The sequence below is a fragment of the Atribacterota bacterium genome, from assembly GCA_028717805.1.
GTDB lineage: Bacteria > Atribacterota > Phoenicimicrobiia > Phoenicimicrobiales > Stramentimicrobiaceae > Stramentimicrobium.
In genome coordinates this window covers 1-57,671 of the sequence record JAQUNC010000003.1, presented here as the reverse complement: position 1 = coordinate 57,671, position 57,671 = coordinate 1, and the positions used below count along the sequence as shown (strand labels likewise).

The 57,671-nt window shown below is 31.3% G+C and carries 68 protein-coding genes and 4 tRNA genes (1 of these 72 running past the window's edge); all 72 read left to right on the top strand.

The window, feature by feature from the left end; genetic code table 11:
- On the top strand, window positions 1–797 hold the 3' portion of the coding sequence (locus tag PHD84_01395; protein ID MDD5636462.1) for a tetratricopeptide repeat protein. Its footprint begins 157 nt before the window's first position; only the last 797 of its 954 coding nucleotides appear in the window; the start codon falls outside the window, past its left edge; its stop codon occupies window positions 795–797.
- Window positions 798–854: 57 nt separating this feature from the next.
- On the top strand, window positions 855–1,487 hold the full coding sequence (gene nadD, locus PHD84_01390; protein MDD5636461.1) for a nicotinate-nucleotide adenylyltransferase: 633 nt from the start codon (window positions 855–857) through the stop codon (window positions 1,485–1,487).
- A gap of 97 nt (window positions 1,488–1,584) precedes the next feature.
- Window positions 1,585–2,118, top strand: a complete 534-nt coding sequence (gene yqeK, locus PHD84_01385; protein ID MDD5636460.1) for a bis(5'-nucleosyl)-tetraphosphatase (symmetrical) YqeK — start codon at window positions 1,585–1,587, stop codon at window positions 2,116–2,118.
- Window positions 2,119–2,120: 2 nt separating this feature from the next.
- Window positions 2,121–3,281 carry an LCP family protein gene (locus tag PHD84_01380; GenBank protein MDD5636459.1) on the top strand — a complete coding sequence of 387 codons (1,161 nt, stop codon included), beginning with the start codon at window positions 2,121–2,123 and terminating at the stop codon, window positions 3,279–3,281.
- A 73-nt stretch (window positions 3,282–3,354) separates the two neighbouring features.
- Window positions 3,355–3,708: a ribosome silencing factor gene (gene rsfS / locus PHD84_01375; protein MDD5636458.1), complete on the top strand. Its 354-nt coding sequence runs from the start codon at window positions 3,355–3,357 to the stop codon at window positions 3,706–3,708.
- A 67-nt stretch (window positions 3,709–3,775) separates the two neighbouring features.
- Window positions 3,776–4,177 carry a DUF5668 domain-containing protein gene (locus PHD84_01370; protein ID MDD5636457.1) on the top strand — a complete coding sequence of 134 codons (402 nt, stop codon included), beginning with the start codon at window positions 3,776–3,778 and terminating at the stop codon, window positions 4,175–4,177.
- Window positions 4,178–4,200: 23 nt separating this feature from the next.
- Window positions 4,201–4,899: a DUF554 domain-containing protein gene (locus tag PHD84_01365; protein ID MDD5636456.1), complete on the top strand. Its 699-nt coding sequence runs from the start codon at window positions 4,201–4,203 to the stop codon at window positions 4,897–4,899.
- A gap of 67 nt (window positions 4,900–4,966) precedes the next feature.
- Window positions 4,967–6,190, top strand: a complete 1,224-nt coding sequence (locus PHD84_01360; protein ID MDD5636455.1) for a phosphoglycerate kinase — start codon at window positions 4,967–4,969, stop codon at window positions 6,188–6,190.
- A 404-nt stretch (window positions 6,191–6,594) separates the two neighbouring features.
- Window positions 6,595–6,879 (top strand): metal-sensitive transcriptional regulator, encoded by a 285-nt coding sequence (locus PHD84_01355; GenBank protein MDD5636454.1) that lies wholly within the window; start codon window positions 6,595–6,597, stop codon window positions 6,877–6,879.
- Window positions 6,880–6,947: 68 nt separating this feature from the next.
- Window positions 6,948–7,487: a UvrB/UvrC motif-containing protein gene (locus tag PHD84_01350; GenBank protein MDD5636453.1), complete on the top strand. Its 540-nt coding sequence runs from the start codon at window positions 6,948–6,950 to the stop codon at window positions 7,485–7,487.
- The gene (locus PHD84_01345; GenBank protein MDD5636452.1) at window positions 7,471–8,550 is read left to right on the top strand and encodes a protein arginine kinase; all 1,080 of its coding nucleotides are present in this window, start codon (window positions 7,471–7,473) and stop codon (window positions 8,548–8,550) included. Before PHD84_01350 ends, PHD84_01345 begins: the two co-directional genes overlap by 17 nt.
- Window positions 8,551–8,615: 65 nt before the next feature.
- Window positions 8,616–11,096 (top strand): ATP-dependent Clp protease ATP-binding subunit, encoded by a 2,481-nt coding sequence (locus PHD84_01340; protein ID MDD5636451.1) that lies wholly within the window; start codon window positions 8,616–8,618, stop codon window positions 11,094–11,096.
- A gap of 51 nt (window positions 11,097–11,147) precedes the next feature.
- Window positions 11,148–12,512: a DNA repair protein RadA gene (gene radA, locus PHD84_01335; protein ID MDD5636450.1), complete on the top strand. Its 1,365-nt coding sequence runs from the start codon at window positions 11,148–11,150 to the stop codon at window positions 12,510–12,512.
- Between the two features lie 183 nt (window positions 12,513–12,695).
- On the top strand, window positions 12,696–13,832 hold the full coding sequence (locus PHD84_01330) for a TRAM domain-containing protein (protein ID MDD5636449.1): 1,137 nt from the start codon (window positions 12,696–12,698) through the stop codon (window positions 13,830–13,832).
- Window positions 13,833–13,872: 40 nt separating this feature from the next.
- Window positions 13,873–15,300: a cysteine--tRNA ligase gene (cysS, locus tag PHD84_01325; protein MDD5636448.1), complete on the top strand. Its 1,428-nt coding sequence runs from the start codon at window positions 13,873–13,875 to the stop codon at window positions 15,298–15,300.
- Window positions 15,301–15,532: 232 nt separating this feature from the next.
- Window positions 15,533–16,162, top strand: a complete 630-nt coding sequence (gene sigH, locus PHD84_01320; GenBank protein MDD5636447.1) for an RNA polymerase sporulation sigma factor SigH — start codon at window positions 15,533–15,535, stop codon at window positions 16,160–16,162.
- Window positions 16,163–16,203: 41 nt separating this feature from the next.
- Window positions 16,204–16,279: transfer RNA gene (locus tag PHD84_01315), tRNA-Thr, on the top strand.
- Between the two features lie 29 nt (window positions 16,280–16,308).
- Window positions 16,309–16,395 (top strand) — tRNA-Tyr (locus PHD84_01310).
- 5 nt (window positions 16,396–16,400) lie between these two features.
- Window positions 16,401–16,477: transfer RNA gene (locus tag PHD84_01305), tRNA-Thr, on the top strand.
- A gap of 120 nt (window positions 16,478–16,597) precedes the next feature.
- Window positions 16,598–17,800 carry an elongation factor Tu gene (gene tuf, locus PHD84_01300; protein ID MDD5636446.1) on the top strand — a complete coding sequence of 401 codons (1,203 nt, stop codon included), beginning with the start codon at window positions 16,598–16,600 and terminating at the stop codon, window positions 17,798–17,800.
- Window positions 17,801–18,024: 224 nt separating this feature from the next.
- Window positions 18,025–18,174 carry a 50S ribosomal protein L33 gene (rpmG, locus tag PHD84_01295; GenBank protein ID MDD5636445.1) on the top strand — a complete coding sequence of 50 codons (150 nt, stop codon included), beginning with the start codon at window positions 18,025–18,027 and terminating at the stop codon, window positions 18,172–18,174.
- Window positions 18,175–18,222: 48 nt separating this feature from the next.
- A tRNA-Trp gene (locus PHD84_01290) sits at window positions 18,223–18,298 on the top strand.
- 39 nt (window positions 18,299–18,337) lie between these two features.
- On the top strand, window positions 18,338–18,538 hold the full coding sequence (gene secE / locus PHD84_01285; protein MDD5636444.1) for a preprotein translocase subunit SecE: 201 nt from the start codon (window positions 18,338–18,340) through the stop codon (window positions 18,536–18,538).
- 60 nt (window positions 18,539–18,598) lie between these two features.
- The gene (gene nusG, locus PHD84_01280; GenBank protein MDD5636443.1) at window positions 18,599–19,135 is read left to right on the top strand and encodes a transcription termination/antitermination protein NusG; all 537 of its coding nucleotides are present in this window, start codon (window positions 18,599–18,601) and stop codon (window positions 19,133–19,135) included.
- 85 nt (window positions 19,136–19,220) lie between these two features.
- Entirely contained in the window at window positions 19,221–19,643 is a 423-nt protein-coding gene (gene rplK, locus PHD84_01275; protein ID MDD5636442.1) for a 50S ribosomal protein L11, read from the top strand.
- A 91-nt stretch (window positions 19,644–19,734) separates the two neighbouring features.
- Window positions 19,735–20,445, top strand: a complete 711-nt coding sequence (gene rplA / locus PHD84_01270; protein ID MDD5636441.1) for a 50S ribosomal protein L1 — start codon at window positions 19,735–19,737, stop codon at window positions 20,443–20,445.
- 212 nt (window positions 20,446–20,657) lie between these two features.
- Window positions 20,658–21,194, top strand: a complete 537-nt coding sequence (rplJ, locus tag PHD84_01265; protein MDD5636440.1) for a 50S ribosomal protein L10 — start codon at window positions 20,658–20,660, stop codon at window positions 21,192–21,194.
- 163 nt (window positions 21,195–21,357) lie between these two features.
- A complete protein-coding gene (rplL, locus tag PHD84_01260) occupies window positions 21,358–21,762 on the top strand; it encodes a 50S ribosomal protein L7/L12 (protein MDD5636439.1) in 405 nt (134 codons plus the stop codon).
- 213 nt (window positions 21,763–21,975) lie between these two features.
- On the top strand, window positions 21,976–25,566 hold the full coding sequence (rpoB, locus tag PHD84_01255) for a DNA-directed RNA polymerase subunit beta (protein ID MDD5636438.1): 3,591 nt from the start codon (window positions 21,976–21,978) through the stop codon (window positions 25,564–25,566).
- 164 nt (window positions 25,567–25,730) lie between these two features.
- Window positions 25,731–30,869 (top strand): DNA-directed RNA polymerase subunit beta', encoded by a 5,139-nt coding sequence (gene rpoC, locus PHD84_01250; GenBank protein ID MDD5636437.1) that lies wholly within the window; start codon window positions 25,731–25,733, stop codon window positions 30,867–30,869.
- Between the two features lie 123 nt (window positions 30,870–30,992).
- A complete protein-coding gene (gene rpsL / locus PHD84_01245; protein ID MDD5636436.1) occupies window positions 30,993–31,367 on the top strand; it encodes a 30S ribosomal protein S12 in 375 nt (124 codons plus the stop codon).
- Window positions 31,368–31,407: 40 nt separating this feature from the next.
- Window positions 31,408–31,878 carry a 30S ribosomal protein S7 gene (gene rpsG, locus PHD84_01240; protein ID MDD5636435.1) on the top strand — a complete coding sequence of 157 codons (471 nt, stop codon included), beginning with the start codon at window positions 31,408–31,410 and terminating at the stop codon, window positions 31,876–31,878.
- Window positions 31,879–31,968: 90 nt separating this feature from the next.
- Window positions 31,969–34,044 carry an elongation factor G gene (gene fusA, locus PHD84_01235; protein ID MDD5636434.1) on the top strand — a complete coding sequence of 692 codons (2,076 nt, stop codon included), beginning with the start codon at window positions 31,969–31,971 and terminating at the stop codon, window positions 34,042–34,044.
- Window positions 34,045–34,089: 45 nt separating this feature from the next.
- Window positions 34,090–35,292 (top strand): elongation factor Tu, encoded by a 1,203-nt coding sequence (gene tuf, locus PHD84_01230; GenBank protein ID MDD5636433.1) that lies wholly within the window; start codon window positions 34,090–34,092, stop codon window positions 35,290–35,292.
- 38 nt (window positions 35,293–35,330) lie between these two features.
- Complete coding sequence (gene rpsJ, locus PHD84_01225; GenBank protein ID MDD5636432.1) at window positions 35,331–35,639, top strand: 30S ribosomal protein S10; 309 nt, start codon at window positions 35,331–35,333, stop codon at window positions 35,637–35,639.
- A gap of 166 nt (window positions 35,640–35,805) precedes the next feature.
- Entirely contained in the window at window positions 35,806–36,432 is a 627-nt protein-coding gene (rplC, locus tag PHD84_01220) for a 50S ribosomal protein L3 (GenBank protein MDD5636431.1), read from the top strand.
- 40 nt (window positions 36,433–36,472) lie between these two features.
- On the top strand, window positions 36,473–37,099 hold the full coding sequence (rplD, locus tag PHD84_01215) for a 50S ribosomal protein L4 (GenBank protein MDD5636430.1): 627 nt from the start codon (window positions 36,473–36,475) through the stop codon (window positions 37,097–37,099).
- A complete protein-coding gene (rplW, locus tag PHD84_01210; GenBank protein MDD5636429.1) occupies window positions 37,099–37,386 on the top strand; it encodes a 50S ribosomal protein L23 in 288 nt (95 codons plus the stop codon). Before rplD ends, rplW begins: the two co-directional genes overlap by 1 nt.
- 36 nt (window positions 37,387–37,422) lie before the next feature.
- Window positions 37,423–38,253: a 50S ribosomal protein L2 gene (gene rplB / locus PHD84_01205; GenBank protein ID MDD5636428.1), complete on the top strand. Its 831-nt coding sequence runs from the start codon at window positions 37,423–37,425 to the stop codon at window positions 38,251–38,253.
- A gap of 21 nt (window positions 38,254–38,274) precedes the next feature.
- Window positions 38,275–38,559: a 30S ribosomal protein S19 gene (gene rpsS, locus PHD84_01200; GenBank protein MDD5636427.1), complete on the top strand. Its 285-nt coding sequence runs from the start codon at window positions 38,275–38,277 to the stop codon at window positions 38,557–38,559.
- Window positions 38,560–38,600: 41 nt separating this feature from the next.
- A complete protein-coding gene (gene rplV, locus PHD84_01195; GenBank protein ID MDD5636426.1) occupies window positions 38,601–38,945 on the top strand; it encodes a 50S ribosomal protein L22 in 345 nt (114 codons plus the stop codon).
- Window positions 38,946–39,701, top strand: a complete 756-nt coding sequence (gene rpsC, locus PHD84_01190; GenBank protein MDD5636425.1) for a 30S ribosomal protein S3 — start codon at window positions 38,946–38,948, stop codon at window positions 39,699–39,701.
- Window positions 39,685–40,107 (top strand): 50S ribosomal protein L16, encoded by a 423-nt coding sequence (gene rplP / locus PHD84_01185; protein MDD5636424.1) that lies wholly within the window; start codon window positions 39,685–39,687, stop codon window positions 40,105–40,107. The genes rpsC and rplP overlap by 17 nt, the downstream gene beginning before the upstream one ends.
- 1 nt (window position 40,108) lies before the next feature.
- Complete coding sequence (rpmC, locus tag PHD84_01180; protein MDD5636423.1) at window positions 40,109–40,333, top strand: 50S ribosomal protein L29; 225 nt, start codon at window positions 40,109–40,111, stop codon at window positions 40,331–40,333.
- 36 nt (window positions 40,334–40,369) lie between these two features.
- The gene (rpsQ, locus tag PHD84_01175) at window positions 40,370–40,627 is read left to right on the top strand and encodes a 30S ribosomal protein S17 (GenBank protein ID MDD5636422.1); all 258 of its coding nucleotides are present in this window, start codon (window positions 40,370–40,372) and stop codon (window positions 40,625–40,627) included.
- A gap of 37 nt (window positions 40,628–40,664) precedes the next feature.
- On the top strand, window positions 40,665–41,033 hold the full coding sequence (gene rplN / locus PHD84_01170) for a 50S ribosomal protein L14 (protein ID MDD5636421.1): 369 nt from the start codon (window positions 40,665–40,667) through the stop codon (window positions 41,031–41,033).
- 22 nt (window positions 41,034–41,055) lie between these two features.
- Window positions 41,056–41,388 carry a 50S ribosomal protein L24 gene (gene rplX / locus PHD84_01165; GenBank protein MDD5636420.1) on the top strand — a complete coding sequence of 111 codons (333 nt, stop codon included), beginning with the start codon at window positions 41,056–41,058 and terminating at the stop codon, window positions 41,386–41,388.
- Between the two features lie 16 nt (window positions 41,389–41,404).
- Window positions 41,405–41,950, top strand: a complete 546-nt coding sequence (gene rplE / locus PHD84_01160) for a 50S ribosomal protein L5 (protein ID MDD5636419.1) — start codon at window positions 41,405–41,407, stop codon at window positions 41,948–41,950.
- 22 nt (window positions 41,951–41,972) lie between these two features.
- The gene (locus PHD84_01155; GenBank protein ID MDD5636418.1) at window positions 41,973–42,158 is read left to right on the top strand and encodes a type Z 30S ribosomal protein S14; all 186 of its coding nucleotides are present in this window, start codon (window positions 41,973–41,975) and stop codon (window positions 42,156–42,158) included.
- Window positions 42,159–42,236: 78 nt separating this feature from the next.
- Window positions 42,237–42,635, top strand: coding sequence for a 30S ribosomal protein S8 (gene rpsH / locus PHD84_01150; protein MDD5636417.1), 399 nt, complete (start codon window positions 42,237–42,239; stop codon window positions 42,633–42,635).
- Between the two features lie 100 nt (window positions 42,636–42,735).
- Window positions 42,736–43,287, top strand: coding sequence for a 50S ribosomal protein L6 (rplF, locus tag PHD84_01145; GenBank protein MDD5636416.1), 552 nt, complete (start codon window positions 42,736–42,738; stop codon window positions 43,285–43,287).
- Between the two features lie 52 nt (window positions 43,288–43,339).
- Window positions 43,340–43,687 (top strand): 50S ribosomal protein L18, encoded by a 348-nt coding sequence (gene rplR, locus PHD84_01140; GenBank protein MDD5636415.1) that lies wholly within the window; start codon window positions 43,340–43,342, stop codon window positions 43,685–43,687.
- A gap of 93 nt (window positions 43,688–43,780) precedes the next feature.
- Window positions 43,781–44,272 (top strand): 30S ribosomal protein S5, encoded by a 492-nt coding sequence (gene rpsE / locus PHD84_01135; GenBank protein MDD5636414.1) that lies wholly within the window; start codon window positions 43,781–43,783, stop codon window positions 44,270–44,272.
- A gap of 23 nt (window positions 44,273–44,295) precedes the next feature.
- The gene (gene rplO, locus PHD84_01130) at window positions 44,296–44,736 is read left to right on the top strand and encodes a 50S ribosomal protein L15 (protein ID MDD5636413.1); all 441 of its coding nucleotides are present in this window, start codon (window positions 44,296–44,298) and stop codon (window positions 44,734–44,736) included.
- Complete coding sequence (secY, locus tag PHD84_01125; protein ID MDD5636412.1) at window positions 44,737–46,005, top strand: preprotein translocase subunit SecY; 1,269 nt, start codon at window positions 44,737–44,739, stop codon at window positions 46,003–46,005.
- Between the two features lie 36 nt (window positions 46,006–46,041).
- Window positions 46,042–46,713 carry an adenylate kinase gene (locus PHD84_01120; protein ID MDD5636411.1) on the top strand — a complete coding sequence of 224 codons (672 nt, stop codon included), beginning with the start codon at window positions 46,042–46,044 and terminating at the stop codon, window positions 46,711–46,713.
- On the top strand, window positions 46,713–47,474 hold the full coding sequence (gene map, locus PHD84_01115; protein MDD5636410.1) for a type I methionyl aminopeptidase: 762 nt from the start codon (window positions 46,713–46,715) through the stop codon (window positions 47,472–47,474). The genes PHD84_01120 and map overlap by 1 nt, the downstream gene beginning before the upstream one ends.
- 54 nt (window positions 47,475–47,528) lie before the next feature.
- A complete protein-coding gene (gene infA / locus PHD84_01110) occupies window positions 47,529–47,744 on the top strand; it encodes a translation initiation factor IF-1 (GenBank protein ID MDD5636409.1) in 216 nt (71 codons plus the stop codon).
- Window positions 47,745–47,872: 128 nt separating this feature from the next.
- The gene (gene rpmJ, locus PHD84_01105; GenBank protein MDD5636408.1) at window positions 47,873–47,989 is read left to right on the top strand and encodes a 50S ribosomal protein L36; all 117 of its coding nucleotides are present in this window, start codon (window positions 47,873–47,875) and stop codon (window positions 47,987–47,989) included.
- Window positions 47,990–48,010: 21 nt separating this feature from the next.
- The gene (rpsM, locus tag PHD84_01100; protein MDD5636407.1) at window positions 48,011–48,385 is read left to right on the top strand and encodes a 30S ribosomal protein S13; all 375 of its coding nucleotides are present in this window, start codon (window positions 48,011–48,013) and stop codon (window positions 48,383–48,385) included.
- 52 nt (window positions 48,386–48,437) lie between these two features.
- Window positions 48,438–48,836: a 30S ribosomal protein S11 gene (rpsK, locus tag PHD84_01095; GenBank protein ID MDD5636406.1), complete on the top strand. Its 399-nt coding sequence runs from the start codon at window positions 48,438–48,440 to the stop codon at window positions 48,834–48,836.
- A gap of 114 nt (window positions 48,837–48,950) precedes the next feature.
- Window positions 48,951–49,583 (top strand): 30S ribosomal protein S4, encoded by a 633-nt coding sequence (gene rpsD, locus PHD84_01090; GenBank protein ID MDD5636405.1) that lies wholly within the window; start codon window positions 48,951–48,953, stop codon window positions 49,581–49,583.
- Between the two features lie 47 nt (window positions 49,584–49,630).
- A complete protein-coding gene (locus PHD84_01085) occupies window positions 49,631–50,581 on the top strand; it encodes a DNA-directed RNA polymerase subunit alpha (protein ID MDD5636404.1) in 951 nt (316 codons plus the stop codon).
- 14 nt (window positions 50,582–50,595) lie between these two features.
- A complete protein-coding gene (rplQ, locus tag PHD84_01080) occupies window positions 50,596–50,949 on the top strand; it encodes a 50S ribosomal protein L17 (protein MDD5636403.1) in 354 nt (117 codons plus the stop codon).
- 114 nt (window positions 50,950–51,063) lie between these two features.
- On the top strand, window positions 51,064–51,894 hold the full coding sequence (locus PHD84_01075) for an energy-coupling factor transporter ATPase (protein MDD5636402.1): 831 nt from the start codon (window positions 51,064–51,066) through the stop codon (window positions 51,892–51,894).
- Window positions 51,879–52,736: an energy-coupling factor transporter ATPase gene (locus PHD84_01070; GenBank protein ID MDD5636401.1), complete on the top strand. Its 858-nt coding sequence runs from the start codon at window positions 51,879–51,881 to the stop codon at window positions 52,734–52,736. Before PHD84_01075 ends, PHD84_01070 begins: the two co-directional genes overlap by 16 nt.
- 4 nt (window positions 52,737–52,740) lie before the next feature.
- Window positions 52,741–53,541 (top strand): energy-coupling factor transporter transmembrane component T, encoded by an 801-nt coding sequence (locus PHD84_01065; GenBank protein MDD5636400.1) that lies wholly within the window; start codon window positions 52,741–52,743, stop codon window positions 53,539–53,541.
- A gap of 11 nt (window positions 53,542–53,552) precedes the next feature.
- Window positions 53,553–54,332, top strand: a complete 780-nt coding sequence (gene truA / locus PHD84_01060; GenBank protein ID MDD5636399.1) for a tRNA pseudouridine(38-40) synthase TruA — start codon at window positions 53,553–53,555, stop codon at window positions 54,330–54,332.
- Between the two features lie 115 nt (window positions 54,333–54,447).
- On the top strand, window positions 54,448–54,873 hold the full coding sequence (gene rplM / locus PHD84_01055; GenBank protein ID MDD5636398.1) for a 50S ribosomal protein L13: 426 nt from the start codon (window positions 54,448–54,450) through the stop codon (window positions 54,871–54,873).
- Between the two features lie 20 nt (window positions 54,874–54,893).
- A complete protein-coding gene (gene rpsI, locus PHD84_01050) occupies window positions 54,894–55,286 on the top strand; it encodes a 30S ribosomal protein S9 (GenBank protein MDD5636397.1) in 393 nt (130 codons plus the stop codon).
- Between the two features lie 141 nt (window positions 55,287–55,427).
- Window positions 55,428–56,240: a diadenylate cyclase CdaA gene (gene cdaA / locus PHD84_01045; protein MDD5636396.1), complete on the top strand. Its 813-nt coding sequence runs from the start codon at window positions 55,428–55,430 to the stop codon at window positions 56,238–56,240.
- Window positions 56,237–57,442 carry a CdaR family protein gene (locus tag PHD84_01040; GenBank protein MDD5636395.1) on the top strand — a complete coding sequence of 402 codons (1,206 nt, stop codon included), beginning with the start codon at window positions 56,237–56,239 and terminating at the stop codon, window positions 57,440–57,442. The genes cdaA and PHD84_01040 overlap by 4 nt, the downstream gene beginning before the upstream one ends.
- Window positions 57,443–57,671 lie beyond the last annotated feature (229 nt).

Genomic DNA, 57,671 nt, shown 5'->3' with positions numbered 1-57,671 from the left:
AGGGTGACTATAAAAGAGCGGAAGAAAATTATAAAAAAGCTATTGAATTAGATCCCAAATTTGAAAACGCACATTATTGGTTAGGTAAGGTCTACAGACAGACTGGAAAATATAATAACGCTATTACACAGTGGATTGAGGTATTAAAGATAAATCCGAGAAATCCTTATGCTTTTCGATATCTAAATGAGAGTTTTCGTGATACTTCAAGGGTAAGAAGCGGAGTTGCTGGCGATTATTTTTTAGAAGGATTAAAAGTATTAGAGATTGAGGATGATGCATTTTTAAATCAGGATAATATAAGTAGCTATACATTGTTATCTGCAATTCCCTATTTTAAAAAGGCTGTTGAATTAGAAAATAGTATAATAGGAGCTCATTATTGGATGGCTGAAGTTTATCTGACATTATCAAAAAAAATTAGCTGGCAATATACTTCCTTGGCTATAAGTAGTTTTGAAAAGGTTATTGGTATTGAAGAGCAAAATAATCCTTTTCTATTTCAAAGACCTTCAGAATATTGTTATGCTTATCAAGAATTAATTCAAATATTTCAATCTTTGGGTTTAAATGAAAGAAAAGATAATTTATTAAATCAATTAAAAAAGGCAAAATCAATTCCCTTTGAACAGGCTTTGAATAATAAAGGACATAGTGGTTTTAGTTACCCGGATTCCATTGAACTTATTAAAACTGATTCCAAAGAGTTGATAGAGATATGGAGGTATGAAAAGGAAGATAAGGCTTTTAGGATTGTTAATAAAGAAGTTGTTGGCGAAGAAAAATACTATAAATGATGTTATGAAAAAAGTGTGACTTTGTTTTTAAAAATTAAGAAATCAAGGAAAATAAAAATGGAGAATAAGCAAAAAGAAAGAAATGAAACATCCACTGGAGAGAAGGATTTAAGATTAGGAATTATGGGTGGAGTGTTTGATCCTATTCATATAGGACATTTATTCACTGCGGAAGAGGCAAGAATAAAATTAAATTTAGAAAAAGTTATATTTGTTCCCTGTCTTCAACCAACACATAAAAGAAATGAGCAAGTTTCTGATATTAAACATCGATTAAAAATGACTTATCTGGCTATTGAAGGTAATCCCTATTTTGAGGTGTCTGAAATTGAAGTAAATCGCCCAGGTCCATCTTATACCATTGATACCATTAAAGAATTTCGCAAAATCTATGGATGGGAAGCTAACATTTTTTTTATTACCGGCGCAGATGCGTTTTTAGAAATCGATAGTTGGTTCCAAAAAGATGAATTATTAAAACTATGTCAGTTTGTGGCAGCTACTAGACCTGGATATGCTCTGAATAAGCTACATGATAATTTTAAAAAAGTTTTAAAAATTATGGAAATACCAGCTTTGGCTATTTCTTCCACAGATGTTAGATATCGTGTAAGAAATGGTTTAAGTATTAAATATATTGTTTTAGATGAAGTAAGGGAATATATTTATAACCATAAATTATACATATAATATTAATACTGTGAAAGTATACATTGTAAAGAAGTAAGGGAAAGGCAATATTATTATAATGAATCTTGAAAAGATTGAAAGAAAGTTAAAAAAAATAATGAAAAAGACTAGATATCAACATGCTTATAGAGTAAGTTTAGTAGCAGAAAAAATTGCTGAATATTATGATTTACCAGCTGAAAGTGTCAAAATTTCGGGATTAATTCATGATTGTGCCAAAGATTATTCTTATGATGATTTAAATAACTTAATAAAAAAATACGAGATTAAACTTAACGAGGTGGAAAAAAATATTCCTAAAATTTGGCATGCTTATGTTGGTGCAGAGATGGCAAAAGACATTTTTCAAATTGATAATTTTGAAATATTGAATGCAATAAAATATCATAGTACAGCTTCCAGCAAATTAAGTTTAATTGGAAAAGTTGTCTATATAGCTGATAAAATTGAACCAAATAGAAAATCAGTAAAAAAGAAAAAAATTTGGGAGATGGTCTGGAAAGATGTAGATCTAACTATGCTGGAATTACTAAATCAAGAACTCAAACATTTAATTAAGGAAAAATTGGCAATTCATCCTGATACTGTGGATGCAAGGAATAAAATAATAATAGATAGAAGGATTTGTTGATAATGGGAAGAACAGAGAGAAATAACGCATTAAGGAAAAAAGGAAGAAAAAAGATAATTCAAGCTTTATTTTTTGTTCTATTACTAATTATATGTTTTATTTTTTTATATTTTTTAAATATATTTCCATTTCGTTCTGACATCTTAGCTCAAGATAGGTTAAATATATTAGCTGTTGGCACTGATAGTGTTGAAACTAAAGGGAGAGCCGATACCATTTTAATTTTAAGTGTTGCTCCAAAAAATAAAGATACTTTATTATTTTCTATTCCCCGAGATATAAGAGTCATGATTCCAGACCGAGGAATGGATAAAATTAACCATGCTTTTGCTTATGGAGGAATAGATTTATTAGAAAAAACTATTGAAGAGTTTATGGGTATTTCAATTCATTATTATGGCATCGTTGATTTTGAAGGATTTAGCTATATCATAGATGCTTTAAATGGGGTGGATATTTTTGTAGAAAAAGATATGTATTATATTGACAGAGCAGGTTCTTTAAGGATAAATTTAAGAAGTGGACAACAAATTTTAAATGGTGAAAAAGCCTTGGAATATGTCAGGTTTCGATCCGATGCAATGGGTGATTTAGGAAGAATCCAGAGACAGCAAAAATTAATAAATGCAGTAATTGAAAAAATATTAAATTTTGAAAGTATGGCCAAGATTCCAACTATTATTAATAATTTAACTGATTATATTAAAACAAATATGAATCCAAACGAATTAATTGCTCTGGCAAGATTAATGAAAGATGTAGATAGGACAAAAATATGGGTTGAAACAATTCAAGGTGATCCCCAATATATTGATGGTGTAAGTTATTTGGTAGCTGATGATAATGATGTAAAAAAGCGTGTCCAAAATTTAATTGAAAATAAATATAGAGGATTTAACATTGAAGTACTAAATGGAAACAGAATGCCTGGCAGTGCTCATAGAGTTGCTAACAAAATAAAAGAGCTTGGCTTTAATATAGTTAATATAGATAATGCTGACCACTTTGACTATCAAAAAACCGTTCTTATTATTTACTCAAAAGATCTAAAACTGGAAAATTATGTAACACAATTTTTTAATGATATAGAAATTATTCGCAAAGAACAGCCATATAATGGCTTAGATATGACTATAATAGTTGGTAAAAATATGGTATACTAAAATAGTTTATATTTGTTAATTATAGTTTGTATTGCTTATTTTTAAAAAGATGCTGGTAATAGGAGAGGAGTATTTGATTAAAAATAGCAGAAATATTGTCATATTTTTTGCTAAAGTATTAGAAGAAAAAAAAGCTAAAGATACTATTATTCTGGACATAAGAAAAATATCAGTTATCGCTGATTATTTTATTATTTCTACCGCCCAATCTAATACTCACTTTAAAATACTTATTAATACTATTATAAAGAATGCTAAGGAGAACAACATTCAAAGAAACTTAAGTTACGAAGGAAGTGAAAATACCGGCTGGGTTTTACTTGATTGCGGTGATATAGTAATTCACTTGTTCTCCGAGGAAAAACGTGATTATTATCATTTGGAACAGCTCTGGCAAGAAGCAAAAAAAATTAAATCCTGGAAATAGTAAAGTGATTATTTTAAAATATCGTTTATAAAATTTTCATAATAAAGAATATGGAGGTGAATTAGTTATGAATATTATGGGAAGAAGTTCAGGTCAGTGGTTAATAGGTTTAATAATTCTAGCAATCGGAATACTATTTTTAGTAGAAAATATATTTGGAATAGAAATGTGGGAAAGAGTTTGGCTTTTTTGGCCTATCATATTCATGCTATGGGGCTTGATGGAAATATTTCAAAAAAAATCTCTCTTTTTTGGACTTATTCTCATGGCAATTGGAATTATCTTTTTATTACGAAATATGGAATTATATCAATGGTCAGATTCAATTTGTAAGTTTTGGCCTATAATTATAATAGCACTTGGTTTTGATCAATTATTAAAAAAACCTGAATCATATACAGTAAAATCATTTCAGAATGAAGGAAAAGGGAAGAAAAGGATAATAACCCAGGATGATGAAATAATATGATAATTGTAAACTTGTGAGGCAGTATGATAGGCACCATTATTAATAGTTTGGCTATTATTTTTGGTTGTATTATTGGATTAATTTTAAAAGGACATTTTCCAAAAAGATTTAGTAATATTCTTTTTCAGGGGATAGGGTTGGTTACCCTATTATTAGGGATTCAAATGGCCATTCAAGCAAAAGATATATTATTGGTTATTCTTTCTCTGGTCATAGGAGGCTTTTTGGGAGAGATTATAGATATAGAGAAGAGATTGGATAATGTAGGTGAGAAAATTAAATCACTTTTTAAACATCAGGTGGGAAAAGAGGAATTCACTAAGGGTTTTATAACTGCTAGTTTGTTATACTGTGTAGGTTCAATGGCAGTAATGGGAGCAATTGAAGAGGGTATCAACGGTAATCCCAATATTTTAATAGCAAAATCTGCTTTAGATGGTATATCTTCTATTATTTTTACTGCTTCTTTGGGAATTGGCGTTTTATTCTCAACGATTCCTGTTTTTTTATACCAGGGAACAATTACTCAAATAGCCTTTTTAGTAAAACATTGGATAACAGCTGATATTATTAATGAAATGACCGCTGTAGGAGGAATACTTATTATTGGATTATCACTTGGAATATTGGAAATTAAAAAAGTCAAAATAGCAAACATTCTGCCTTCTTTGTTAGTCATCATTTTACTAATAACTATAAAAAAAATAATTATTCATAGTTAATGGTAATATTAATAAATAATCTTTATAGCTATAAAATATTTTTTGTCCAAAATAAGAGGAAATAAATATGATAAAGAACAATCAATCTTTATCTTTGTTGGAAGATTTAAAGAGAGAAGATTTAGAAAAGAAAAGAATAATCGTCCGAGTAGATTTTAATGTACCACTAAGTGATGATTCAAAGGTTGAGGATGATACTAGGATTAGAGCTGCTGTAAATACTATAGAATATTTATTAATAAATAATTGTATAGTTATATTAATGAGTCACCTTGGTAGACCAAATGGTACTATTGTAGAAAAAATGAGATTGAATGCGGTTGCTCAGAGTTTAGAAAATATTCTTCAGAGAAAAATAATTAAATTAAGTGATTGCATAGGAGATAGTGTCCAAAAAAATATTTTGGAATCAGTCCCAGGAGATATTATCTTATTAGAAAATTTACGTTTTCATAAGGAAGAAGAAAATAATGATCCTGTATTTGCCCAACAACTTTCTTCGCTAGCGGATATTTATATTAATGATGCTTTTGGTTCAGCTCACCGAGCACATGCTTCAACGGTTGGAATAGCTTCATATTTGCCTGCCTATGCCGGGTTTTTAATGGCTAAAGAAATTAAATCATTAGATAAACTAATTATAAATCCTGAAAAACCCTTTGTTTCAATAATTGGTGGAGCAAAGGTTTCTGATAAGATAGAAATATTAGATAGATTAGTTGAAATTAGCGATACAATATTGATAGGCGGAGGAATGGCGTATACTTTTATTGTTGCTCAGGGATTTAAAATTGGTAAATCTATTTTAGAAGAGAATCGAATTGATTATGTTAAAAAATTGTTAAGTAAGGCAAAAGAAAGTGGGAAAAAAATTGTAATTCCAGAAGATGTACTTGTAGCTAGTGATTTTAGTGCTGATTCTGATAGCTATAATGTATCTATAGAAAAAATTAGCAAAAATATGTTTGGCATGGATATCGGAATAAATACAATTGACTTATTTAAAAAAATTATTAACAATGGTAAGACTATTTTTTGGAATGGCCCTTTAGGTGTTTTTGAAATTGACAAATTTGCTCATGGTACTAATGAAATTGCTAAGCAAATTGCCAGCTTATATGGAAGGGTTTTTTCAGTTATAGGAGGCGGAGATTCCATTGCTGCTATTAATAAACTTAGTCTTGATAAAAAGTTTTCGCATATTTCAACGGGAGGAGGAGCTTCATTGGAATATGTTGCTGGCAGGAAGCTCCCGGGTATTGAAGTATTAAGAAAAAAAGATGAGAAATGATTTTATATAATCATAAAAAAATATCACCTTAATCTTAACAGAAATGATAGTGAGTGAAAAATTTGTTAATGTAGAAAAATAGTAATAAAAATAGACTAATAAAGCGAAGTCTTAAGTGGAAGTGCTTATAGCAACTAACTATCCAAATACTTTTTTCTTGGCAAACCGATTAAAAGTCGGTTTTTTTATAATAAGACCTTATTTGTAGCAAAATATTAGATTAAAACTGTTGCTTGATCTAGAGCAGATATTTTTATTTTAAAAATCTGTAATTATTTATATTAGAAAGTTTATCGTATACTTTATCTACAATTTTTTAAATCTTTTTTTTGGACAATACAATCTATTGACAAATCGAAATTATTAGCTATAATATTACTACCCTAGGGGGGTATATCTGGTATATGGTAAGAGAAATGGAAATTTTGGAAATAAATAAAATAAAGATTCTACATCGCCTAAAAAAAATAGAGGGACAGATTAGAGGAATTCAAAATATGATCATTGACAATAGACCTTGTGCTGATATTCTGATGCAAGTTTCTGCTGTTAAGTCTGCCTTAAATTGCATCAATAAATTGCTGTTGGAAGAGAAAGCATATTCTTGTTTTAAATATTCAGATGATATTTCTATGTACCAGAGTACAATAGATGAAATTATCGAACTTGTTATTAAATTTATCAAATAATTTGACAAAAATTTTTTTGATGAACTATAATTGAACGGAATTAAAAATTGGGAAATAAGGTTAAATTAATGATTTGTCAAATATGTAAAAAAAACGAAGCAACTGTAACTATTGTTAAATTAGTAGGATTATATAAAACAGAACTGCATGTTTGTAAAGAATGTGCTCAATGTCTTTTAGGTAATACAATTTCTTCTTTTTCCTTTTCTCAATATAATATGAATGAGATATTAGATAATCTTTTAGATACATTTGGAAAATATGAAAAAGCAGAAAATTTGGTTAAATTAAGTAATGAAATGAATTGTCCTGATTGCCATATGACTTATAATGAGTTTATACAATCAGGGAAACTTGGTTGCAGTCAATGTTATGAATATTTTAGGAAGCAATTAAAACCAATCTTAGGGAGACTACATGGTCATTTACAACATATCGGAAAAGCCCCTCTTGATACTAAGGAACGATTCCATAAATTAAAAAGAATAAAAAAATTTAAGAATGAGTTGCAGCAGGCCATCTTAAGGGAAGAATATGAAGAAGCAGCTAAACTAAGAGATTTGATTATTAAGGAAGAGAAGACTTTAAAAAATGGAAATAATGAGTAATAAAGATGCAATGCTCATACGTGAATTACGAGATACCACCCCTCAATGGGCTAAAGGGGATGGTCCTTTTAATCATATTGTATTAAGTACCAGAATACGATTAGCTAGAAACATACGTAATATTCCATTTCCCTTTAAAGCAACTAATAATCAGTTAAAGCAGATAATGGGACAAACTGAAAATCTAATAAAAAACAATAAGCATTTTTGCGATTTTAAGATAATTAAAATTGATGATTTAGCTAATATGGATATCCAATTCTTGGTTGAAAAACGTCTAATTAGTATATCTTTAGCTCAGTTAAATTATCCCTATCGCGCTTTTCTTTATAAACCTGATGAGGTGATCAGCATCATGGTGAACGAAGAGGATCATTTTAGAATACAATGCTTGTTACCTGGTTTTCAATTAGAAAAGGTTTGGGAAATTATTAATTGTTATGATGACCAAATTATGAATGAAATTGAATTTGCTTTCAATGAGAATGAAGGTTTTTTGACCTGCTGTCCTACCAATATTGGCACTGGCTTAAGAGCTTCTATCATGTTACATTTACCGGGATTATTAACTATTAACAAATTGAATGATTTAATGACATCTCTTTCTAAGATGGGATACGCAGTGAGGGGATTTTACGGAGAAGGTACAGATTTTCAGGGTAATTTATTTCAGCTATCTAATCAGATAACCTTGGGCTTTAGTGAAGAAGAGATTATTGAAAAATTAAAAAAAGTAAGTAAGCAATTGATTGATGCAGAAGAGAAGGCACGAGAAGAAATAATGTTACACTCCAGAAAAAGAATAGAAGATCAAATTATGCGAGCTTATGGTATATTAACTAATGCCAGGATTATACATATTGTAGAAGCAATCGACCTGTTATCCAAAATTCGATTAGGTATTGAATTAGGTATTATGACTAATATTGGCTATGATATAATTAACAGGCTTATGTTAATTATACAGCCAGGATATATACAACTATTAAGGAATAGTAAAATGAATGAAAGTGAAATAGATTTAGTTAGAGCCGAGTTAGTAAAGGAGTTTATACATTATTAAGGTAGAGAAAAAATATTTAGAGTAAATAATTTTATAAATACTTAAAAAATGGAGAAAAATGAAAAATGTTTAAACGATACACTGAAAAAGTTAGAAAAGTGATTATGATGGCACAAGAAGAAGCGGTCAATCTTAATCATAATTATATAGGTACCGAACATATATTAGTTGGTTTAGTTAAAGAAAATGAAGGAATTGCTGGAAGAATCTTACGTGAATTAGGTGTTGAAGCAGAAAGAGTTACTGAAGAAATAGAAAAAATAGTAGGAAGAGGGAAATATCAAGAAGTAAGCGAAATTACTTTTACTCCAAGAGCAAAGAAGGTATTGGAATTAGCTTCTCAGGAAGCAAGTCGATTAGGTCAAAATTATATAGGAACTGAACATATACTTCTGGGATTAATCAAAGAAGGTAGTGGGGTTGCAACTAGAATCTTAAATGAAATGGGATTAGATTTAGAAAATATCTATTCACAGGTAATGAAAGTATTAATGGAAAGTGACCATCCAGAGACTGCTAGTAGTGGTATCAGAAAGGAAAGCAAAGTTCCAACATTAGATGAGTTTGGTAGAGATTTAACCGATCTAGCCAGAGAAGAAAAATTGGATCCTGTGGTAGGTAGGAATAATGAAATACAAAGGGTAATACAGATTTTAAGCCGAAGAAAAAAAAATAATCCCTGCTTAATTGGAGAAGCAGGTGTTGGAAAAACAGCTATTGTGGAGGGTTTAGCTCAAAAAATTGCCAATAACGATGTTCCAGAAATATTAAAAAATAAAAGAATAATCTCTCTTGATTTGGCTTTGATAGTTGCTGGTACAAAATATAGAGGTGAGTTTGAAAAACGTCTGAAAAGAATAGTTAAAGAAGTCCAAAATTCAAATGATATAATCTTATTTATTGACGAGTTTCATACCCTTGTTGGTGCAGGAGCTGCTGAAGGAGCTATTGATGCTTCAAATATATTAAAACCTGCATTGGCTCGCGGAGAGATACAAGCTATCGGTGCTACAACAACAGATGAATATAGGAAATATATTGAAAAAGATAAGGCACTAGAAAGACGTTTTCAGCCTATTAATGTTCCTGAACCAACTATTGAAGAAGCAATACAAATTCTCAGAGGATTAAGAGATAAATATGAAGCTCATCATAAATTAACCATAACTGATCAATCATTAATTGCTGCGGTAAAATTGGCTGCGAGATATGTTTCTGGTAGATTTTTGCCAGATAAAGCAATTGATGTAATTGATGAATCGGCATCGAGAGTTAAATTAAGAAATACAGTATATCCACCAGATGTTAAAGAAGTGGAAGAACAGTTGTTAAAGATTAGAAAAGAGAAAGATGCTGCTGTAAGGTTACAAGAATTTGAAAAAGCAGCTAAGTTAAGAGATAAAGAAAGAAAGTATGAAGAGAAGTATAATGAAATTAAAAGAGATTGGGAAACTGGAAAAACCAAAGATAAAATAGAGGTCACAGTGGAAGATGTAGCTGAAGTTGTTTCCAGCTGGAGTGGTGTTCCGGTATATTCCCTTAAGGAGGAAGAAGCGAAAAAGCTGATTAGGATGGAAGAGGAGTTGCATAAACGAATTATTGGACAAGATGATGCTATTAAGGCTATTGCCAGAGCTGTTAGAAGAGCCCGAGCTGGTATGAAAGATCCAAAGCGACCCATTGGTTCATTTATTTTCCTGGGACCAACAGGTGTCGGTAAAACTGAATTAGCAAGAAGTCTAGCTGAATTTTTATTTGGTGATGAAAATGCTATGATCAGTTTAGATATGTCCGAATATATGGAAAAATTTGCAGTTTCCAGGTTGGTTGGAGCACCTCCTGGTTATATTGGATATGAAGAAGGTGGTCAATTGACTGAAAAAGTAAGAAGACGTCCCTATTCTGTGGTATTGTTAGATGAAATCGAAAAAGCACATCCTGATGTTTTTAATATTTTATTGCAGATATTTGAGGATGGAAGATTAACCGACGCCCAGGGTAGAGTAGTTGACTTTAAGAATACTGTTATTATTATGACTTCTAATGTGGGAGCTACCTTAATTAAAAAGGGAGCTTCTTTAGGATTTAGAAGCTCTAATGAACCCGAACAGATGTCCTATAAAGATATTAAAGATAGTGTAATGGGAGAATTGAATAAAACATTCAGGCCGGAATTCCTTAATCGAATTGATGAAGTGATAGTTTTTAAAAGTCTTACAGAAAATGAAATAAGGCAGATTGCAGAATTACTGCTCAATGAAGTCAGAGAATTATTGTCAGAACAAAAAATAAGCTTTTCTGTCAGAAAAGGAGCAAAAGATATTTTAGTAAAAGAAGGATATGATCCTAACTTTGGTGCCAGACCATTAAGAAGGACTATTGAAAGGTTAGTAGAAAATCCAATTTCAGAAAAAATATTGTCAGGTGAGTTTAAAGAGGGAGACAATATTTCTATCGGAGCTAAGAAAGGGAAGATTGTTTTTGAAAAGAAAGATATCAAAAATAATCAGAATAACGAAGAACAATTCTATAGTAATTATAACTGAAGTGAATAATAAGTATAAATAATTTTAGAGGAGAACCTTTTTTCTTAAGCGATGAAGAATAATAAAAAATATTATCGTTGTGAGAAGTGTAATTTTGAAACCTCCCAGTGGTTAGGTCGTTGTCCTAATTGTGGATCATGGAATACACTTTTACCACAGGATTTTTTAGAGAGCAATATATCCTATATAAAAATTTTAAAAAAAGATCTTGCCAAGCCTATTAATAAATTAAAATTCAATTCAGAAGAAAATCGATACCAAACAGGTATTATGGAATTTGACCGTGTTTTAGGAGGTGGCATTGTACCTGGTTCACTCACTTTAATTGGAGGAGAACCAGGAATTGGAAAATCTACTTTAGCTTTACAGATTACTCCGCGATTAGCTGAAAAAGTTGGTAAAATTCTTTACATTACAGCAGAAGAATCATTAAGACAAATTTCTTTAAGAGCAAGTAGGTTATCAGTCAATTCAAACCAGATTTACCTAATATCTGAAAATGAACTGGAACAAATTATTGCTCAGATAAAATACATAAAACCAAAGATTGCGATTGTTGACTCTATACAGATTATTAATGATAAAAATATTCCCTCCGCTCCTGGAAGTGCGACTCAAGTAAAGAGCTGTACTTCCAGATTAATGGAAATAGCCAAAAGAAACAATATTGCATTAATTATTATAGGGCATGTCACAAAAGATGGTGAAATTGCCGGACCAAAAATACTCGAACACATAGTAGATACTGTATTGTATCTTGAAGGAGAAAGGTTCCAAACTTACAGACTTCTTAGGAGTATTAAAAATAGATTTGGAACTACTAACGAATTAGGAATATTTCAAATGGAAAATAATGGTTTGAAAGAAGTTCTGAATCCTTCAAAAATTCTTTTATCTTCACGATCCCAACCTATTCCAGGAACTGTAACTACTATTACTTTTGAAGGCAGCCGCCCATTAGCAGTAGAAATTGAGGCTCTAACCAGTCCTTCATATCTGAATTACCCTCGACGGGTAACAACAGGCGTTGATTATAATAGAGTATCATTAATCATTGCAGTACTAGAAAATAAATTAAAAATACAATTACAAAATAAAGATATCTACATTAACACCGCTGGTGGTATTAAGATAAGTGAACCAGCAATTGATTTAGGGATAGCTGTAGCAATTTTGAGCAGCTTGAAAGGTTTAGCTCTTCCTCTTGATACAATTGTTTTTGGAGAATTAGGTTTAACTGGAGAAGTTAGAACAGTGGGATTATGTGAAAGGAGACTTAGCGAAGCTCAAAAAATTGGATATAAAAAAAGTATAATGCCTTTTGATAATGCTAAACAAATGTCAAGTAATTTTAACAATTTAGAAATCAAAGCTTTACAGAATATAGAAGAAATAATATCCTTTCTAAAGAAATGAAGCGACAAAAAATGCTATTTTAAGAGGTCACTTTACACCCATATTGGCAAATGATATAATTTGATAGACTTATGAATAGATAATTGTTATTATATATATTTTATTCTGAAGGGAGGATTTTACAAAAATAGTGTAGTACTGGATAATGCTATAAACTAAAAAAGAATAGAGGAGGTTAATATTTTGTCAGGTTTAGCCAAAAAAATTATTTGTTTATTCTTTGTTTTGGCAGGAGGAATATTTGGTTATGAACTTATCCCTGGCATAAAGGTCTTTACTGACTTAGATTTATTAACTCAGTATAGATGGCTAATTCCTATTATATCATTTTTTATAGGTATTTTTTTTGGATTTATTTTGTTTATTCTTAGTTATAAAAAAATAAGTTATTTAGGGAAAATAATTGTAGCCTATTTTCAAAGAATACCTGCCCAAAACATACTTTCTGGCGTAATAGGTCTAATTATTGGACTAATTATTGCCAATTTGTTAGCATATTCCTTATCTTTCATTCCCTTTATTGGTAATTATTTACCTATCATACTTAACGTAACGTTAGGTTTATTGGGTATTACTCTTGGTTTAAGCAAAAGGGAAGAAAGTGTTAATTTTTACAAAAAAAATATTGAGAGATTTAAAAAAAGAGAAAGAAGTTCACATTATCAATTGAAGATATTGGATACCAGTGTAATTATTGATGGTAGAATTGCCGATATTTGTCAAACAGATTTTTTAGAAGGTGAACTAATTATACCTCGTTTTGTCCTAAATGAGCTACAAGCTATTGCTGATTCTTCCGAGCCTTTAAAAAGAAATAGGGGAAGACGTGGTTTGGATGTTTTAAATAAGATAAATAAAATACATAGTAATAAAATAAAAATCATTAGCCGTGACTACCCTGAATTAAAAACTGTTGATACTAAGTTAATAAAATTAGCAAAAGAAATTGATGCCAAGGTTTTAACTAATGATTATAACCTGAATAAATTGGCACAATTAGAGAATGTAACAGTATTAAATATTAATGACTTGGCTAATGCTTTAAAATCTATTATATTACCGGGTGAAGAATTAATAACTCAGATAATTAAAGAAGGAAAAGAATCTGGTCAGGGTGTTGCTTATTTAGATGATGGAACCATGATTGTGGTAGAGAATGGCATTAATAATATTGGTGAAAAAGTTAAAGTTACCGTAACAAGTATTTTACAAACCCCAGCAGGAAGAATGATATTTGGTAGAATAAAGGAAAGAATTAATAAAAAGAACAATGAAATAAGTTATGTAAAAAAGACACAATCTAATTATAAGAAGAAATAATAAAGTTAAAATAAATAAACAGAAAAGTGAGGAAAAAATATTGAGTTTACAGTTATACAATACTCTAACCAGAAAGAAAGAAGAATTTATCCCTCTTAATAAAAAACAAGTAAATATGTATGTTTGCGGACCAACTGTATACAATTTCTTTCATATTGGCAATGCCAGACCATTTTTGGTTTTTGAAGTTTTAAGAAGGTATTTAAAATATAAGAAATATAAGGTAAAATATGTATCTAATTTTACCGATATCGATGATAAGATAATTAACAAAGCAAAGGAGCTGGGGAGCTGCTATTTAAAGGTAGTGGAAAAATATATTAACGAATACTTTCAGGATGCTGATTTTTTAAATATTGGAAGAGCTGATTACTATCCCCGAGCCACTGAACATATTATTGATATTATTAATTTTATACAGAAGTTAGAAGAAAAAGGGTATACTTATGTAGTTGAAGGTGATGTGTTTTATGATGTAAATAAATTTAAAGATTATGGAAAGTTATCAAAACAAAGTTTGAATGAAATACAGGTGGGAGCAAGGATTGAAATAGATGAACGAAAGAAAAACCCTTATGATTTTATCCTTTGGAAAAGAGCCAAAGAAGGAGAGCCAAAATGGGATAGCCCCTGGGGTCCAGGACGTCCTGGCTGGCATATTGAATGTTCAGTAATGTCTACCAAATATCTTGGTGAGAGTTTTGATATACACGCCGGTGGCGAGGATTTAATATTTCCGCATCATGAAAACGAGATTGCCCAAAGTGAAGCTGTTAGTGGAAAGCCATTCGCTAAATACTGGTTACACAATGGTTATTTAAAAATTGATGACAAAAAAATGTCTAAATCATTGGACAATATATTAACTATAAGAGAATTGTCTCATAAATATGATGGATCGGTTATCAGACATTTTTTATTATCAGCTCATTATAGAAGTCCATTAAATTATTCTTTAGAACAAATGGAACAATCCAAAAATAGCATGGAAACTCTAATCAATACATTTTTTAATCTTAATTTTTTATCTAATAAAAACCATCTTAATAAAGGAATGGATATAGAAAGTAAAAAATTAATTGAAAAAGTTGAAAAAATGGAGGATATATTTATTAAAGCAATGGATGATGATTTTAATACTCCAGTTGCTCTGAGTACTCTATATTTGTTATCCAAAGAAACGAATATCTATTTGAATGAAGCAAGGAATAAAAATATGGAAGCAATAGTAAAGGTTATACAATTTTATGAAAATTATGGAGTAAATATTTTAGGATTAAAATTTATATCACAATCAATTAATCAAGAACAAATTTCGAGAAAAGAGATAGAAAAATTAATAAATGTTCGAGAAATAGCAAGAAAAAATAAAGATTGGATTACTGCCGATCAAATCAGGGAAAAATTAAATAAAATGGGTATTTTAATTGAAGATACAGTAGAAGGGGTAAGATGGAAAAAAACTTGATCACATTTTAATAATAAGTCTATAATGAAAGGAATATTTTATCCTAAAAAATAACTTCTTTGCAGATACATTATCTGAAAGTAATTTTACCATAAACATCTAATTGGTATATTTCTTTAATATTATCTGAAACAATATGATTCCTCTTATAGGTGTATCATAAAGACACCAGCTATAATGGTACGTTTTTAATATAAATTATCAAAAAAATTAAGTAGGTGTATTAATATTGGTGATTTTTAAAGAAACACCATTTATTATTTATGAAAAATATGACGATAGATTATTAGTAAATTTAGCTAACAATGGGAATGTTTTAGCTGAGCATTATCTAATTAACAGATATAAAAGACTGGTAAAAACGAAAGCAAGGGCATACTTCTTAATTGGTGCAGATACTGAAGATATTATTCAAGAAGGTATGATTGGGCTTTATAAAGCATTGCAAAATTATGATAATTCAAAATTAACTTCTTTTAGAGTATTTGCCGAAATATGCATTAGTAGGCAGATTATTACAGCCATAAAAAAAGCTTCTAGAAAAAAACATAAACCTCTTAATTGCTGTATTTCTTTGAATCAACCTATTGAAAATGTGGAGTACTGCGATAGGACCTTAATAGATATAATTGATGATTTAAATATTAGTGATCCAATGAATATATTCTTAAGTAGAGAAAGATTACAAGAGTTAAAAATTATATTGAATAATCTTCTGTCAAATCTAGAAAGAAAAGTATTAGAAGCATATTTAGATGGTAAAACATATAGAGATATTGCCTTGAAACTTAAGAAAAGTAGCAAGTGTGTAGACAATGCCATACAAAGGATAAAAAAGAAAATAGATTTAATTAACAAATAGAATTGACTTGAGCTATAAAAATAACTATAATGTTTTATGTTGCCGGTGTAGCTCAGTTGGTAGAGCAGCTGACTTGTAATCAGCAGGTCATCCGTTCGAATCGGATCATCGGCTCCAATGGTAAAGTGGTAAGATATTTTATTATTGGGGAGGTACCAAAGTGGTTAAATGGAGCGGACTGTAGATCCGTTGGCTGAACGCCTTCGAAGGTTCGAATCCTTCCCTCCCCACCATGTGTGCCCGCGTAGCTCAGTTGGTTAGAGCGCATCCTTGGTAAGGATGAGGTCACCGGTTCAACTCCGGTCGTGGGCTCCAGAGTTTGGATAAGGATATTTAAAAAATTCAATTAATAATTACTGTTGTAGAAAGAATTTTTAACAAGATAAATTAAAAAAGAATTAGAATAAGCAATCTTTTAAGGAGGAAAAAAACAAAATGGCTAAAGAAAAGTTTATCCGTACCAAGCCGCATGTTAATGTTGGGACTATTGGTCATGTTGATCACGGTAAAACAACTCTTACTTCAGCAATTACCAGATATTTATCTGGTAAAAAGCTAGCTAAAGCTATGGCCTTTGAGGAAATCGATCGTGCTCCCGAAGAAAGAGAAAGAGGAATTACTATCTCAGTATTTCATGCTGAGTACGAAACGGACAAAAGGCACTATGCCCATATTGATTGTCCCGGTCATGCCGACTATGTCAAAAACATGATTACCGGTGCGGCGCAGATGGATGGTGCAATTCTAGTAGTCTCGGCAGCTGATGGTCCTATGCCTCAGACTCGAGAGCATATTCTCTTATCCCGGCAGGTAGGAGTGCCCTATATTGTAGTCTTTCTGAACAAAGTTGATATGGTAGATGATCCTGAGTTAATTGACCTGGTAGAGATGGAAGTAAGAGAATTACTTAGTGAATATGAATTTCCTGGTGATGAAATCCCAGTTATTAAAGGCTCGGCTCTTAAAGCGATGGAAGCCGATCCAACCAAACCGGATGATCCGGCTTATAAACCTATTCAGGAATTATTAGATGCTGTAGACAATTATATTTCTACACCAGTACGTGATGTAGATAAGCCCTTCCTCTTGTCTGTAGAGGATGTCTTCAGTATTACTGGTAGAGGAACAGTTGCTACCGGTCGAGTAGAGCGTGGAGTAATTAAAGTCGGTGACGCGGTAGAGATAGTAGGATTGAGTGATAGACCGAAAAAGACAGTAGCAACTGGTGTGGAGATGTTTCGCAAACTACTGGATCAGGCTGAGGCTGGTGACAATGTTGGTATTCTCCTTCGTGGTATAGACAAAAAAGAGGTTAAACGTGGCCAGGTTATTGCTGCCCCGGGTACCATTACCCCTCATACCAAATTTAAAGGAGAAATTATTATTCTTACCAAAGAAGAGGGAGGAAGACATACTCCTATCTTCAGCGGTTATCGTCCCCAGTTTTATTTCAGGACTACTGATGTAACCGGTACCGTAGCGCTTCCAGAAGGAGTAGAAATGGCTATGCCTGGTGATAACCTGACTATAACTGGTGAATTAATTACTCCCATTGCTATGGAAAAGGGTGTTCGTTTTGCTATTCGAGAAGGCGGAAGAACCATCGCTGCAGGAGTGGTTACCGAGGTTATTGAATAGTTTAAGAATTACATATAAAAAATATATGATAATGAATTAAGACTGGGATTTTACCCCAGTCTTAATTATTGTAATTTTTGTTGAGTAAAAAGTTTTTATAAAAAGTAAATTAAAGAAATAAAAATTAAATTACTAAAAGATAATAAATAATTAGTAGCTTGACAGGTATGCTAAAATGTGTTAGATTAAGTTTCGTAAATTTTCTCTAATAGAGGGGAAAAAGGATGAGAGAAAGAATAACTTTAGCTTGTTCAGAGTGTAGTAATCGAAATTATTATAGTTATAAGAATAAGAAAAATACAGCTGGAAAGATTTCCTTAAAAAAGTATTGTAAGTTTTGTAGAAAACATACTTTACATAAAGAAACAAAGTGATATTCTATTTTTTATAATATATTTTAACAATAGCAGAAAATAATATGCAGGTCCGTAGCTCTAATGGGAGAGCACCGGACTCCAAATCCGGGGGTTGCAGGTTCAAATCCTGCCGGGCCTGCCAGATAACAAAAAATTATAAATGTTGCTGAAAAGGTGGAAAATGAAAATTAGTCAATTTTTTCAAAAAATAGTTAGTTTTATTAAAGAAGCTAAAATGGAACTAAAAAAAGTTACCTGGCCAAATAGGAAACAGTTAATCAGCAGCACTATTGTAGTAATGGTTATGGTTGTCCTGGTTGCCATCTATTTAGGATTGATTGACCTTTTCTTTTCTCGAGTAGTTTCCATAATTTTACAGTAATGAATATATAATTAAGAAGAGTTAAATTATACAACCCTATCTGGAGAGTGATGAAAGATTATAAGGTCTAATGAAGATAAAAAATGGTATGTAGTTCATACCTATTCTGGATATGAAAATAAAGTTAAAGCTAATCTTGAACAACGAGTCAAATCCATGGGAATGGAAGACCAAATATATCAGGTTTTAATACCAACAGAAAGGGTGCTTGAAACAAAATCTGGTAAAAAGAGATATGTTCAGAAGAAAGTATTTCCAGGTTATGTTGTAGTTCAGATGAAAATGAATAATGAATCGTGGTATGCAGTTAGAAATACACCTGGAGTTACCAGATTTGTTGGTTCTGGTGGAAAGCCTATTGCTCTTAAGGAGCAAGAAATAAAAAATATTTTAAAACAGATGGGAAAAGGCGAGAAAAAGCCTAAAATTGATATTGATATCGGGACAAGTGTTAATATAATCACAGGTCCTTTTACGGGTTATACTGGAAAAGTTAATGAAATTGATACTCAAAGAGGTAAATTAAAAGTTTTTTTAACTATTTTTGGACGAGAAACATCGGTAGAGTTAGAATACACGGATGTAGAAAAGTATTAATTTAACAGATTTATTTTATTTAGATATACTTCTCTATTTATATATTATAATATTTAAATATGGTAGCATAAAGAGGTAATTTAAAATGGCAAAAAAAATAACTGCGAATATAAAGTTACAGATTCCTGCTGGAGCTGCAAATCCAGCGCCTCCGGTTGGTCCAGCTCTGGGACAGCATGGTCTCAATATAATGGAATTTTGTAAGGCATTCAACGAACGAACCAAACAAGATATTGGTACTATTATTCCTGTTATTATTACAGTTTACCAAGATAGGACTTTTGATTTTATATGTAAAAAGCCACCAGTATCATTTTTATTGAAGGAAGCAGCAAAAGTTGAAAAAGGTTCTTCTGAGCCAAATAAGAACAAAGTGGCGAAAATAAGTAAGAATAAAGTTAAAGAAATAGCAGAGATAAAATTGACCGATCTTAATGCTAATGGCATAGAAAGTGCAATGAAGATAGTAGAAGGAACCGCTCGTAGTATGGGTATTGAGATAGAATAATATTACATTAATTAAATATATTTTAAATAGGAAAAGCTGATTTAAATAGTGGGAGGACATCATCCATTTCTACCACAAGGAGGAAAGTATAATGAAAATCAGAAGTAAAAAATTTATAGAAAGCTCAAAAAATTATGATAAAACTAAATTATATACTATCCAAGAAGCAATAACACTGGTAAAACAGTTAAGTTGGGCTAATTTTACTGAAACAATAGATATAGCGATATGTTTAGGTATAAATACACGTCGGTCTGAAGAGCAAGTAAGAGGAGCAGTCGAGTTACCCCATGGTACTGGTAAGCAAAGTAGAGTTTTAGTATTTGCAGAAGCTGAAAAGGCAAAAGAAGCTGAAGAAGCTGAAGCGGATTATGTTGGAGGAAATGAATTAGCAGAAAAAATTCAAAATGGATGGACTGATTTCGATGCAGTTATTGCTACTCCTGATATGATGAAGGTAGTTGGAAAATTAGGACGTATTTTAGGTCCCAGGGGTTTGATGCCTAATCCTAAGTTAGGCTCAGTAACTTTTGATATTAAAAATGCCATAATATCTGTGAAAAAAGGGAAAGTTGAATATAGAGCAGATCGTTTTGGTATTGTGCATACTATAATTGGTAAGATAAGTTTTTCTGATGAACAGCTTATTGATAATTTTTATTCCCTTATAGAAGCTGTATTAAAAGCAAAACCTCCTACTTCCAAAGGTCGTTATATATTAAGTGTTACCATTTCTTCCACCATGGGTCCCGGTATTAAACTGGATACTATGAAAATATTAAGCGAGGTTGAAAAGAGGTAAAGTATATCTATTTTAAATAAAATATTATATAATCAATCCTTAGATCGCAGGTACTAGCAAAGGAAGATTCTGAGATAAATAAAAAGGTATAATTGGTTGTAAACCAGCCTGCTGAGGAATTCAGGAATAAATCCTTCCTTATTGATTTGGTCTAAGGTAGGATTTTTTAGTTATTATAAATGATATTATAATTATAGAAAGGAGAAAATTAATTGCCATTATCCAAAGAAGAAAAGAAATTAATCGTCCAAGAGTTAATTGAAGAATTGGGAAGATCCTCAAGTATTGTTTTATCTGATTATCAAGGTCTCGATGTTAAGAGTATCACACAACTAAGAAATAATTTAAGAGAACAATATATTAAGTTTAAAATTTATAAAAATACCTTGATAAGAATTGCTGCTAAGGATGTTGGTTTAGATGATTTAATCGACAGCCTATCTGGATGTACAGCTATTGCTTTTGCTAAGGATGAATCATTCTTACCGTTAAAGTTATTACATAAGTTTTCATTGGATAATAAAGAACAATTTAAATTAAAGGTAGCCTTACTTGAAGGAAAAATATTTTCAGGAGAACAATTAGAGAGAATTGCTTGCTTACCTAGCAGAGATGAATTATTGGCTAATATAATTGGTAATATGAAAAGCTCTACTAATTCATTTGTTTTTGCTTTAAAATCACCTTTATTTGAATTAGTAAATGTACTAGAGCAGATTCATAAAAATAAATCAGGGAAAACATTATAAATTGTAATGAATAAGATGAATAAAAAGATGAAGGGAGGTGAAAAAATTGGTTGAAAAGGGAAAAAAAGAAGATAATCGTGAAATAGTAAAAGAAAAAAAGATAACAGAAAATTCACCAAAAAAGAAAGCAAAAGAAGAGATTATTAACAAAAAAGAGGTAAAAATGTCTCAAGATAAAAATAGTAGTGACAATGTACAAGAAATTATTAACAAATTAGAAAAATTAACAGTATTAGAATTAGCTGATTTAGTTAAAGCGTTGGAAGATAAGTTTGGAGTCAGTGCCGCAGCTCCGTTAATTTCTCAAGCTGCTGTTCCTGTTCAAGGAGTAGCTTCAGCTGTTCAGGAGGAAGAGAAAACTGAATTTGATGTGGTATTAAAGGATATTGGAGCAAATAAAATAAAAGTAATTAAGGAAGTTAGGGCTGCTACTGGCCTAGGTTTAAAAGAATCCAAAGAACTTGTTGAAGGTGCACCCAAAACAGTTAAAGAAAAGGTTGAAAAGAAAGAAGCTCAGGAACTTAAAGAAAAATTAGAAGCAGTCGGTGCAACTGTTGAAATAAAATAAACATACGTTTTTATTTAAAATATCAGCGATGTTTAACATTATAATGTAGATGAATTGGTAAATAATTTTTATTACATATTAATAAAATATTAGTAAAATATTTATGAATGAAGAAGATACCTATTTTTTATAGATGGGTATCTTCTTGACTTTTTATAGTTTTAATGGTAACATATAGTTTTGTATAAATCTCCAAAAAGGTTGGTGTTAAAAGTGCAGAATAGAAAATTGAATATTTTCGACTATTCCAAAATAAAACACTATATTGATCCACCTAATTTTCTTGATATTCAAAAACAATCATACCAAAAGTTTTTACAAAGAGAAATCTCTCCGGAAAAACGTCAAGATTTTGGTTTACATAAGGTATTTAAAGATGTTTTTCCTATTCAAGATTTTACTGGAAATCTTGTGTTAGATTATATTAGCTATTCTATTAAAGAATCAAAATACGATCCCATCGACTGCTGGGAAAGAGGTAGCACTTATTCTGCACCATTAGAAGTAAGAATTAGTTTACATAATAAAAAGACTGGGGAAATCAAAGATCAGGATGTTTTTATGGGAGAATTACCATTGATGACTGAAAGCGGAAGTTTTATTATCAATGGAGCTGAAAGAGTTGTGGTTAATCAACTTATACGTTCTCCTGGTATTTATTATGGTATTGAAGAGTATAGTGAAAATAAAACTTTGTATAATTTTAGAATTATTCCCAACAGAGGCTCCTGGCTAGAGTTTGGTTTTGATACTAATAACATGATCTACGTTAGAATTGATAAAAAGAGAAAAATTCCTGCGACCACACTTTTAAGAGCTCTTGGTTATGAAAGTAATGAGCAAATAGTTAATTTATTTGATAATAGTGAAATCATTAAGGAAACCTTAGCGAAAGACAATACCAATAATAAGAAGGATGCACTGATTGAAATATTTAGAAGGCTTAGGCCTAGTGAACCGCCTACTGAAAGAAATACAAGACAATTATTAGATAGGTTATTATTTGACCCTAAGAGGTATGACTTGGCAGATGTTGGCAGATATAAAGTAAATCAAAAATTAAATATTCAAAATAGAATTTTAGATAAAACTACCGCAAAAGCAATTTATGATTCGATTACAGGCAAACAATTAGTTAAGAAAGATGTTCATATTAATAAAAAAATTGCCGAATTAATAAACCAATCTAATGTTGATAAAATATATGTTTATAATGATAATGATGAAGAAATTGTAGTTTTTAATGAGAAAGAACATACAACTGTTAATTTATTTGATCCCGAAGATGGTGTTATTAATGAAAATAATATTGGATTATACTTGGCTGAAGATATTATTGATTATAAAACTGGTGAAGTAATTGCTCAAAAAGCTCAAATACTGGACGCAGAACTAATTAATAAGATTAGTAAAATCCAGCCAAAAGTGACTGTCCAAAAGGGCAATGCATTAACAAAAGATGATCTAGTAGCAGCAATAAGATATTTAATTAATCTTTATTATGGAATAGGTTATATTGATGATATTGACCATCTGGGAAATAGAAGGGTAAAGACAATCGGTGAATTATTATTAGATCAATTTTATATTGGTCTAGTAAGAATGGAAAGAGTAATCAAGGAAAGAATGACTATACAACCAGACCTTTCTACGGTGACTCCCCAAGCACTAATTAATATTAGACCATTAGTAGCTGTAATTAAGCAATTTTTTGGGAGTAGCCAGTTATCTCAATTTATGGATCAAACCAATCCTCTTTCTGAGATTACTCACAAGAGAAGGTTATCTGCGCTTGGTCCTGGTGGATTAACCAGAGAAAGAGCAGGATTTGAAGTTCGTGATGTTCATTATAGTCATTATGGTAGAATTTGCCCTATAGAAACTCCAGAGGGACCAAATATAGGTCTAATTGGTTCATTAAGCATTTATGCTAGGATAAACGATTACGGATTCATTGAAACTCCTTATAAAAAAGTTGAAAATGGCCAGATAACAGGGGATATTATATATCTTACTGCAGATGAGGAAGATCAATATAGAATAGCTCCGATTAATATAAGAATTGATAATAATAAAATTATTGAGGATAATGTCCCATGTAGATATAGAGATGTTTATTTAACTGTGCCACCTTCGGATGTTGATTTTATAGATGTAGCACCAAATCAGATGGCTAGTATTTCAGCCAGCTTAATTCCATTTTTAGATCATGATGATGCAAATAGAGCTCTAATGGGAACTAATATGCAGAGACAATCGGTTCCAGTAATAAAAACTGAAATGCCCTTAGTTATGACCGGGATGGAGAAAAAGGTTGCTAGTGATTCAGGAACAATTATTTTATCAGAAGAAGATAGTGTTGTTCATAAGGTTGATGCTCGAAGGATTGTTTTAAAAAACAATCATGGCATTACTAAAGAATATCTCTTAAAAAAATTTCGTCGTTCCAACCAGGGTACCTGTATTAACCAAAAACCTATAGTTGAAGAAGGACAAATAATAAAAGCAAATACTCCCATTGCTGATGGTCCCAATACTGATCAGGGTTTTTTGTCATTAGGCAGAAATGTCCTGGTTGCTTATATGTCTTGGGAAGGATATAATTTTGAAGATGCGATTGTAATAAGTGAAAAAATGGTTCAGGAAGATACTTTTACTTCTATCCACATAAGCGAACATGAGTGTGATGCTCGTGATACAAAATTAGGTCCTGAAGAGATAACATCCGACATACCTAATATTGGCGAAAGTAGTTTAGCAAATCTGGATGAAGAAGGAATTATTCGTATTGGTACTGAGGTAGAGCCTGGTGATATTTTGGTTGGCAAAGTAACTCCTAAAGGAGAAACAGAGTTAGGCCCTGAAGAAAGGCTATTGAGAGCAATTTTTGGAGAGAAGGCTAGAGAAGTCAGAGATACTTCTCTGAGAGTTCCTCATGGAGACCGTGGAAAAGTTATTGATGTGAAAGTATTTTCAAGAGAAAATGGTGATGAGATTCCTCCAGGAGTGAATAAAATGGTAAGAGTTTTCATTGCTCAAAAAAGAAAAATATCTGAAGGGGATAAAATATCTGGTAGGCATGGAAATAAAGGGGTAATTGCCAAGATATTACCGGTAAATGATATGCCATTTTTACCTGATGGCACCCCTGTTGATATTATTTTAAATCCTCTGGGAGTTCCTTCGAGAATGAATGTAGGACAGATATTAGAGGTTCATTTAGGATGGGTAGCTAAAACTCTTAGCTATAACATATTTACACCAGTATTTAATGGAGCTACTGAAGATGATATTGCAAAAGCTTTAATTGATGCTGGTTTGCCTCGTGATGGAAAAAGTATATTATATGATGGTAGAACTGGACTGCCTTTCGATCAAAAGGTTACTGTGGGTTACAGCTATATACTAAAACTCATTCATTTAGTGGATGATAAGATACATGCTCGTTCTACAGGACCTTATTCTTTAGTTACCCAGCAACCATTGGGTGGGAAAGCACAATTTGGTGGTCAAAGGTTTGGAGAAATGGAAGTATGGGCTTTAGAAGGATATGGAGCTGCTTATAATTTACAGGAAATGCTTACAGTTAAATCAGATGATGTTACGGGAAGAATTAAAACCTATGAGTCTATTGTTAAAGGTGAGAACATCCCAGTACCAGGTATTCCAGAGTCATTTAAAGTATTAATAAGGGAATTAAGAAGTCTTTGTTTAAATATTAAAGTACTAGACCATGAAGGAAAAGAAATCGATATCAAAGAAGATCTTGATACTAAGGAGAGACTTGATCAAGATTTCATTTAACCATAAAGATAAAAATGTAAAATAGTAATATTTATTAACTTAAAATATAATGATTTATTAATGTTACTGAAAAAGATATAGTTAAAAGTCAGAATGAAATAATATTTTTTATTTATTCGGGCTAAAATATTTTAGTAGTGATTAATTACGGGGAGGTAATTCGGTTGGAAATTTCTGAAAGAATTAATGCTATAACAATAGGATTAGCTTCACCAGAAGATATTCGTAAATGGTCATATGGGGAAGTTAAAAAACCTGAAACCATTAACTATAGGACTCTTAAACCCGAAAAAGATGGTTTGTTTTGTGAACGTATTTTCGGACCGGTTAAAGATTGGGAATGCAGTTGTGGTAAATATAAGAGAATTAGATATAAGGGTGTTATATGTGACCGTTGTGGTGTTGAGGTTACCAAATCAATTACTCGACGTGAGAGAATGGGGCATATCGAATTAGCTTGCCCTGTTTCGCATGTTTGGTATTTTAAAGGAATTCCCAGTCCACTTGCTTTATTACTAAATATTTCTCCAAGGAGTTTAGAAAAAATCCTTTACTTTGCTCCAGATAGAAGAAGAGAACAATTATATGAAGTTAAAAAAGTAAATGAGAATATTGACAATGATTCTAAAGAATATTTAGAAAGTGAAGTAATTACAGAAACTGAATATAAAATTCATAAATTATATAATGATAATTTTGAGGCAGAATTATTATATAGAGTCAACCAAACAAAAATATTTCCAAATAAAATTGGAGATATTATCAATAAAGAAAAGCTGGAAGAGTTATGGGGGATATTCGGTAAAATATTCTTTAGTGTGGAACAAAATTTACCTTATGACATTAGCCATTCAGATGTAGGATATGATTTAGATATCGAAACTTTAGAGGAAGAGGAAGTTGCTGAAATTAAAGATAAAAAAGAGGATAAAACCGAAAATGTTCCCGTGATTATTCCGACTGATGAAAAGAATGATTCAGGGGAACAAATAACCTATAAGATATTGGAAATAGATGGATTAATATCGGAGAGCAGGTTATCACTTTTATTAGAAAAAGAGCCAGGATTGTCAAAAAGAACAACTATGGCTAAACAAACAATTGAAGAATCCTGCTATATAGTAATTAATCAAGGGAATACAAATCATAAAGTTGGAGATATTGTATTAGAATCAGAAAATAGATTGTATACTCATTATGATTCAGATTTTAGAGCAGAAATAGGTGCCGAAGCTATTAAAAATTTATTGAAAGATATTAATCTGGATTCTTTAAATATGGAATTACGGGAAGAATTAAAACGTTCATCTGGTCAAAAAGCTAAAAAAATGGTTAAAAGATTGCAGATTACTGAAGCATTTAGAAAAAGCCATTGTAAACCAGAATGGATGATACTGGATGTACTGCCGGTAATTCCACCAGATCTAAGGCCTATGGTACAGTTAGAAGGTGGTAGATTTGCCACTTCAGACTTAAATGATCTTTATCGAAGAGTAATAAATCGAAATAATCGGTTAAAAAGATTATTGGAGTTAGGTGCCCCAGATATCATTGTGAAGAATGAAAAAAGAATGTTGCAAGAGGCTGTTGATGCTTTAATTGATAATGGGAGGAGAGGCCATGCAGTATTGGGAGCAGGTAATCGGCCTCTTAAATCATTAAGTGATTTATTGGAGGGGAAGAAAGGTAGATTCAGGCAAAATTTATTAGGTAAGAGAGTCGACTATTCTGGTCGTTCTGTAATTGTTGTCGGTCCCAAATTAAAATTAAATCAGTGTGGATTACCAAAAAAGATGGCATTAGAATTATTTAAACCATTTGTAATGCACCATTTAGTTAAAAAAGAGCTTGCTCATAATATCAAAACTGCTAAAAAATTAGTTGAACAAGAATCTCCAGAAGTTTGGAACATATTACAAGAAATTGTTGAGGAACATCCCGTTTTGTTAAACAGGGCTCCGACATTGCATAGATTAGGAATTCAAGTTTTTAAACCGGTGTTGGTGGAAGGAAATGCAATTCAACTTCATCCCTTAGCTTGCCCTGCATTTAACGCTGATTTTGATGGTGACCAAATGGCTGTACATGTTCCTTTATCTACAGAGGCACAGACTGAAGCCGAATTGTTAATGCTGGCAACTAATAATGTTTTATCACCAGCAAATGGTGCTCCCATTGCACTACCATCTCAGGATATTATACTGGGATGCTATTACCTTACAATGAAGGAAAAAGGAGGAAAGGGAGAAGGAAAAATATTTGCCAATCCTGAAGAAGCTATTAGAGCAAAAGAAGAAGGTTATGTTGATGTTCATGCCAGTGTGAAGGTTAGAATAAAAGGTAGTATTGAAGAAACAACAATCGGTCGGGTTATTTTTAATCAGGTATTACCCGAAGATATGAAATTTGTTGATTTGACCATCACCAAAAAAACATTAGCCCGTATTATTTCTTACATTTATCGCCAGTATGGACCAGGGAAAGCAGTAAATTGTTTAGATAATATTAAAGAATTGGGTTTTCACTATGCCACTATATCGGGAATAACTATCGGGATTATAGATTTAGAAATCCCATCGGAAAAAGAAAAAATATTAGAAGAAGCTGAAAAAAATGTTACTAAAATTAAAGAACAATTCAACTACGGCTTGATAATGGAAGAGGAAAGAATCGAAAAAATTATTAATGCCTGGACAGATGCCGCTGATAAAGTAGTTAATGCTATTTTAAGTAATCTAAATAGCTTTAATCCGCTTTATATGATGACTGATTCTGGAGCTCGAGGAAGTCGAAGACAAATTGGTCAATTAGCTGGAATGAGAGGTTTAATGGCTGATCCATCTGGAAAAATTATAGAATTTCCCATACAGTCTAACTTTAGGGAAGGATTATCCTGCCTAGAATATTTCATATCTACTCATGGAGCAAGGAAAGGTTTAGCTGATACAGCTCTTAGAACATCTAAGTCAGGATATTTAACCAGGAGATTAATCGATGTAGCTCAGGATGTTATAATTACTGAGGAAGATTGTGGTACCAATGATGGCATATTGGTTTCTGACATACAAGTGGATGGAAATATCATTGAAAAGATAGACGAGAGAATAGTAGGGAGAATAGCTCAAGAAGATGTTATAGAAAGTGAAAATGGAGATATTTTCGTTCGGAGAGGTGAAATAATAAATGAGAAAATAGCTAAAAAAATCATTGATTCAGGTATAAAAGAAGTCAAGATACGATCTCCACTAACCTGTGCTTCAAAGCAAGGCATTTGTGTCAAATGTTATGGTAAAGACCTGGCAATGGGCAAACTTGTAACTATCGGTGAGGCTGTTGGAACTATTGCTGCCCAATCTATTGGTGAACCTGGAACACAACTAACATTAAGAACTTTCCATACTGGTGGTATAAAAATTACTGGTGAAGATATTACTTTAGGTTTGCCACGAGTTGAGCAACTATTTGAAGTAAGAAAACCTAAAAAACAAGCAGTAATAAGTGAAATGAATGGATTTGTTGATCGAATTAAAGATGATCAGGAATCACTCAGGAAAGAAATTATTATAAGACCTGAAACTGAAATGTTATCAGAAAAAAATAGAGAGATTAAAAAGAAGGTTTATATAATACCTAAGGATTTAAGGATTATTGTTCAAGAAGGACAGAAAATTACAGCCGGTCAAAAATTAACAACAGGTTTTATTGATCCAAATGATATTCTGAGAATTCAAGGTATTAAAGCTGTTCAAAAATACCTTTTAGAGCAAGTTCAGGAAGTTTATCGCTCACAAGGAGTAACCATAAATGATAAGCATATTGAGGTAATTGTAAGGCAAATTGCCCGTTTAAATAAAATATACATTAAGGCCTCACGTGATTCTGATTTGCTTTCTGGTGAACTAGTATATGTTTCAGATTTTGAACAGGCTAATAGAAGAGTAACTCAAGAAAATGAAGAGATTCGTAATAGGAATAGGGAATTACTGCTGAATAAGGCTTTAGTTAATTGCATAACAGGTAATAAGGGTGAAATTCTAATTGATAAAAATACTGTTATAGATGAAAATATAATCAGAAAAATTGAGAATTCAGAATATCTAAACTTTGATGTAATTGATGAACAGGGCAGAATTAACAATATAGTTCAAGGTGAAATTAATTTTATTGAGCGGATAAAGGATCATATTCTTATTGATGCTATTTCCAAAGACATTATTGATAACAAGAATATTAATACAGATGGATCTGATAAGGTCAGTTTACAAAAATTTAGTGGAAATAAGATAACAAGGGAAATTGCTCTTGATTTAGTGAAGAATGATATAAATAGAGTAAAGATTTTTAATCCTGAAATAAAAACCAAATTGATAGGGAAAATGGTTGCTCAAGATATTAAAGAAAATGATGAACAAATTGTTATAATAACCGCCAATAAAATTTTAGATGAAAATGATATAGAAAAAATAATAGAATATCAGTGTGAAAAAATGACAATTTGGAGTGACATTAAAGAGATTAATATCAAAGAGAATTTAATCAGCTTTACAAAAGAAGATGTTATCGGGAAGAATCTTGGTGAAGAGCTTAGAGATCCTAAAACCGGAAATGTTATTGCGGATACAAAACAGCCAGTAAGTAAAAATATTATAAGAAAAGCATATTCAACCGGTATTAGTGATATACCTTTGGAAGATGGTCGTTTCTTCTCTCTAGAAGGAAGAACTTTAGATTACATCTATCACAACCTTATTGGTAAGATAATTGCTCAAGATATTATTGATAAAAATACTGGTGAAACTATAATTCCAGCTGGTGAGAAAATTACAAAAAATAATGCAAATATATTTTTTCAACAAAATGTTGAATTGGTAAAATATAGAACTGAAAATAGCATACAAGAGTCAATATTATTAATAGAAAATATTGGTTTTATGAAAAGGATCAAATTGCCTGCAGTAGGAATGCCTATTATACAGGGAATTACCCAGGCTTCCTTATCTACTGAAAGCTTTTTATCAGGTGCTTCTTTTCAACGGACCACTCATGTTTTAACTAATGCATCAATAAAAGGAAAAGTAGATTATTTATATGGTTTGAAAGAAAATGTTATAATTGGCAACATCATACCAGCAGGTACAGGTTTAGCGCAATATAGAGATGTAGAAATAACCTCAAAATATGAAGAAGAATTAGAAAAGGAAGCGCAAGAAGGGATCAAAGAAGATGAGATTATTGATCATCCAGATAATAATATTGCAAGTAAGCCTAAAAGTATTAATGATGATAACCATGAAAAAGTTTAAGGTTCAATATTTATTTGGAGTAGAATTAAATTTTTATATAAATTTTTATTGACATCATTCAATGATGTTGTTAAAATGTTTAAGTATTTTAACCAGGTATTATTTTAAAAAGGTGGTTTAAATATGCCAACGATTAGTCAATTAGTAAGAAAAAGAAGAAAAAATGTAATAAAAAAATCAGGTACTCCAGCTTTAAAAGGTTCACCGCTAAAACGAGGTGTTTGCACCCGTGTATGGACTATAACACCGAAGAAACCTAACTCTGCTCTAAGAAAAGTTGCTAGAGTGCGATTAAGTAATAATATGGAGGTTACTGCTTATATACCTGGAATTGGTCATAACCTACAAGAACACTCCATTGTTCTGATTAGAGGTGGAAGGGTAAAAGACTTACCTGGAGTTAGATACCATATAGTACGTGGTGTAATGGATACAACTGGAGTAGAAGGAAGAAAACAAGGTCGTTCCAAATATGGAGCTAATAGGCCGAAAAAGTAATAAAAAATTTTAATATTAAGCTTAATTGAGGTGGATGGTAATGTCCAGAAAAAGAAAGGCAATTAAACGAGAAATAAAAGAGGATCCTGTTTATAAAGACAAGAGAGTGGCTAAGTTTGTTAATCATATTATGTGGGATGGTAAAAAAAGTATTGCTAGACGAGTATTCTATGATGCAATGAATATTTTAAAAGAAAAGACTAAGAAAGATCCATTGGATATTTTTAATCTAGCTATGGAAAATGTAATGCCAATCTTAGAGGTAAAATCGAGAAGAGTTGGTGGTGCAAGTTATCAGGTACCTGTTGAAGTATCACCTGAAAGAAGAGTTACTTTAGCTATGAGATGGATTATAAATTTTAGCAGAAGCAAAGCGGGAAAGCCTTTTTCTGAAAGATTAGCATCTGAGTTAGTTGATGCTTCTCAGGGAACAGGTTCCTCAGTTAAGAAAAAAGAAGATACTCATAAAATGGCGGAAGCAAACAAAGCTTTTGCTCACTATCGTTGGTAAATTGTTTTATTAGATATGGTTATTAAAGAAAAAATACAATTAATTAAATTTAATAAATTAATAAATAAAGAAATAGAGAACAAAAGTTCTATGTTAAACACAATTAGTATGCAACAGCTTAGAAATATTGGTATTATGGCTCATATTGATGCTGGGAAAACTACTGTTACTGAAAGGATTTTATATTATACTGGAAGAGTACATAAAATGGGTGAAGTTCATGAAGGTACGGCAACTATGGATTGGATGCCCCAAGAAAGAGAACGAGGTATTACAATAAGCTCAGCAGTTACAACTTCCTTTTGGAAAGGTTGTCAAATTAATATTATTGATACGCCAGGGCATGTAGATTTTACGGTAGAAGTTGAACGATCACTAAGAGTATTAGATGGGGCAGTTGTAGTTTTTTGTGCTGTGGGAGGAGTGGAGCCGCAGACAGAAACTGTGTGGCATCAGGCCGATCGTTATCATGTTCCTAGAATTGCTTTTATTAATAAAATGGATCGTGTTGGTGCGGATTTTCATGGTACTGTTAAAATGATTAGAGATAAATTTTCCACTATACCCCTAGTGATACAGATACCATGGGGAAGTGAAGGCAATTTTCAAGGAATTATTGATATTATCAATATGAAGGCTTATTCATATACCATTGATACTTTAGGTATAAATTATTGTATTGAAGAAATACCGGAAGAATATAGAAAAGCTGCTGAGAAAGCCCAAAAAAATATGATAGATATCTTAGCTGAAGAAGATGAATTATTCATGGAGGACTATCTCTATGACAAAGAGATAACTTTGGAGCAAATATATCAAACTATAAGAAGAGTAACTATAAAAAATAGAATAGTTCCAGTTTTATGTGGTTCAGCTTTGAAAAACAAAGGAATACAATTGCTTCTGGATGCAGTAAACAGATATTTGCCCTCACCTTTAGAAGTATTACCAATTAAAGGTGAGAATCCTGAAACAAGTAAAGAGGTTATTAGGCATACAGATGTTAATGAACCTTTATCTGCCTTGGTTTTTAAAGTTATGACTGATCCTTTTTTTGGAAGATTAAGTTTTTTAAGAGTCTATTCTGGCATAATAAAAGAAGGTCATTATATATATAATTCTACGCAAAATATTAAAGAAAGAATAAATAGATTGGTAAAAATACATGCAGACCACAAAGAACAGGTTAAAGAATTATCTGCTGGTAACTTAGGAGCAATTATTGGTCTTAAAAAATCTGGAACTGGAGATACTTTATGTGATGAAAAAAATCCTATAATTTTGGAAAAAATCAAATTTCCTGAACCAGTAATTTCTATTGCTATTGAACCAAAAAGTATTGTGGATAGAGATAAAATGGCAATTGCTTTAGACAAAATTGCTGAGGAAGATCCGACTTTTAGACATTCAGTCAATAAAGATACCGGGCAGACCATCATTTCTGGCATGGGCGAACTGCACTTAGAAATTATTGTTGATCGAATATTAAGAGAATATAAACTTGATGGAAATATAGGTAAACCACAGGTTGCTTTTAAAGAAACAATTACTAAGAAAGCTATTGCTCAGGGAAAGTTCATTAGACAAAGTGGCGGTAAAGGACAATATGGTGATGTAATTATTGAAATTGAACCATACAAAGAAGATACCTTTGCATTTATTGACAGAACAGTTGGGGGAAGCGTACCAAAAGAATATATACCAGCTGTAAAACAGGGAATCCAGGAAGCAATGTTATGTGGTATATTAGCAAGTTATCCTGTTACTAATATTAAAGTTTCTGTAGTTGATGGATCTTTTCACCCAGTGGATTCATCCGAATTAGCTTTTAGAATTGCTGCTTCTAAGGCACTAAAAGATGGATTAAAAAAAGGTAATCCAGTACTTTTAGAACCTATTGTAGAAATAGAAATTAGAACACCAGAAGAATATTTAGGTTCTATAATTAGTGACCTTAATTCTCGTAGAGCTAAAATAGTTGGAATTCAGGAGAAAAAGAATATTAAAGGTAAGATAGTTATAGCTAATGTTCCTTTACAGGAAGTTTTTGGTTATGCAACAAATTTAAGATCAATATCTCAGGGCAGAGCGATTTATATGATGCAATTTGCCTATTATGAGGTTGTACCTGATAATATAATGATAAAAACTTTATATAAAATTTAAAAAAATAAAACTAAGAGATTATCTTTTAAGGAGGAAAAAAACAAAATGGCTAAAGAAAAGTTTATCCGTACCAAGCCGCATGTTAATGTTGGGACTATTGGTCATGTTGATCACGGTAAAACAACTCTTACTTCAGCAATTACCAGATATTTATCTGGTAAAAAGCTAGCTAAAGCTATGGCCTTTGAGGAAATCGATCGTGCTCCCGAAGAAAGAGAAAGAGGAATTACTATCTCAGTATTTCATGCTGAGTACGAAACGGACAAAAGGCACTATGCCCATATTGATTGTCCCGGTCATGCCGACTATGTCAAAAACATGATTACCGGTGCGGCGCAGATGGATGGTGCAATTCTAGTAGTCTCGGCAGCTGATGGTCCTATGCCTCAGACTCGAGAGCATATTCTCTTATCCCGGCAGGTAGGAGTGCCCTATATTGTAGTCTTTCTGAACAAAGTTGATATGGTAGATGATCCTGAGTTAATTGACCTGGTAGAGATGGAAGTAAGAGAATTACTTAGTGAATATGAATTTCCTGGTGATGAAATCCCAGTTATTAAAGGCTCGGCTCTTAAAGCGATGGAAGCCGATCCAACCAAACCGGATGATCCGGCTTATAAACCTATTCAGGAATTATTAGATGCTGTAGACAATTATATTTCTACACCAGTACGTGATGTAGATAAGCCCTTCCTCTTGTCTGTAGAGGATGTCTTCAGTATTACTGGTAGAGGAACAGTTGCTACCGGTCGAGTAGAGCGTGGAGTAATTAAAGTCGGTGACGCGGTAGAGATAGTAGGATTGAGTGATAGACCGAAAAAGACAGTAGCAACTGGTGTGGAGATGTTTCGCAAACTACTGGATCAGGCTGAGGCTGGTGACAATGTTGGTATTCTCCTTCGTGGTATAGACAAAAAAGAGGTTAAACGTGGCCAGGTTATTGCTGCCCCGGGTACCATTACCCCTCATACCAAATTTAAAGGAGAAATTATTATTCTTACCAAAGAAGAGGGAGGAAGACATACTCCTATCTTCAGCGGTTATCGTCCCCAGTTTTATTTCAGGACTACTGATGTAACCGGTACCGTAGCGCTTCCAGAAGGAGTAGAAATGGCTATGCCTGGTGATAACCTGACTATAACTGGTGAATTAATTACTCCCATTGCTATGGAAAAGGGTGTTCGTTTTGCTATTCGAGAAGGCGGAAGAACCATCGCTGCAGGAGTGGTTACCGAGGTTATTGAATAATAAATGTTTTAAATAATTGAGGAGGTAGAAAGGTTTACATGCAAAAAATAAGAATCAGGCTAAGGGCGTATGATCATCGTATACTTGATAATTCTGCTTTAAAGATAATTGATGCTATAAAAAAAACTGGAGGTAAATATTCTGGTCCAATTCCTTTGCCTACTGAAATAAATAAATATTGTGTGTTAAGATCACCTCATGTTGATAAAAAATCAAGAGAACAATTTGAGATGAGAACACATAAAAGAATGATTGACATTATCGATCCATCAGCTAAATCAGTGGAAGCCTTGATGCATCTAGATTTACCTTCTGGTGTAGATATTGAAATAAAAACTTTAGAATAATTATTGTCTAATATAGTTAGTTTATTGAAAAGGTTAATAATAGTATTAAATACTTTAATTATGATAAAAAATTGAAAAATTAATGAGTTTAAAAATAAATCTTTTTTTATCATTGTTCTTAAATTATTTTTATAATATCTGAAAAATTGCTTGGAGGTACGGGATAGTGAAAACTGGTATTTTAGGTAAAAAGATAGGAATGACTAGTTTTTTTCTAGATAATGGTGATTCAATTGGTATTACAGTATTACAGGTTGGTCCCTGTATGATTTTAAATAAGAGAGAAAAGCAAAAAGATAGTTATGAAGCCCTTCAGCTTGGTTTTATTACTATTGATAAAAAGAATAGAATAAATAAACCATTAAATGGTTATTTTAAAAAGCAAAATGTATCACCTTGCCAACACATAAAAGAATTTAAATTTAATGATATAGATAAATACGAGATAGGTAACGAAATAAAAGTTGATATATTTAAAGCAGGGGAAAAGGTAAATGTCATCGGGATGAGCAAAGGAAGAGGCTTTGCTGGTTCTATAAAAAGACATAACTTTGCTGGGGGTCCTAAAACTCATGGTCAGAAGGATTATTACCGATCTCCTGGTTCTATTGGTGCTACAGATGCAGCTAGGGTTTTTAAAGGTAAAAAATTACCTGGAAGAATGGGGAACAAGTCAATCAAGATAAAAAATATTGAAATTGTTAAGGTTGATCTGGATCGTAATTTAATTTTATTAAAAGGTGCTATCCCGGGTCCCAATAATGCTCTTGTAGCAATTGAAAAGGTTTCCTAGTTACGAAAGTCTTATTCTACACAGGAAGGAGAATAGCGCTATGGTGGAAATAAACATACATACCATAGATGGTGAAAAAATTGGTGAAATAACATTAAACAATAATTTGTTTAATGCCAAAATAAATAAACATATCGTTCATCAAATTGTTAAAAGGTATCTTGCAGAAAAAAGAAGAGGAACTGCATCCACAAAAAATAGAAGTGAAGTGAGTGGAGGAGGAAAGAAACCATGGAGACAAAAAGGTACCGGCAGAGCTAGAGCTGGTTCTATACGTTCTCCGCTATGGGTTGGTGGTGGTGTTGTTTTCGGTCCAGATAACAGGGATTATAGTTATTCAATCCCACAAAAAATGCGTTTAGTTGCTTTAAAATCTGTTTTATCGGATAAAGTAAGAAATAATAACATTATAATTTTGGATAAATTAGATCTGAAAAATGGAAAAACAAAGGATATTACCAATTTATTTATTAATTTAAATCTAAATAGTGATAAAGTTCTAATTGTAATAGATAAAGAAAATGAATTAATAAAAAGGGCTGTTCGTAATTTGGAAGATACAATGGTTATTACCGCAAATAAATTAAATGCTTATGACCTTATAAATTATAGAAAGATAATAATAACTAAAGATGCCTTGAAAATTATTGAGGAGGTATTTGAATGATGACCTCTAAAAAGATGATTTTAATTCATCCTATTATTTCAGAAAAAAGTGTTAAAGATAAGGAATATAATAAATATTTATTTAAAGTATATTCAAGCTCTAATAAATCCGAAATAAAAAAAGCTATTGAAGATAAATTTAAAGTGAATGTTGATAAAGTGAATACCTTAAATGTTCCCGCAAAAACAAGAAGAATGGGAAAATATGTTGGAAAGACAGCACAATGGAAAAAGGTAATTATTACCGTAAAAGAAGGACAATCAATCAAAGAATTAGATAATATTTAATTTGAAGTTTTAATATAAAGAAAGGTGTAGATTAAAGTGGTTGATATAAAAAAATATAAACCAACATCCGCAGGAAGAAGATTTATGACTGTATCCACCTTTGAAGATATTACTCGTGATAAACCAGAAAAAGGATTAACTAAGGGAAAAAGTAAAAAAGCTGGTAGAAATAATGCCGGCAGCATCATGGTACGAAGAAGAGGTGGGGGTACAAAAAGGAAATATAGAATAATAGATTTTTCTAGAGAAAAGTTAGGTGTTCCTGCTAAAGTAGCAGAGATTGAATATGATCCCAATAGATCAGCAAGGATTGCTTTACTACAATATCTCGACGGGGAAAAGAGATATATTATATGTCCTGATAACTTAAAAGTTGGTGATACTGTATTGTCTGGATCTGATGCTGAGATCCGAGTGGGAAATACCAAAGCTTTAAAGGACATTCCGGAAGGTACTTTTATTCATAATATTGAAATGAAAAAAGGGCAGGGTGCGGTTTTGGCAAGATCTGCCGGTGTAAGTGCTCAAATATTAGCTAAAGAAGGGAAATATGCTCATGTAAAATTACCATCAGGAGAAGTAAGACTTATAGGATTAGATTGTTATGCTACAGTTGGCCAGGTAGGCAATCTGAATCATGCTAATATTGATTTAGGTAAAGCTGGTAAAAGTAGATGGAAAGGACGTCGACCAAAGGTAAGGGGAGTTGCCATGAATCCTATTGATCATCCGCTAGGAGGAGGAGAAGGTAAAACTGCTGGCGGAAGACATCCATCTTCTCCCAGTGGTGTACTGGCAAAAGGTTACCGAACACGTAAAAAGAAAAAAAATTCAGATAAATTTATTATAAGAAGAAGGACAAATTAACTTAAGGGGGATAATTGAGAAATGTCGAGATCAATTAAAAAAGGTCCGTATATTGATGAAAAATTATTAAAGAAGATTAGAGACCTAAATAGAAAAAGAAAAAAAGAACCTATTAAAACGTGGTCTAGAGATTCAACCATTTTCCCTTTAATGGTTGGACACACTATTGCAGTTCACGACGGGAAAAAACATGTCCCAGTTTATATAACTGAAAATATGGTAGGACATAAATTGGGTGAGTTTGCTCCTACGAGAAGATTTAAAGGACATGGTGCGCATACTGAAAGGTCTACTGCGATTAAATAAAATAAATTATTTGTAATGGCATATAAAAGAGGAGGAATGTTATGGGTGTAAAATCTGTAGGAAGGTATCTCCCAATATCACCCAGAAAATGTCGTCGCATGATTGAACTGATTAAAGGAAAAGATGCGGGTATGGCATTATTAATTTTAAAGTATTCACCGAAAAGAACAGCTAAGATGATTTATAAAGTGCTTAAATCGGCTGTTGCGAATGCTGAAAATAATCATGATAAGAATATTGATAGACTTTATGTTTATAAAGCATTTGTTGATGAAGGACCGACTCTAAAAAGATTTCAAGCTAGAGCGATGGGAAGAGCTGCTAGAATTAATAAAAGATCAAGCCATATTACAATTGAAGTGGAAGAGAAAGGGGTTGAAGTTTAATTGGGACAAAAAGTTCACCCAAAGGGTTTACGTCTAGGAATAATTAAAGATTGGGATATTAAATGGTTTAGCCAGAAGAAATACAGTCAGTATATATATGAAGATTATAAAATAAGAAAATATATCAAAAATACTTTAGCACATGCTGGTGTTTCAATGGTCAATATTGAAAGAATCGCCAATCGAATAAGAATAACAATAAATTGTGCTAGACCAGGAATAATTATTGGAAGAAAAGGTACGGAAGTGAACAAATTAAAAGATAATTTAGCAAAGTTGGTTGAAGGAGAATTGCAAATAAATATAAAAGAAATAAAAATACCAGAAATTGATGCCCAATTGGTTGCTGAAGATATAGCAAATCAAATTTTACGTAGAGCTGCAGCAAGAAGAATAATGAAACAAGCAGCTGCAAGAGCTATAAAGATGAGAGCTGAAGGAATTAAAATTATGATTTCTGGAAGAATTGGTGGAGCAGAAATAGCTAGAACTGAATGGCATATGGAAGGAAGGTTACCCTTACATACTTTGAGAGCCGATATTGATTTTGGATTTGCTGAAGCAAATACAACTTATGGAAAAATAGGAATCAAAGTATGGATATTTAAAGGAGAGATTTTGCCTAAGAATACTAGTTCAGAAATTAATATTAAAAAATCTGACGAAATTACTCACGATAAATATGAACAAGATTTAGATGGTGAATCACAAAAAAAAGATATACTTAGGGAGGACGAAAATGCTTCAGCCAACTAGGACAAAATTTAGAAAAATGCAACGTGGTAAAATGAGAGGTAAAGCTCATAAAGGACATTTAATTTCTTTTGGTGAATATGGTTTGCAAGCATTACAGTCTGCCTGGATTACTAGTGCGCAAATAGAAGCAGCTAGAATTGCCGTAACACATGCAATTAAAAGAGGAGGAAAAGTTTGGATTAGAATATTCCCGCATAAATCAGTAACTAAAACTCCTGCTGAAACAAGAATGGGTAAAGGAAAAGGATCTCCAGAATTTTGGGTAGCGGTAGTAAAGCCAGGTACTGTTTTATTTGAACTTGGCGGTGTAGATGAGGAAGTAGCTAGAGAAGCTATGAGATTAGCATCACATAAATTACCTATTCAAACTAGATTTGTAATGCGAGTAGAACAGGTGGTGGGATAAAGTGAAAGCAAATGAATTAAGAGATCTGTCAAATGAAGAATTAGAAAAAAGATTATTTGATTTAAAAGAAGAATTATTTAGTTTACGTTTTCAATCAGTCACGGGACAATTAAGTAATTATATGAAAATAAAAGAAGTTAAACATAATATAGCTAGAATCAAAACAGTTTTAAGGGAAACTTACTTAAAAAATAAAAATACAACTAAAACTAGGAATATTTCCTAAAAATTATGAAATTAAAAAATAATAAGGTGATGTTCAATGACTATTTCGACAGAAGGTAAAAGTAGGATAGGTATTGTAGTAAGTAATGCAATGGATAAATCTGTTGTTGTTCAGGTGAGTTATCTAGTTTCTCACAAACTTTATAAGAAGAGAATCAGAAGAAGCTCAAAATTTATGGCACATGATGAAAAAAATATTTGTGAAGTTGGAGATAAGGTAAAAATAATTTCTACTAGACCACTGAGTAAAAGAAAACGATGGGAAGTAATGGAAATTATTCAAAAAAGAAAATGATAGTTATTAACAAGATTTATAAGGGAGTGTGGCAAAAGTGATACAAATGCAGTCAAAACTTGTTGTAGCAGATAATTCTGGTGCAAAAAAAATTCAATGTATAAAAGTTCTTGGTGGTTCAAGAAAAAGATATGCCAGAATTGGAGAAGTTATTGTGGCCTCAGTTAAAGAGGCAAACGTGGTAGGTGCAGCAAAAAAAGGAGAAGTTGTTAAGGCTGTTATTGTTAGGACAAAGAAAGAAATTCGTCGTACAGATGGTTCATATATCAGATTTGATGATAATGCTGCTGTAATTATCAATAATCAAAACGAACCAATCGGTACTAGAATATTCGGACCAGTTGCGAAAGAATTAAGAGAAAAGAAATTTATGAAAATTATTTCCCTAGCTCCTGAAGTTTTGTAACTTTTTAGAAAGGAGAATAATGATGTCAAAAGTAATGGCAAAGCTCAAAAAGGGAGACAATGTTGTGATTATCTGTGGTGAAGACAAAGGAAAACATGGAAAGATTATTGAAGTATTTCCTCTGAAAAAAAGAGTAATTATTGAAGGAGTAAATTTACTAAAAAAACATATGAAACCTACTCAGAAAGCACCACAGGGTGGAATTATTAGACAAGAAGGTCCTATTGATATATCCAATATACGCTTAGTGTGCAATAAATGTAATAAATCGACCGGTACTAAGCATGGATTGACGAAGGAAGGAAAAAAGGTTCGAGTGTGTAAAAAATGTGGAGAAATTATTGATAAGGTCTAGGAGGGTAAACATAGTGATACTCAGGCTAAAAGAAAAATATGAACAAGAAGTTATTCCATCGATGATGAAAAAATTCAATTATAATAATAAAATGGCAGTACCAAAAATAGAAAAAATTGTTATAAATATGGGACTTGGTAAGGCAAGAGAAGATGCAAAAATTGTAGAAGAAGCAACTGAAGTTATTTCAATTATTACCGGTCAAAGACCAATAATTACAAAATCGAGCAAATCAATTTCTAATTTTTCTATTAGAAAAGGAATGCCGGTAGGTTGTAAAGTAACTTTGCGAAAAAGTAAAATGTATGAATTTCTAGATCGACTTATTAATGTTGCTTTAGCCAGAATTCGTGATTTTCAAGGTACTTCTCCCAATTCTTTTGATGGTAGAGGAAGTTATACTTTGGGTATCAAGGAACAATTAATATTTCCCGAGATAGATTTTGATAAAGTTAAGACAACTTTAGGTATGAATATTACTATTGTTACCAATGCAAAAAATGATGAAGAAGCAAAAGAATTATTAAGTTTAGTTGGTATGCCTTTTAAGAAAGACGAATAAGGGAGAAAGAGGGGGATTAGGAGTGGCCAAGAAAGCCTTAATTGTTAAAACAAATAAAGAGCAAAAATTCAAGGTAAGGAATTATCATCGTTGTAATATTTGTGGTAGACCAAGAGGTTATCTTAGAAAATTTGGAATTTGTCGAATCTGTGTTAGAAAAATGGCATTGAATGGTGAATTGCCAGGCATTATTAAATCTAGTTGGTAAATAAAAAAATTTAAAGTATTTATAACTAAACAAGTAATCTGATTTATCAGTTTGATAGCTAGGAAGGAGGAAAAGATCATGGGTGTAGTATCGGACCCTATTGCTGACATTATTACCAGAATTAGAAATGCTAACCGAGCAAAATTGGAAAAAATAGAAATCCCTTCTTCAAAGATAAAATTAGACATTGCTAGAATTTTAAAAGAAGAAGGCTACATTTTAGATTTTTATTACAAAGAAGATAATAAACAGGGTATTATTATTGTTTTATTAAAATACTCTGGTAAGCAAAGAATTATTACTAATCTAAAAAGAATCAGTAAACCTGGTTTAAGGGTTTATGTAAACAAAGATGATGTTCCTGAAGTTTTAGGTGGACTAGGAGTGAGCATTCTGTCTACGTCTAAAGGTATTATGACTGGAAGAGAAGCTAAAAAACGTCATTTTGGTGGAGAGGTCTTGTGTTATATTTGGTAAAGAGATTAAACCTATCAAAAAATCTTATGGTTTAAAATTAATATTAAGTAATACTAATTTTAAAGTTAATTAAGCTGGATTCTTGGATAAGGAGGATTTTATGTCAAGAATTGGTAAATTACCTATTGTAATACCTGAAGGTGTTTCGGTAGAAGTTGATAACAGAACAATAAAAGTTAATAAAGACAATCAGGAATTATTTCATCAAATACCTCCTGGCATAAAGGTAAAAATTGAAGATCATAAAATAATAGTTGAGCGATTAAGTGATTTAAGACTCAATCGTTCTCTACATGGATTAACTAGAAATATGATATTTAATATGGTTAAAGGTGTGAATGTTGGGTTTGAAAAGATATTGGAAATAAATGGTGTAGGATATCGAGCTGATATAAAAGGGAAGGATTTAGAATTAAATTTAGGATACTCACATCCAATAAAAGTTAAAGCTCCTGTTGGAATAGAGTTTATTGTTGATAAACAGAAAACTATTAAAATAAAAGGCGCTGACAAACAACTTGTTGGAAAGATAGCTTCTGAGATAAGAAGCTTAAAAAAACCAGAACCATATAAAGGTAAAGGAATTAGATACCTTGATGAACACATTAGAAGAAAAGTTGGAAAGGCAGGAGCAACTGTAGGTAGCAAATAATAATTATAGATTAATGAATTAGTGCAAAGATAGAAAAGGAGTGCTTTTTATAATGGAAAATAAGAAAAGAAATGCTCGGCTAAGAAGAAAAAAAGGCATTAGAAAAAATGTATATGGAACTTCCGAAAAACCCAGATTATCAGTTTTTCGAAGTGCTAAACATATTTATGTACAAGCTATAGATGATGAAGATAGTAGAACCATTGTTTCTATATCTACTTTAGATACTGAAGTAAAAAAGGAAGTTAGATATAGCGGAAATATTAAAGCAGCAGAAATTACTGGAAAAATATTTAACAACAGATTAAAAGAAAAAGGAATAAAGAAAATTGTCTTTGATCGAAATGGTTATTTATATCATGGTAGAGTAAAAGCATTGGCTAATCAAATTAAACTTTAACATAAAGCTGTCTATAATATAAAGTGTTATTTGTTATTTTAATAATTTGTTATATTTTGATTGAAAGAGAGAGGAGATGAGTTAGTGCAAAAGATGATTACTGAGGAGCAAGAGTTTAAGGAGAGCGTAATTTTTGTAAACCGAGTTAGTAAGGTGGTAAAAGGTGGAAGAAGATTTGGTTTTAGTGCAATGGTAGCTGTTGGTGACAGAAAGGGAAATGTTGGTATTGGTTATGGGAAAGCAAAAGATGTTTCAGATGCAATTAGAAAGGCAGTTACCAAGGCTAAAAATGATATGCATAAAATTAAAATCAGAAATGAGACAATACCGCACGCTGTAACCGGTGTTCATGGAGGTGCAAAAGTCTTTTTACGTCCAGCCTCTCCTGGAACTGGTGTTATTGCCGGTGGTCCTGTGAGAGCAATAATTGAAGCAGCTGGTATTCAGGATATTCTCACTAAATCATTAGGAAGTGATAATAATTTAAATGTTGTTAAGGCTACTATGAATGCTTTGTTAAGTTTAAAAAATGCTAGAGAAGTTGCTAAGTTAAGAGGAATTCCTGTTGAAAAAATATTTAGTTAGTTGTAACTAAGGAGAAGTTTACTATGGAAATACATGAATTAAAACCAAATGCTGGATCAGTAAAATCAAAAAAAAGGATAGGAAGGGGAAATTCATCCGGTCATGGTACTACCGCTGGCAGGGGAACAAAAGGACAGCATAGCCGTTCTGGTTCAAAAAGAAGATGGTATTTTGAAGGTGGTCAAATGCCGCTAAGTAGGAGAGTACCAAAACGTGGTTTCCGTAATGTTTTTGCTAAAAAATATGCAATTATTAACACGGAACAATTAAATAAATTTAATGATGGTGAAATCATTACACCTGAAAGATTGATACTTGATGGAATGGTAAAAAAAGTAAGAAATGGAATAAAAATATTAAGTAAAGGTGAAATCAAAAAAAATTTAATTGTTAAAGCTCATAAATTTAGCAAAGAAGCAATAAATAAAATAGAAGCAGCAGGCGGAAAAGTAGAGGTGATATAAGTGCTGGATCAACTGAGGAGTTTATTTAAAATACCTGACCTGAAAAGTCGTTTATTATTTACTATGGCAATGCTAATAGTAGTAAGGTTAGGAAGTCATATACCACTGCCAGGAATTGATAAACAAGCTTTAGCAAGTTTATTTGCCCAGGGTGGTATTCTTGGATTCTTTGATCTTTTTGCTGGTGGCGCCTTGAGTAGATTTTCTCTATTCGCACTCGGAATTATGCCATATATTAATGCTTCCATTATAATGTCTTTATTACAATCAGTGGTTCCTCTCTTTGAACAGTGGTCCAAAGAAGGAGAAGAAGGTAGAAATAAAATAAATCGTATAACGAGATATGGAACAGTTTTGCTAGGTCTTATACAAGCAGTAGGGATAAGTGCATGGTTAGAAAGTTTACAGGTTCTAATGATAACTGGGATGTTATTTCGAATATTAATAGTTTTTAGTCTAACTGCCGGAACCTGTTTTTTAATGTGGTTAGGTGAACAAATAAGTGATTATGGTATAGGTAATGGCATTTCAATTATTATCTTTACAGGTATAGTAGCTAGAATACCCACTGAAATTATTCAAACTTGGAGTTTGGTTAGAGTAGGAGAGGTTGGAATTATCTCTATAATCGGATTGTTGGTAGTAGTGGTATTAGTTATTGCGGGTGTAGTTGCTATACAGCTGGGACAAAGACGTATACCAGTGCAATATGCTAAAAGAGTTATTGGTAGAAGATTATATGGAGGTCAGGGTACCCACATTCCTTTACGAGTGAACCAAGCCGGGGTAATTCCGATAATATTTGCTTCTGCCATTTTGATATTTCCAGGTACTATTGCTCAATTTTTTCAGAAATCTGCATTTATGCAAAAGGTTGCTCAGGCTCTTTCGCCTGGAACATCATTATACCTTAGTTTGTATGCTATATTAATAATTGTATTTACTTTTTTTTACACAGCAATAACCTTTAATCCGCAAAATCTTTCAGATAATATGAAAAAATATGGTGGTTTTATTCCCGGAAGAAGACCCGGTAAGGCTACTGCAATGTATATAGATAATATAATGACCAGAATTACCTTGAGCGGTGCCATCTTCTTAGCCATAATAGCGATTTTACCAAATATTTTAATTGAAGTTACTGGAATTACTACTATTTATTTTGGAGGTACTTCTGTTCTTATTATGGTTGGAGTTGCTTTGGAAGTAGTTCAGCAAATAGAGTCCCATATGTTAATGAGACATTACGAAGGATTTATAAAGAAATAGCATACAATTAATTAATATTTAAATAGGATATGATAAATGATAATTATATTATTAGGCCCACCTGGTGCAGGAAAAGGTACCATTGCCAGTGAAATAAATAAACGTGTTGCTATTCCAATAATTGCTACTGGTGATATCTTAAGAAATGCAATTGAACAAAAATCTAATTTAGGAAAGAAAGTAAAGAATTATGTTATTTCAGGAAAATTAGTTCCAGATGAATATGTTATAAAAATAGTAGAAGACAGAATTAAGGCTGATGACTGTGAAAAAGGATTTATATTTGATGGATTTCCCAGAACAATCAAGCAAGCAAATAAACTTGATTTAGTTTTTAGAAGATTAGGCATAAGTATTGATCAAGTTTTTTATTTTCAGACTTCTTACCATACTATAATTAATAGATTAGCTGGTAGAAGAGTCTGTATCAAATGTGGAACAATTTATAATCTTAATTATGATCCTCCTGATATTACTGACATCTGTAATAAATGTGGAGGAAAATTAATTCAAAGAAATGACGATAAAGAAGAAACTATAAAAAATAGATTAGAAATTTATAATCAAGAAACCTTTCCCTTGGTTAGTTATTATCAGGAAAAAGATATTTTAACAAGAATAAATGCTGACCAGGATGTAGAAGATAGATTTAAAGATTTATGGAATAGACTTATTAAATTAGATGTTGTAGCAGGAAATAGTGAATAATGGTAATCATAAAGACTAATAAAGAAATTGAAGAAATAAAGAAAAGTTGTCAACTGACAGCAAATACCTTAAAATATGTCGCCAATAGAATAAAACCCGGTTTAAAAACAATACAATTAGATCAGATGGCAGAAACATTTATCAAGAAACATGGTGGGATTCCGTCTTTTAAAGGGTATGGCCCTAAAGGACAAGAGTTTCCTTCTTCAATATGTATTTCCATAAATGACGAGATTGTTCATGGAATACCTGGAGATAAGATTTTAAAAGAAGGTGATATTGTAAGTATTGATATTGGTACTAATCTTCATGGATATTTTGGTGATATCGCAGCAACATTTGGAGTTGGCGAGATAAGTAATGTGGCAAAAAACTTAATCAAAACAACAAAAGATTGTTTATCAGCAGGAATTAAACAGGCAATTAAAGGAAATTTTATCGGAGATATTTCATACACTATTCAATTAATTGCCGAGAAAAATGGTTTTTCTGTAGTAAGGGAGTATGTAGGTCATGGAGTTGGATTAAAGGTTCATGAAGATCCACAAATTCCCAATTATGGAAAGGCAAAAACAGGATTAAAATTGGAGAAAGGAATGGTAATAGCCATTGAACCTATGCTAAATCAAGGAGATTACCGAACAATTTGTAACAGTGATGGATGGACTGTAAAGACTGCTGATGGTAGTCTATCAGCACACTTTGAACATACTATTGTAATATATGAAGAAGGAAATGATATATTGACAAATTTAAATTAAATTGTGATGTTTTTATTAAAATATTTTCTTTTTATTTTTAATTAGGAGAATAAAATGGGCAAAGAAAAATATGTGGAAATGAAAGGACGAGTAACTCAGGCTTTACCAAATGCTACTTTTAAAGTTGAGTTAGAAAATGGATGTGAAATTTTAGCCCATATATCGGGAAAAATTAGAATGAATTTTATTCGTATATTGCCTGGAGATAAAGTGAAAGTCGAAATATCCCCATATGATTTAAGTCGCGGTAGGATTGTATACCGTTTGTAAGATAATTAATTTAAAAATGATTTTTTAAATAATTAAAATTTATATTTAAAAATTCTTTATTTGTTTAGAATTTATTAATTAATTCATATCATTATAGATAGGTACTATTATAGAGAGGAATAAAGCAAATGAAAGTCAGGGCTTCAGTGAAGAAAATATGTGAGAAATGTAAGTTAATTAGAAGAAATGGCAAAATAATGGTGATATGCAATAATCCAAAACATAAACAAAAACAAGGAAAATAAATTAGGAAGGAGCAAATCCTCATGGCTAGAATTAGTGGCGTCGATTTACCAAAAAATAAAAATATTGAAACTGCTTTAACTTATATCTATGGTATAGGTTTTACCTTATCTCGTAAAATATTAGCAGAGGCTGGAGTAAACAACCAAACTAAGGTTAAGGATTTAAAGGATGATGAAATTGCCAAAATTAGAGATGTTATTGGTAAAAATATTAAAGTCGAGGGAGAACTACGAAGTCAACAGACTGCTGATATTAAACGACTAATGGAGATTGGTTCTTATCGTGGATTAAGGCATAAAAAGGGGCTACCAGTAAGAGGGCAAAGAACAAGTACTAATGCAAGGACCAGGAAAGGCCCTAGAAAAACTGTTGGTGTGAAAAGAAGTAAAAAATAATGATAATAATAATGACTATTATGTTTTAAGTAAATGAAAGGAGAGAGCCACATTGGCAACACAAAAGCAAAGCAAGAAGGTTCGTAAAAAGAAAATAAAAAAGAATATATTAAAAGGTATAGTGCACATACAATCCACTTTCAATAATACTATTGTCAGCATCTCAGATGTGGAAGGAAATATAATTTCATGGGCTAGCGCTGGATCAATTGGAAATAAGGGCAGTAAAAAAAGTACTTCTTTCGCTGCTCAAAGAACAGCAGAAGAAGCTGGTAAAAAAGCAATGGATCAGGGAATGAAAGAAATTGATGTTTATGTAAAAGGACCCGGATCCGGTAGGGAAACTGCCATACGTTCATTACAGGCTATTGGATTTAAAATTAATTCCATAAGAGATGTTACTCCTATACCTCATAATGGTTGTAGACCACCTAAACAGAGAAGGGTATAAAATAAATTATAATAACATTATTTTTTTAGAATATTTACATTCTAAGTATATGTCACAACAGCTTTTGATAAAAAAATTTTTAATATATTGTTATGCAAATATAAGGAGGTATCTATGGCTAGATACAATGGACCGGTATGTCGTTTATGCCGTAGACAGGGTTTAAAATTATTTTTAAAGGGAGATCGTTGTTATACAGAAAAATGTTCTGTAGAAAGAAGGTCTTCAGAACCTGGAAAATCAGCTCATTCAAAAAGAATAAAGAAATTAACTAATTATGGTATACAATTGAGAGAAAAGCAAAAAATGAAGAACATGTATGGTTTACTGGAGAGGCAATTCAGTAATTTATTTAAGAAGGCAGAACAAAAACATGGTGTTACCGGTGATAACTTTATCCAATTTTTAGAAAGAAGATTAGATAATGTAATTTTTCGTCTAGGTTTTGTCAAATCACGGGCTAAAGCAAGGCAAATAGTAAGACATTCTCATATATTAGTCAATAGTAAAAAAGTTAATATTCCTTCTTACATGGTTGAAATTGATGATGTAATAGAGATCAAAGAAAAAAGTCAGGAAATTTTAGAATTTAAGGAATTAAAGCAAGGAAAAGTTGATATAAATGTTCCTTCATGGTTAGAAGTTGATTTGAAAAATTTAAAAGGTAAAGTTGTGAAGCTACCTTCTAAAGAGGATATTGATTTACCGGTTGATGAAAAATTGGTTGTAGAATACTATTCCAGATAGTTTAATTTTGATAGAGAGCTAATTTTTTGGGAAGGAGAGGTTGCCAGTTGTTAGATATAAACGAAATTAAAATAAAAGTTGAAAATTTAACCGATAGTTATGGTAAATTCATTATTGAACCTTTAGATAGAGGATATGGTGCTACCTTAGGTAATTCTTTAAGAAGAGTTTTATTATCTTCTCTTCCTGGCGCAAGTGCAACTGCAATAAGGATTGAAGGAATTATGCATGAATTTTCTACTTTACCCGGTGTTAAGGAAGATGTTAATGAAATTATTTTAAATGTAAAAGAAATCGTCTTTAAGATGTATGGAAGCAAATCGGAAATTCTCCGTTTAAAAGTAAGTGGGAAGAAAATTGTCACTGCAGGTGATATAATCCCTAATATCAATGTAGAAATATTAAATCCAGAACAAACCATAGCAACATTAAGCAGTGACGGTAAATTAGATATGGAAATAATAATTGAACAGGGCACCGGATACATTACTGCGCCAGAAAATAAGAAAAAAGGTCAAGCTATCAATTATATAAATATAGATTCACTATTTTCTCCCGTAATTAAAGTTGCTTATAATGTTGATAAAGCTAGTTCAGCTCAATTTATGAACTGTGAAAAGTTAGTATTAGATATTTATACAAACAAAAGCATCTTACCCGATGAGGCATTAAGTAAATCAGCTAATATATTGATTAAATACTTAAAAGTATTTAATAAATTTTCTCCTGATGACATTGATATAGAGGTCGAACAAGTTACTGAAGAGGAAAATGAGGGTAATGAACAAAAAAAATTACTTGAAAAAACTATTGAGGAATTGGATTTATCAGTAAGATCTTATAACTGCTTAAAAAAATCTAATATTAATACTTTCAGTGATATTATCAACAGAACTGAAGAAGAAATAATGTCAATTAAAAATTTGGGAAAGAAATCTTTTGAAGAAATTAAAGAAAAGGTAACAGAATTTGGATATAATTTAAAGGGTTCAGATTAAAAGGAGATGGTCTAATGAGACATAGAATTTTAAAAAGAAAATTAAATGTAGATACCAGTCATCGAAAGGCACTATTATCAAATTTAGCCATTTCTATGATTATATACCGTAAAATAAATACAACTCTCCCCAAAGCAAAGGAGTTACAAAAATATTTAGAGAAGATTGTAACTATTGCAAAAGAAGATAATTTACAGGCCAAAAGACAGGTATTCAAGATATTACAAAATAAGCAAGCTTTAAAATTACTTTTTGAAGAAATTAGTCCTCAATTTCGAGAAAGAAACGGTGGTTATACAAGAATAATAAAAGCTGGTTTTCGAAAAGGGGACTCCTCCCCTATGGCTATAATTGAGTTTGTGAAGTAAAAATTATCAAATAAAATATTAAGGTTAAATTGTTAGGATATAAAAAATATATACTGGCATTTTAACCTTTTTAATTTTATTTAAAAAATGAATTTTTTATGAAGGGAAAAAATCTTGATAAAATTTGATAACGTTACCCATTTTTACAATACAAATCAAGAAAATAAAATTACCTCCTTATCAAAAATTAATCTGGAAATTCAAAAGGGAGATTTTGTTGCTATTATTGGATCAAACGGTTCTGGAAAATCAACATTAGCAAAACATATTAATGGTTTGTTATTACCTAGTAAGGGAAATGTATTCGTAGAGAACTTTAATACAAAAGATATTGAGGCTATCTGGGATATAAGAAAAAAGGTTGGCATAGTCTTTCAAAATCCTGATAATCAGTTGGTTGCCACAACTGTAGAGGATGATATTGCTTTTGGATTAGAAAATATTGGAATAAAGGAACAAGAAATGAAAAAAAGAGTTGATTGGGCTCTGAATATAGTAGGACTGAATGAACTTAGAAATAGTGAACCCCATTTATTATCAGGTGGAGAAAAACAAAGAGTAGTTATTGCCGGTGCTTTAGCAATGCATACATCATATTTAGTTTTAGATGAACCAACCTCAATGCTTGATCCAAGAGGAAGGAAAGAAATTCTAGAAATAATTAAGAGGTTAAATAGAGAAGAAAATATTACCATTGTTTATATCACTCAATTTATGTCAGAAGCCACTCAATTCAAAAAAATATTTGTACTAAATAAAGGTGAAGTTATTTTAACCGGTTCTCCAAAAAATGTTTTCAATCAAGCAGAGTTATTGATCAGCTTGGGTTTAGAAGTACCACAAATTACCAAGTTAGCTAGAAAACTTGCTGAAAGCGGTCTTGATATTCCTTCTAATATTTTAAACGAAGATGAAATGATTGAATATTTATGTTTATACATTTAAAAAACGTTTCGTATACCTATAATATAAATATGCCTTTTGAGACTGAGGCTTTAAAATCAATTAATTTAAAAATTGATAAGGGCGAATTTATAGGAATTATTGGCCATACCGGTTGTGGTAAGACTACTTTATTACAATTATTAAATGGTTTATTAGAACCTACAGAAGGACAAGTATTTGTTGACAGTATTGATATTCACAAGAATAAACAAAAATTAAGAGAAATAAGAAAAAAAATAGGATTAGCTTTCCAATATCCTGAAAATCAATTTTTTGAGGAAACCATATCTAAAGAGATTGCCTTTGGGCCGAAAAATATTGGTATATCAGATATTGAATTAGAGCAGAGAATAAAGAAATCTTTAAAAATGGTAGATTTGGATTATTATTTCTATAAAGACAGGTCTCCTTTTAGCCTCAGTGGAGGAGAAATGCGTAGGGTGGCGATTGCTAGTATTTTGGCAATTGATCCTGAAATAATCATTTTAGATGAACCAACTGCTAGTTTAGATCCACAAAGTTGCTATAAATTATTATCAGTTATTGTAAATCTTTATCAAAAATACAATAGAACTATTATTATGGTTTCACATAATATGGAAATTATATCTGAGTTAACAAAAAGAATAATTGTTATGGAAAAAGGAAGGATCGTAATGGATGATACTCCAAGAAATATTTTTCAAGATTCCATACATAAATTAGAGAATATCGGTTTGTCTTTACCCCAGATAACTTATACTATGTATAAACTAAAAAAAATTGGGAAACCTGTTAGTTCAGCAATATTAACAGTAGAAGAAGCAAAAGATGAAATATTGAGATTAGTAATAAAAAGATAAAAAAATGAAATTTTTCAGAAATATTACCATCGGTCAATATATTTATAGAGATTCCATTATCCATAAATTAGATCCCAGGATTAAAATTATGGTAGTAATATTAATAATTATTGCGATATTTTTAGTAAAGTCTTGGTTTGGATTAGTTATTATTGGAGCATATCTTTTCATTAATATATTTCTGGCAAAGGTGCATCCAAAATTTGTTTTAAAAGGGATAAAACCTTTAATCATTATTATATTATTCACTCTATTAATACATTTTTTTACTACTCAAGGTGAGATTATTTATCATATATGGGTGCTAAATATTACTCGGGAAGGGATTCAGAGAGGATTGTTTATAGCAGCAAGATTGTTTTATTTGATTTTGTCAACATCATGGCTAACTTTAACCACTTCTCCGATATCTCTTACTGATGGAATAGAAAGGTTATTATCGTTTTTAAAAATCCTTAAGGTACCTGCTCACGAGATTGCAATGATGATGACTATTGCGCTACGTTTTATTCCTACTTTAATGGAAGAAACTGAAAAAATAATAAAAGCTCAAATCGCCAGGGGAGCTGATTTTGAAAGTGGCAATTTTATCAAGCGAATTCAAAATTTTTTACCAATTATAATACCTCTTTTTATTAATGCTTTTCAAAGAGCTGATGAACTAGCAATTGCTATGGAAGCAAGATGCTATCGTGGTGGGGAAGATAGGACACATTATCGTCAATTATTAATAACTAATGCTGACTATATTTTTTTTATTATCACATTAATTATTCTTATTGGTTCTTATTTATTGATTATTTAATAAGGCAAAATATGCATAAATTTAAAAATATTAAACTTACTATTTCTTATGACGGAACAAATTATTCAGGATGGCAGAGACAAAGAAATAAGAAAACAATACAAGGTGTAATTGAAGATACCTTAAGAGGGCTTGCTGGGGAAAAGGAATTAAAATTATATGGTGCTGGACGAACAGATGCTGGTGTACATGCAGTTGGTCAGGTAGCTAATTTTAAAACAAAGGTTAATATTCCTATAGATAAATGGAATATTATTTTAAACAATTTATTACCAAGAGATATTAGAATAAAGTTTTCTAAAGAAGTGGATATTAAATTTCATTCTCGTTATAGTGCTAAGAGCAGAATATATAAGTATTACTTAATAAATAGACTCAGAAAAAATGAAATATTCAGTGCAAAAGACCTTTTTCTAAGTAGGTATTGCTATTTATGTAATTACCAATTAGATATTGAAAAAATGAAAAAAACTGCTCAATATTTACTTGGGTATCATGATTTTAATGCTTTTAGTTGTTTTAACCAAAAAAGAGGGGAATTGCTTAAAAATAAAACTAGGTATATTAAAAAAATTAATATCATTAAAAAAAGACAATTAATTACATTTTCTATCGAGGCAGATGCCTTTTTATATAAAATGACCAGGATAATAGTAGGAACTTTAATCGATTTCTCTATTAAGAATAAAGAACCAGAAGAGATTCTGGAAATATTAGAAAATAGTAATATGAAAAATATTGGGCAGGTTGTTCCACCTAATGGCTTGTATTTATTGAAAGTAAAGTATTAATAAAACAGGAAATTATTATTTTATTTTGATTTATCTTGACATTGAGTGTTAATTATATTAAAATCTATACGTTGTTTTATACTATATATTTTGGTTAGCAGCAGATGGAGGTAAAATGGATACTGATAGAGAAAAAAGGGGAAATATTGATAGAAATTGGCATTTAGTTGATGCAAATGGAAAAATATTGGGAAGGTTAGCTACTGAAATAGCAACATTACTCAGAGGTAAAAACAGAGTTAATTTTGACAGGTCAATTGATTTAGGTAATTATGTTATTGTTATCAATGCTGAAAAAATTAAGTTAACAGGCAAAAAAGAAGAACAAAAAATATATCGTTATCATACCCATTATCCTGGCTCCTTAAAAGAAATTCCCTATGCAGAATTGATAAAAAAGAAACCCGATTTTGTTATTAAAAAAGCTGTTAAAGGAATGCTTCCTGATAATAAGTTAAGTCAGAAATTAATAAAAAGACTTAAAATATACAGTGGTGATAAGCATCCACATATTGCTCAAAGCATTGAGATACTGAATTAAACAAGAAGGAGGATCAATACTTGACAGTTAGTCGATTTTATGGAACTGGAAGAAGAAAGACATCTGTTGCCAAAGTTTGGGTGTCACCTGGGAAGGGAGATATTGTTATTAATAATATTTCTTATAAGGAATATTTAAAAAATCAATCAAATATCTTAGAAGTTGAAGAACCACTAAGATTGGTGCAAAAACTTAATGAATTTGATATAAAGGTTAAGGTATCTGGTGGAGGTATTTCAGGTCAATCTGGGGCTATAAAGCACGGCATTGCAAGAGCGTTGGTTGAATCTGATCATTCTTTAAGAAGTGTATTAAAGAAAGAAAAGATGTTAGAACGTGATGCTAGAATGAAAGAAAGAAAGAAATATGGTCAAAGAGGTGCTCGAGCTCGATACCAGTTCTCCAAACGTTAATTTAAACTCACCCCTTAGATTGATATATTATATTTTTTTTATTTTTCTATAATAAAAATAGCCTTCATCGTTATTTATTTGTTAAAATATAATAAATGATGATGGCTTTTTTATTTAATGTTAGAGTAAGGGAATACTCAAATGCCTCAGAATATTTCTTTATTAGATATTTTAGATATTGTCCTTATTGCAATTATTTTATACAATATACTGCTCTTAATTAAAGATACTCCCGCTGCTCAAATTATAAAAGGGTTCTTAATCCTTTTTATTTTTTCATTTATATCTAATTGGCTTAGACTAAGAACCATAAATTGGTTGATCAAGGGGCTAATGGCTATGTTAGTTGTAGCTATTCCAATTATATTCCAGCCCGAATTAAGGCGCCTATTATTAAAAATGGGGAAAGGTGGTTTTTTAATAAATTTCCCTCTGTTTTCTCAGGGAGAAGAAATCAAAAAATGGGAAGAACTTATTAATGGTATTGTAATGGTAGCACCGATGTTATCTGCTGAAAAAATTGGAGCTTTAATCGTCCTAGAAAGAGATGTTGGCCTTCAGGATATTTTAGAAACAGGAATTATATTAAATAGTGAATTTTCTTCAGAATTATTGTATTCCATTTTTTTACCAAATTCTCCTTTACATGATGGAGCTGTTATTATTAGAAACAATCGCATAACTGGTGCTAATTGTATTTTACCATTAACTAAAAGAACCGATATAAAGAAATCATTAGGTACACGCCATCGTGCAGCTATTGGACTAAGTGAAATATCGGATTCACTAATAATAGTAATTTCAGAAGAAAAAGGAACAATATCTGTAGCTATTGATGGTAGATTAACCAGGCCTTTAAGGCCAGAATTGTTGAAAAAATTTTTACATAACTTATATCGACCAAAGAGTATGAAAATATTTAATATTGCCAAGAAGGCAGACAATAAGAAATGAACAAAATACAAAAATGGATAACAAACAATCTTGATATTAAAATATTAGCTTTATTTATGGCTGTTATTTTATGGTTTTATATTTCAAGCGAATATAACATTATGTCAGAAAAATATTATGACATTGAGGTTATTCCAATCAACTTAAGAAATAGTCTATCTATTAAAGAAATCAGAGAAAGGGTTAGTGTAGGAATTAAAGGCCCACAGAATATTATAGAAAATATCACTGCCTCCAGGATTATAGGAACAGTAAATTTACAGAATATTTTAGAAGATGGAGAATATCTTATTGATGTAAATGTAATTCCACCAAGGAATACAGAAATTGTTAAAATTATTCCAGCAGACGTTCGTATAATATTAGAGAAAATTATAAGTAAAGAATATTTAATTGAGTATAATTTAATTGGCTTACCTGAAAGGGGATATTCTTTAAAAGATGAACCAGAAATTATTCCTAAAAATGTTTTTATTACTGTACCTGAATCAATTCATAAAATAATTGATCAGGTGAGAATTGATATTGATATTTCAGCAATAAACAAAAATATAAATAGGGAAGAAAATGTTATTGTTTATGCGAAAGATAACGCTGTCTTAAATAATCTTAAAATAAATCCAGAAAAGGTGTTTGTATCCATACAGGTAAGAGAAGGTTATCCTGAAAAAATATTAGAAATAAAACCTCGTATTATCGGCAAACCAGCCCCAGGATTTTACATCTCAAAAATTGAAGCTAATCCAAATAGCTTTAATATTTATGGTGAATATACCAAAATTATCAATATAGATTTTTTAGAAACAATTCCTATTGATGTAAATGGAATTTCAAAGACTCTAACTGTAAAGGTACCTCCCATAATGACTGAAGGTATATATCTTGCAGAAAATCAGGAAACACTAGTTGAGGTACAAATCCAAGTAGAGGAGAGAGAAGAAGAAAAAATATTCCAAAATATAAAAATTGAACCAAGAGAAGCTTCTCCCTTCATAAATTTTCAATTAATACCAGAAACAGCCGATGTAACGATATCTGGAAAAACTAATATTATAAAAAATATTAAAGAAGAAGACATAAAAATTTTTGTAAATCTTTCCGATATAGGAATAGAAACAGCTCAGGTTCAAGCTGAAATACCCTCAGATGTTAATTTAGTCAGCATTATTCCAAAAGATGTTTCTATTTCTATAAAAAAATAAATATTTCTATACCCTAACCAAAAGATATTTTTACTAACTACTTTTACCTGAAGTATGAAGTAAGTATCTATATTAATATAGAATAACTGATTGTAGAATTTGTGTACTAATTTCGAGTAGTGTTAACAGTTTAGTTTAAAAAAACTGGTCATGCATGTTGTCTTTCCTATAGAATATAGTTGATAAAACAAAATCTAATAGGAAGGAGAACAGCACACATGACCATAGA

Coding starts and splice junctions, on each gene's coding strand:
- nadD (MDD5636461.1), top strand. CDS start 855: ATGGAGAATAAGCAAAAAGAAAGAAATGAAACATCCACTGGAGAGAAG.
- yqeK (MDD5636460.1), top strand. CDS start 1,585: ATGAAAAAGACTAGATATCAACATGCTTATAGAGTAAGTTTAGTAGCA.
- PHD84_01380 (MDD5636459.1), top strand. CDS start 2,121: ATGGGAAGAACAGAGAGAAATAACGCATTAAGGAAAAAAGGAAGAAAA.
- PHD84_01370 (MDD5636457.1), top strand. CDS start 3,776: ATGAATATTATGGGAAGAAGTTCAGGTCAGTGGTTAATAGGTTTAATA.
- PHD84_01365 (MDD5636456.1), top strand. CDS start 4,201: ATGATAGGCACCATTATTAATAGTTTGGCTATTATTTTTGGTTGTATT.
- PHD84_01360 (MDD5636455.1), top strand. CDS start 4,967: ATGATAAAGAACAATCAATCTTTATCTTTGTTGGAAGATTTAAAGAGA.
- PHD84_01355 (MDD5636454.1), top strand. CDS start 6,595: ATGGTAAGAGAAATGGAAATTTTGGAAATAAATAAAATAAAGATTCTA.
- PHD84_01350 (MDD5636453.1), top strand. CDS start 6,948: ATGATTTGTCAAATATGTAAAAAAAACGAAGCAACTGTAACTATTGTT.
- PHD84_01345 (MDD5636452.1), top strand. CDS start 7,471: ATGGAAATAATGAGTAATAAAGATGCAATGCTCATACGTGAATTACGA.
- PHD84_01340 (MDD5636451.1), top strand. CDS start 8,616: ATGTTTAAACGATACACTGAAAAAGTTAGAAAAGTGATTATGATGGCA.
- radA (MDD5636450.1), top strand. CDS start 11,148: ATGAAGAATAATAAAAAATATTATCGTTGTGAGAAGTGTAATTTTGAA.
- tuf (MDD5636446.1), top strand. CDS start 16,598: ATGGCTAAAGAAAAGTTTATCCGTACCAAGCCGCATGTTAATGTTGGG.
- rpmG (MDD5636445.1), top strand. CDS start 18,025: ATGAGAGAAAGAATAACTTTAGCTTGTTCAGAGTGTAGTAATCGAAAT.
- secE (MDD5636444.1), top strand. CDS start 18,338: ATGAAAATTAGTCAATTTTTTCAAAAAATAGTTAGTTTTATTAAAGAA.
- rplK (MDD5636442.1), top strand. CDS start 19,221: ATGGCAAAAAAAATAACTGCGAATATAAAGTTACAGATTCCTGCTGGA.
- rplA (MDD5636441.1), top strand. CDS start 19,735: ATGAAAATCAGAAGTAAAAAATTTATAGAAAGCTCAAAAAATTATGAT.
- rplL (MDD5636439.1), top strand. CDS start 21,358: ATGTCTCAAGATAAAAATAGTAGTGACAATGTACAAGAAATTATTAAC.
- rpsL (MDD5636436.1), top strand. CDS start 30,993: ATGCCAACGATTAGTCAATTAGTAAGAAAAAGAAGAAAAAATGTAATA.
- rpsG (MDD5636435.1), top strand. CDS start 31,408: ATGTCCAGAAAAAGAAAGGCAATTAAACGAGAAATAAAAGAGGATCCT.
- fusA (MDD5636434.1), top strand. CDS start 31,969: ATGTTAAACACAATTAGTATGCAACAGCTTAGAAATATTGGTATTATG.
- tuf (MDD5636433.1), top strand. CDS start 34,090: ATGGCTAAAGAAAAGTTTATCCGTACCAAGCCGCATGTTAATGTTGGG.
- rpsJ (MDD5636432.1), top strand. CDS start 35,331: ATGCAAAAAATAAGAATCAGGCTAAGGGCGTATGATCATCGTATACTT.
- rplD (MDD5636430.1), top strand. CDS start 36,473: ATGGTGGAAATAAACATACATACCATAGATGGTGAAAAAATTGGTGAA.
- rplW (MDD5636429.1), top strand. CDS start 37,099: ATGACCTCTAAAAAGATGATTTTAATTCATCCTATTATTTCAGAAAAA.
- rpsS (MDD5636427.1), top strand. CDS start 38,275: ATGTCGAGATCAATTAAAAAAGGTCCGTATATTGATGAAAAATTATTA.
- rplV (MDD5636426.1), top strand. CDS start 38,601: ATGGGTGTAAAATCTGTAGGAAGGTATCTCCCAATATCACCCAGAAAA.
- rplP (MDD5636424.1), top strand. CDS start 39,685: ATGCTTCAGCCAACTAGGACAAAATTTAGAAAAATGCAACGTGGTAAA.
- rpsQ (MDD5636422.1), top strand. CDS start 40,370: ATGACTATTTCGACAGAAGGTAAAAGTAGGATAGGTATTGTAGTAAGT.
- rplX (MDD5636420.1), top strand. CDS start 41,056: ATGTCAAAAGTAATGGCAAAGCTCAAAAAGGGAGACAATGTTGTGATT.
- rpsH (MDD5636417.1), top strand. CDS start 42,237: ATGGGTGTAGTATCGGACCCTATTGCTGACATTATTACCAGAATTAGA.
- rplF (MDD5636416.1), top strand. CDS start 42,736: ATGTCAAGAATTGGTAAATTACCTATTGTAATACCTGAAGGTGTTTCG.
- rplR (MDD5636415.1), top strand. CDS start 43,340: ATGGAAAATAAGAAAAGAAATGCTCGGCTAAGAAGAAAAAAAGGCATT.
- rpsE (MDD5636414.1), top strand. CDS start 43,781: ATGATTACTGAGGAGCAAGAGTTTAAGGAGAGCGTAATTTTTGTAAAC.
- rplO (MDD5636413.1), top strand. CDS start 44,296: ATGGAAATACATGAATTAAAACCAAATGCTGGATCAGTAAAATCAAAA.
- PHD84_01120 (MDD5636411.1), top strand. CDS start 46,042: ATGATAATTATATTATTAGGCCCACCTGGTGCAGGAAAAGGTACCATT.
- map (MDD5636410.1), top strand. CDS start 46,713: ATGGTAATCATAAAGACTAATAAAGAAATTGAAGAAATAAAGAAAAGT.
- infA (MDD5636409.1), top strand. CDS start 47,529: ATGGGCAAAGAAAAATATGTGGAAATGAAAGGACGAGTAACTCAGGCT.
- rpmJ (MDD5636408.1), top strand. CDS start 47,873: ATGAAAGTCAGGGCTTCAGTGAAGAAAATATGTGAGAAATGTAAGTTA.
- rpsM (MDD5636407.1), top strand. CDS start 48,011: ATGGCTAGAATTAGTGGCGTCGATTTACCAAAAAATAAAAATATTGAA.
- rpsD (MDD5636405.1), top strand. CDS start 48,951: ATGGCTAGATACAATGGACCGGTATGTCGTTTATGCCGTAGACAGGGT.
- rplQ (MDD5636403.1), top strand. CDS start 50,596: ATGAGACATAGAATTTTAAAAAGAAAATTAAATGTAGATACCAGTCAT.
- PHD84_01070 (MDD5636401.1), top strand. CDS start 51,879: ATGTTTATACATTTAAAAAACGTTTCGTATACCTATAATATAAATATG.
- PHD84_01065 (MDD5636400.1), top strand. CDS start 52,741: ATGAAATTTTTCAGAAATATTACCATCGGTCAATATATTTATAGAGAT.
- truA (MDD5636399.1), top strand. CDS start 53,553: ATGCATAAATTTAAAAATATTAAACTTACTATTTCTTATGACGGAACA.
- rplM (MDD5636398.1), top strand. CDS start 54,448: ATGGATACTGATAGAGAAAAAAGGGGAAATATTGATAGAAATTGGCAT.
- cdaA (MDD5636396.1), top strand. CDS start 55,428: ATGCCTCAGAATATTTCTTTATTAGATATTTTAGATATTGTCCTTATT.
- PHD84_01040 (MDD5636395.1), top strand. CDS start 56,237: ATGAACAAAATACAAAAATGGATAACAAACAATCTTGATATTAAAATA.